This window comes from Pseudomonadota bacterium, assembly GCA_027624715.1.
Classification (GTDB): domain Bacteria; phylum Pseudomonadota; class Gammaproteobacteria; order Burkholderiales; family Eutrophovitaceae; genus Eutrophovita.
This window is the reverse complement of the sequence record JAQBTV010000002.1, coordinates 57672-115342: the sequence shown is the minus strand read 5'-3', so window position 1 is coordinate 115342 and position 57671 is coordinate 57672. Positions and strand designations below refer to the sequence as shown.

At 45.1% G+C, this 57671-nt stretch carries 61 protein-coding genes and 1 pseudogene (2 of these 62 cut by a window edge); 26 read left to right on the top strand and 36 right to left on the bottom strand.

Translation table 11 applies throughout. From position 1 onward, the window contains the following. The 7 genes from O3A65_02075 to O3A65_02045 form a co-directional block, all read right to left on the bottom strand. Window positions 1-1454 carry the 5' portion of a 3-hydroxyacyl-CoA dehydrogenase NAD-binding domain-containing protein gene (locus O3A65_02075; GenBank protein ID MDA1331248.1) on the bottom strand. It extends 652 nt beyond the left edge of the window, so 1454 of the gene's 2106 nt are visible here — the first part of the coding sequence; it begins with the start codon at window positions 1452-1454; its stop codon lies beyond the left edge, outside the window. Window positions 1455-1514: 60 nt separating this feature from the next. Next, window positions 1515-2210, bottom strand: a complete 696-nt coding sequence (locus O3A65_02070; GenBank protein ID MDA1331247.1) for an ABC transporter ATP-binding protein — start codon at window positions 2208-2210, stop codon at window positions 1515-1517. An 8-nt stretch (window positions 2211-2218) separates the two neighbouring features. Further along, a complete protein-coding gene (locus tag O3A65_02065; protein MDA1331246.1) occupies window positions 2219-2992 on the bottom strand; it encodes an ABC transporter ATP-binding protein in 774 nt (257 codons plus the stop codon). 8 nt (window positions 2993-3000) lie between these two features. Further along, window positions 3001-4218: a branched-chain amino acid ABC transporter permease gene (locus O3A65_02060; GenBank protein MDA1331245.1), complete on the bottom strand. Its 1218-nt coding sequence runs from the start codon at window positions 4216-4218 to the stop codon at window positions 3001-3003. 1 nt (window position 4219) lies between these two features. Further along, window positions 4220-5167: a branched-chain amino acid ABC transporter permease gene (locus tag O3A65_02055; protein ID MDA1331244.1), complete on the bottom strand. Its 948-nt coding sequence runs from the start codon at window positions 5165-5167 to the stop codon at window positions 4220-4222. 76 nt (window positions 5168-5243) lie between these two features. Continuing rightward, entirely contained in the window at window positions 5244-5558 is a 315-nt protein-coding gene (locus tag O3A65_02050) for a hypothetical protein (GenBank protein MDA1331243.1), read from the bottom strand. Between the two features lie 67 nt (window positions 5559-5625). Beyond that, a complete protein-coding gene (locus O3A65_02045; GenBank protein ID MDA1331242.1) occupies window positions 5626-6408 on the bottom strand; it encodes an ABC transporter substrate-binding protein in 783 nt (260 codons plus the stop codon). A 215-nt stretch (window positions 6409-6623) separates the two neighbouring features. Between O3A65_02045 and O3A65_02040 the strand changes: the two genes are divergently transcribed. Beyond that, on the top strand, window positions 6624-8258 hold the full coding sequence (locus O3A65_02040; protein ID MDA1331241.1) for a 3-(methylthio)propionyl-CoA ligase: 1635 nt from the start codon (window positions 6624-6626) through the stop codon (window positions 8256-8258). A gap of 13 nt (window positions 8259-8271) precedes the next feature. Here O3A65_02040 and O3A65_02035 read toward each other — a convergent pair whose 3' ends face one another. From O3A65_02035 to hda, 9 genes are all read right to left on the bottom strand, one after another. Then, window positions 8272-9216 (bottom strand): glyoxylate/hydroxypyruvate reductase A, encoded by a 945-nt coding sequence (locus O3A65_02035; GenBank protein ID MDA1331240.1) that lies wholly within the window; start codon window positions 9214-9216, stop codon window positions 8272-8274. Window positions 9217-9229: 13 nt separating this feature from the next. Further along, a complete protein-coding gene (gene panC, locus O3A65_02030; protein ID MDA1331239.1) occupies window positions 9230-10063 on the bottom strand; it encodes a pantoate--beta-alanine ligase in 834 nt (277 codons plus the stop codon). A gap of 44 nt (window positions 10064-10107) precedes the next feature. Then, window positions 10108-10902: a 3-methyl-2-oxobutanoate hydroxymethyltransferase gene (panB, locus tag O3A65_02025; protein ID MDA1331238.1), complete on the bottom strand. Its 795-nt coding sequence runs from the start codon at window positions 10900-10902 to the stop codon at window positions 10108-10110. 260 nt (window positions 10903-11162) lie between these two features. Next, a complete protein-coding gene (gene folK, locus O3A65_02020) occupies window positions 11163-11657 on the bottom strand; it encodes a 2-amino-4-hydroxy-6-hydroxymethyldihydropteridine diphosphokinase (GenBank protein ID MDA1331237.1) in 495 nt (164 codons plus the stop codon). Further along, window positions 11654-12970, bottom strand: a complete 1317-nt coding sequence (gene pcnB / locus O3A65_02015; protein MDA1331236.1) for a polynucleotide adenylyltransferase PcnB — start codon at window positions 12968-12970, stop codon at window positions 11654-11656. Before pcnB ends, folK begins: the two co-directional genes overlap by 4 nt. Window positions 12971-13065: 95 nt before the next feature. Then, window positions 13066-13830 carry an ABC transporter ATP-binding protein gene (locus O3A65_02010; GenBank protein ID MDA1331235.1) on the bottom strand — a complete coding sequence of 255 codons (765 nt, stop codon included), beginning with the start codon at window positions 13828-13830 and terminating at the stop codon, window positions 13066-13068. After that, the gene (locus tag O3A65_02005) at window positions 13817-14797 is read right to left on the bottom strand and encodes an iron ABC transporter permease (protein ID MDA1331234.1); all 981 of its coding nucleotides are present in this window, start codon (window positions 14795-14797) and stop codon (window positions 13817-13819) included. The genes O3A65_02010 and O3A65_02005 overlap by 14 nt, the downstream gene beginning before the upstream one ends. A gap of 7 nt (window positions 14798-14804) precedes the next feature. Beyond that, window positions 14805-15470 (bottom strand): HAD-IB family hydrolase, encoded by a 666-nt coding sequence (locus O3A65_02000; GenBank protein MDA1331233.1) that lies wholly within the window; start codon window positions 15468-15470, stop codon window positions 14805-14807. Window positions 15471-15505: 35 nt separating this feature from the next. Then, window positions 15506-16192 carry a DnaA regulatory inactivator Hda gene (gene hda, locus O3A65_01995; protein MDA1331232.1) on the bottom strand — a complete coding sequence of 229 codons (687 nt, stop codon included), beginning with the start codon at window positions 16190-16192 and terminating at the stop codon, window positions 15506-15508. A gap of 226 nt (window positions 16193-16418) precedes the next feature. On the opposite strand from hda, the gene purM reads away from it, so the two are divergent. The 5 genes from purM to O3A65_01970 all read left to right on the top strand — a co-directional run bounded on the left by purM (window position 16419) and on the right by O3A65_01970 (window position 21414). Further along, complete coding sequence (gene purM, locus O3A65_01990) at window positions 16419-17456, top strand: phosphoribosylformylglycinamidine cyclo-ligase (protein MDA1331231.1); 1038 nt, start codon at window positions 16419-16421, stop codon at window positions 17454-17456. Window positions 17457-17478: 22 nt separating this feature from the next. Continuing rightward, on the top strand, window positions 17479-18105 hold the full coding sequence (purN, locus tag O3A65_01985; protein ID MDA1331230.1) for a phosphoribosylglycinamide formyltransferase: 627 nt from the start codon (window positions 17479-17481) through the stop codon (window positions 18103-18105). 6 nt (window positions 18106-18111) lie between these two features. Continuing rightward, window positions 18112-18828 carry a DUF3108 domain-containing protein gene (locus O3A65_01980; GenBank protein ID MDA1331229.1) on the top strand — a complete coding sequence of 239 codons (717 nt, stop codon included), beginning with the start codon at window positions 18112-18114 and terminating at the stop codon, window positions 18826-18828. Next, entirely contained in the window at window positions 18828-20087 is a 1260-nt protein-coding gene (locus O3A65_01975) for an RsmB/NOP family class I SAM-dependent RNA methyltransferase (GenBank protein MDA1331228.1), read from the top strand. The genes O3A65_01980 and O3A65_01975 overlap by 1 nt, the downstream gene beginning before the upstream one ends. A 133-nt stretch (window positions 20088-20220) precedes the next feature. Continuing rightward, window positions 20221-21414 carry a fatty acid desaturase gene (locus O3A65_01970; GenBank protein MDA1331227.1) on the top strand — a complete coding sequence of 398 codons (1194 nt, stop codon included), beginning with the start codon at window positions 20221-20223 and terminating at the stop codon, window positions 21412-21414. A gap of 212 nt (window positions 21415-21626) precedes the next feature. Here the strand turns inward: O3A65_01970 and rpmG are convergent, their stop codons facing one another. After that, the gene (gene rpmG, locus O3A65_01965) at window positions 21627-21782 is read right to left on the bottom strand and encodes a 50S ribosomal protein L33 (GenBank protein ID MDA1331226.1); all 156 of its coding nucleotides are present in this window, start codon (window positions 21780-21782) and stop codon (window positions 21627-21629) included. A gap of 20 nt (window positions 21783-21802) precedes the next feature. Further along, on the bottom strand, window positions 21803-22036 hold the full coding sequence (rpmB, locus tag O3A65_01960; GenBank protein MDA1331225.1) for a 50S ribosomal protein L28: 234 nt from the start codon (window positions 22034-22036) through the stop codon (window positions 21803-21805). Between the two features lie 262 nt (window positions 22037-22298). Here rpmB and O3A65_01955 point away from each other — a divergent pair, with 262 nt between their 5' ends. The 7 genes from O3A65_01955 to dut all read left to right on the top strand — a co-directional run bounded on the left by O3A65_01955 (window position 22299) and on the right by dut (window position 28951). After that, window positions 22299-23180 (top strand): N-acyl homoserine lactonase family protein, encoded by an 882-nt coding sequence (locus O3A65_01955; GenBank protein ID MDA1331224.1) that lies wholly within the window; start codon window positions 22299-22301, stop codon window positions 23178-23180. A gap of 91 nt (window positions 23181-23271) precedes the next feature. Then, complete coding sequence (locus O3A65_01950) at window positions 23272-24249, top strand: ABC transporter ATP-binding protein (GenBank protein MDA1331223.1); 978 nt, start codon at window positions 23272-23274, stop codon at window positions 24247-24249. Continuing rightward, on the top strand, window positions 24246-24953 hold the full coding sequence (locus O3A65_01945; protein MDA1331222.1) for an ABC transporter permease: 708 nt from the start codon (window positions 24246-24248) through the stop codon (window positions 24951-24953). Before O3A65_01950 ends, O3A65_01945 begins: the two co-directional genes overlap by 4 nt. 2 nt (window positions 24954-24955) lie before the next feature. After that, entirely contained in the window at window positions 24956-26581 is a 1626-nt protein-coding gene (locus tag O3A65_01940; GenBank protein MDA1331221.1) for a GldG family protein, read from the top strand. Continuing rightward, window positions 26581-27207: a hypothetical protein gene (locus tag O3A65_01935; GenBank protein MDA1331220.1), complete on the top strand. Its 627-nt coding sequence runs from the start codon at window positions 26581-26583 to the stop codon at window positions 27205-27207. The genes O3A65_01940 and O3A65_01935 overlap by 1 nt, the downstream gene beginning before the upstream one ends. An 85-nt stretch (window positions 27208-27292) precedes the next feature. Then, entirely contained in the window at window positions 27293-28483 is a 1191-nt protein-coding gene (gene coaBC / locus O3A65_01930; GenBank protein ID MDA1331219.1) for a bifunctional phosphopantothenoylcysteine decarboxylase/phosphopantothenate--cysteine ligase CoaBC, read from the top strand. A gap of 18 nt (window positions 28484-28501) precedes the next feature. Continuing rightward, window positions 28502-28951, top strand: a complete 450-nt coding sequence (gene dut, locus O3A65_01925) for a dUTP diphosphatase (GenBank protein ID MDA1331218.1) — start codon at window positions 28502-28504, stop codon at window positions 28949-28951. Window positions 28952-29000: 49 nt separating this feature from the next. On the opposite strand, the gene O3A65_01920 is transcribed toward dut, so the two are convergent. From O3A65_01920 to O3A65_01910, 3 genes are all read right to left on the bottom strand, one after another. Then, window positions 29001-29540 (bottom strand): c-type cytochrome, encoded by a 540-nt coding sequence (locus O3A65_01920; protein ID MDA1331217.1) that lies wholly within the window; start codon window positions 29538-29540, stop codon window positions 29001-29003. Window positions 29541-29591: 51 nt separating this feature from the next. After that, the gene (locus tag O3A65_01915) at window positions 29592-30467 is read right to left on the bottom strand and encodes a transporter substrate-binding domain-containing protein (GenBank protein ID MDA1331216.1); all 876 of its coding nucleotides are present in this window, start codon (window positions 30465-30467) and stop codon (window positions 29592-29594) included. 229 nt (window positions 30468-30696) lie between these two features. After that, entirely contained in the window at window positions 30697-32439 is a 1743-nt protein-coding gene (locus O3A65_01910; GenBank protein ID MDA1331215.1) for a PQQ-dependent dehydrogenase, methanol/ethanol family, read from the bottom strand. A 434-nt stretch (window positions 32440-32873) separates the two neighbouring features. Between O3A65_01910 and O3A65_01905 the strand changes: the two genes are divergently transcribed. Then, a complete protein-coding gene (locus O3A65_01905; protein ID MDA1331214.1) occupies window positions 32874-33341 on the top strand; it encodes a DUF192 domain-containing protein in 468 nt (155 codons plus the stop codon). A 38-nt stretch (window positions 33342-33379) separates the two neighbouring features. On the opposite strand, the gene O3A65_01900 is transcribed toward O3A65_01905, so the two are convergent. Together O3A65_01900 and O3A65_01895 are read right to left on the bottom strand one after the other, a co-directional pair. After that, complete coding sequence (locus tag O3A65_01900) at window positions 33380-34516, bottom strand: hypothetical protein (protein MDA1331213.1); 1137 nt, start codon at window positions 34514-34516, stop codon at window positions 33380-33382. A gap of 84 nt (window positions 34517-34600) precedes the next feature. Further along, window positions 34601-35449, bottom strand: a complete 849-nt coding sequence (locus O3A65_01895) for an alpha/beta hydrolase (protein MDA1331212.1) — start codon at window positions 35447-35449, stop codon at window positions 34601-34603. Window positions 35450-35632: 183 nt separating this feature from the next. Here O3A65_01895 and O3A65_01890 point away from each other — a divergent pair, with 183 nt between their 5' ends. Beyond that, entirely contained in the window at window positions 35633-36502 is an 870-nt protein-coding gene (locus O3A65_01890; GenBank protein MDA1331211.1) for a sulfurtransferase, read from the top strand. Window positions 36503-36539: 37 nt separating this feature from the next. Then, window positions 36540-37508 (top strand): NAD-dependent epimerase/dehydratase family protein, encoded by a 969-nt coding sequence (locus O3A65_01885; GenBank protein ID MDA1331210.1) that lies wholly within the window; start codon window positions 36540-36542, stop codon window positions 37506-37508. 2 nt (window positions 37509-37510) lie between these two features. Here the strand turns inward: O3A65_01885 and soxZ are convergent, their stop codons facing one another. From soxZ to O3A65_01865, 4 genes and pseudogenes are all read right to left on the bottom strand, one after another. Continuing rightward, window positions 37511-37840: a thiosulfate oxidation carrier complex protein SoxZ gene (gene soxZ / locus O3A65_01880; protein MDA1331209.1), complete on the bottom strand. Its 330-nt coding sequence runs from the start codon at window positions 37838-37840 to the stop codon at window positions 37511-37513. Window positions 37841-37867: 27 nt separating this feature from the next. After that, the gene (locus O3A65_01875) at window positions 37868-38323 is read right to left on the bottom strand and encodes a thiosulfate oxidation carrier protein SoxY (GenBank protein MDA1331208.1); all 456 of its coding nucleotides are present in this window, start codon (window positions 38321-38323) and stop codon (window positions 37868-37870) included. 199 nt (window positions 38324-38522) lie between these two features. Then, a pseudogene (locus O3A65_01870) lies at window positions 38523-38732 on the bottom strand (GNAT family N-acetyltransferase). Between the two features lie 280 nt (window positions 38733-39012). Further along, window positions 39013-39789: an SDR family oxidoreductase gene (locus tag O3A65_01865; GenBank protein MDA1331207.1), complete on the bottom strand. Its 777-nt coding sequence runs from the start codon at window positions 39787-39789 to the stop codon at window positions 39013-39015. A gap of 194 nt (window positions 39790-39983) precedes the next feature. Here O3A65_01865 and O3A65_01860 point away from each other — a divergent pair, with 194 nt between their 5' ends. Genes O3A65_01860 through O3A65_01850 form a run of 3 tightly spaced genes read left to right on the top strand, consistent with a single transcriptional unit; the run spans window position 39984 to window position 42957 of the window. Continuing rightward, window positions 39984-41189, top strand: a complete 1206-nt coding sequence (locus tag O3A65_01860) for an MFS transporter (GenBank protein MDA1331206.1) — start codon at window positions 39984-39986, stop codon at window positions 41187-41189. Between the two features lie 13 nt (window positions 41190-41202). Continuing rightward, window positions 41203-41763 carry a hypothetical protein gene (locus O3A65_01855; protein MDA1331205.1) on the top strand — a complete coding sequence of 187 codons (561 nt, stop codon included), beginning with the start codon at window positions 41203-41205 and terminating at the stop codon, window positions 41761-41763. A gap of 60 nt (window positions 41764-41823) precedes the next feature. Continuing rightward, window positions 41824-42957: a mandelate racemase/muconate lactonizing enzyme family protein gene (locus O3A65_01850; GenBank protein ID MDA1331204.1), complete on the top strand. Its 1134-nt coding sequence runs from the start codon at window positions 41824-41826 to the stop codon at window positions 42955-42957. Between the two features lie 76 nt (window positions 42958-43033). Here O3A65_01850 and O3A65_01845 read toward each other — a convergent pair whose 3' ends face one another. The 8 genes from O3A65_01845 to O3A65_01810 form a co-directional block, all read right to left on the bottom strand. Beyond that, entirely contained in the window at window positions 43034-43816 is a 783-nt protein-coding gene (locus O3A65_01845; GenBank protein MDA1331203.1) for a short-chain dehydrogenase/reductase, read from the bottom strand. A 39-nt stretch (window positions 43817-43855) separates the two neighbouring features. Further along, entirely contained in the window at window positions 43856-45016 is a 1161-nt protein-coding gene (locus tag O3A65_01840) for an acyl-CoA/acyl-ACP dehydrogenase (protein MDA1331202.1), read from the bottom strand. Window positions 45017-45048: 32 nt separating this feature from the next. After that, window positions 45049-45900: a MaoC family dehydratase N-terminal domain-containing protein gene (locus O3A65_01835; protein ID MDA1331201.1), complete on the bottom strand. Its 852-nt coding sequence runs from the start codon at window positions 45898-45900 to the stop codon at window positions 45049-45051. Between the two features lie 39 nt (window positions 45901-45939). Further along, the gene (locus tag O3A65_01830) at window positions 45940-47394 is read right to left on the bottom strand and encodes an aldehyde dehydrogenase family protein (protein MDA1331200.1); all 1455 of its coding nucleotides are present in this window, start codon (window positions 47392-47394) and stop codon (window positions 45940-45942) included. A 63-nt stretch (window positions 47395-47457) separates the two neighbouring features. Further along, a complete protein-coding gene (locus tag O3A65_01825; protein ID MDA1331199.1) occupies window positions 47458-48636 on the bottom strand; it encodes a CaiB/BaiF CoA-transferase family protein in 1179 nt (392 codons plus the stop codon). Between the two features lie 63 nt (window positions 48637-48699). Next, entirely contained in the window at window positions 48700-49287 is a 588-nt protein-coding gene (locus O3A65_01820; GenBank protein MDA1331198.1) for a thiamine pyrophosphate-dependent enzyme, read from the bottom strand. A 42-nt stretch (window positions 49288-49329) separates the two neighbouring features. Then, a complete protein-coding gene (locus tag O3A65_01815; GenBank protein ID MDA1331197.1) occupies window positions 49330-49857 on the bottom strand; it encodes a thiamine pyrophosphate-binding protein in 528 nt (175 codons plus the stop codon). A 16-nt stretch (window positions 49858-49873) separates the two neighbouring features. After that, window positions 49874-50890, bottom strand: a complete 1017-nt coding sequence (locus tag O3A65_01810) for an NAD(P)-dependent alcohol dehydrogenase (GenBank protein ID MDA1331196.1) — start codon at window positions 50888-50890, stop codon at window positions 49874-49876. A gap of 172 nt (window positions 50891-51062) precedes the next feature. On the opposite strand from O3A65_01810, the gene O3A65_01805 reads away from it, so the two are divergent. The 7 genes from O3A65_01805 to O3A65_01775 all read left to right on the top strand — a co-directional run bounded on the left by O3A65_01805 (window position 51063) and on the right by O3A65_01775 (window position 57325). Continuing rightward, a complete protein-coding gene (locus tag O3A65_01805; protein ID MDA1331195.1) occupies window positions 51063-52124 on the top strand; it encodes a tartrate dehydrogenase in 1062 nt (353 codons plus the stop codon). Between the two features lie 71 nt (window positions 52125-52195). Beyond that, a complete protein-coding gene (locus O3A65_01800; GenBank protein ID MDA1331194.1) occupies window positions 52196-52468 on the top strand; it encodes an enoyl-CoA hydratase-related protein in 273 nt (90 codons plus the stop codon). 66 nt (window positions 52469-52534) lie between these two features. Continuing rightward, the gene (locus O3A65_01795; GenBank protein ID MDA1331193.1) at window positions 52535-52861 is read left to right on the top strand and encodes a VOC family protein; all 327 of its coding nucleotides are present in this window, start codon (window positions 52535-52537) and stop codon (window positions 52859-52861) included. Between the two features lie 55 nt (window positions 52862-52916). Continuing rightward, window positions 52917-53843: a ketopantoate reductase family protein gene (locus tag O3A65_01790; protein ID MDA1331192.1), complete on the top strand. Its 927-nt coding sequence runs from the start codon at window positions 52917-52919 to the stop codon at window positions 53841-53843. Between the two features lie 34 nt (window positions 53844-53877). Then, window positions 53878-55356 carry an aldehyde dehydrogenase gene (locus O3A65_01785; protein MDA1331191.1) on the top strand — a complete coding sequence of 493 codons (1479 nt, stop codon included), beginning with the start codon at window positions 53878-53880 and terminating at the stop codon, window positions 55354-55356. A gap of 28 nt (window positions 55357-55384) precedes the next feature. Beyond that, window positions 55385-56437, top strand: a complete 1053-nt coding sequence (locus tag O3A65_01780; GenBank protein ID MDA1331190.1) for a zinc-binding dehydrogenase — start codon at window positions 55385-55387, stop codon at window positions 56435-56437. Between the two features lie 21 nt (window positions 56438-56458). Next, window positions 56459-57325 carry an alpha/beta hydrolase gene (locus O3A65_01775; GenBank protein MDA1331189.1) on the top strand — a complete coding sequence of 289 codons (867 nt, stop codon included), beginning with the start codon at window positions 56459-56461 and terminating at the stop codon, window positions 57323-57325. Window positions 57326-57389: 64 nt separating this feature from the next. Here O3A65_01775 and O3A65_01770 read toward each other — a convergent pair whose 3' ends face one another. Next, a protein-coding gene (locus O3A65_01770; GenBank protein ID MDA1331188.1) for a glucose 1-dehydrogenase crosses the window boundary here: on the bottom strand, window positions 57390-57671 show its 3' portion. Its footprint extends 528 nt past the window's final position; only the last 282 of its 810 coding nucleotides appear in the window; its start codon lies beyond the right edge, outside the window; it ends in the stop codon at window positions 57390-57392.

The window sequence follows — 57671 nt, the reverse complement described above, 5'->3', positions numbered from 1 at the left end:
TTCCCAACAAAACCATCACACACACCGACGCAGACAGGAATTTTTTTAATGTTCTTAGCGATCTGCATTGACGTCGCAATCACTTTGGGAGAAGTTCTATCTGCTCTAACCACCTCCAACAAACGCATGACATTAGCCGGACTAAAAAAATGCAAACCGATAACCTGCTCTGGCCGTTGCGTGACCCCAGCAATTTGATTGATGTCCAAAGTTGAAGTATTTGTAGCAAGAATCGCCGTAGGCTTCAAAATAGCATCCAACTCACGAAAGATTGCTTTCTTAACTTCCATCTCCTCATACACCGCCTCAATCACCAAATCAGCTTCAGAAACAGCGGAGAGTTGTGTGCTGCCACTCAATAGCGCCACGCGCTGATCACGGTCCTCAGCACTGAGTCGGCCTTTCTCGACAGTTGCTAGATAATTTCTCTTGATCGTATCAATCCCTTTTTGGAGGGTATCTTCGTTTGTGTCTAGAATGAGTACTGGAAGACCTACATTCAGAAAATTCATCGCGATACCAGCGCCCATCATTCCAGCACCAATCACAGCAACCGTTTGCACTGAAGACACTTCAATCTCCTTTGAAAGGCCATCTACTTTATTGGCTTGCCTCTCCGCGAAAAATAAATGCCTCAATGATTTTGACTCGTTTGTCGACATCAATTGTTCGATATTCTTACGCTCAATCTGTAAACCCTCTCTGAAAGGCTTAGTTATGGCTGCTTCAACACACTCAACGATGCCAAGTGGTGCAGGATATCCGCGCCATTTTTTTTGCGCTGTTTCTCGGGCTTGAGTAATAAAAAGTTTAGCATCAATGGATGTTTCTACAGAACGTTGGCTGACCCTTGCTACGGCCAATCCAGCACGCAAAGCACGTTTAAGCCATTGCAACGCACCCTCAAGCAAGTCACCCTCAATGAGTTCGTCAACAATCCCCAGCGACTTGGCCTCATCAACGGACATCAAATCACCTGTCGTCATTACCTCCAACGCACGCTCGGCCCCAATCATTCTTGGAAGCCTTTGTGTCCCACCCGCACCCGGCAAAATACCCAGCTTGACTTCAGGTAACGCGATAACGGTAGTGGCGCTGGCTAAACGATAATGACAGGTCAGTGCAAGCTCAAATCCACCGCCCATTGTAGGTCCCGACAAAGCCGACACAATGGGTTTGGTAACCGTATCCATGTACGCCAACAAATCGGTTAACGTTGCCATCCCCGGTACTGTAGGTTTTCCAAATTCAGATATATCCGCACCACCCGAAAAATTTTTGCCACCACCAATCATTAAAAAAGCGTTGACTCGAGGATCATGATCTCCAGACTTGATGGCATCTAGTAACCTCTGGAGCACACCCTTATTGACGGACAATGCATTAACAGGTGGATTATCGATTTGAATCAAACCAATTGATCCGCGTACTTCATAGCTAACCACTTCTGACATAAATATTCCCCTAATTAATTACCGGGCTCGCCAATTTAGAGGCACAGGTTACACTTTAGACTAAACCTCTAGCCACTCCTTACGTACAGACTCATCAGCTTGAAGATCTGCGGGAGAACCCTCAAAAACAATTTGACCATGGCCCATGACATATAGCCTTTGAGAAATTCTCAACGCGATCGTGAGCTTTTGTTCCACGAATAAAATAGACACTCCTCGCTTTGAGATTTCTTCAAATAAGGTCGCCATTTGTTCTACAATCTTCGGTGCAAGGCCTTCAGTCGGCTCATCAATCATGACTAACTCTGGATTTCCCATTAAGGTTCGGCACAGCGTGAGCATTTGTTGCTCACCGCCAGACAAGACGCCAGCCGGAGCATGTAATCGCTCTTTGAGACTGGGAAACAAAACGTACATCTCTTCTTCTGACCACCGTGATTCTTTTTGGTCAGATTTGAGACCGAGCAATAAGTTTTGGCGCACAGTTAACGTCGGGAATATGTCTCTATTCTCTGGAACGTATCCCAATCCTCTGCGCGCGATTTCATAGCTTCGCAATCCAGATAAAGATTGATTCTGAAAGTTAATTTCACCGGTATGTTCAACCTGCCCCATGATTGCTTTAACTGTTGTCGACCGACCGACCCCATTTCGCCCAAGGAGACTGACTATTTCTCCCGATCGAACATGCAAATCGACTCCTTGTAGCACGTGACTCTTACCATAGTAAGCATGCAGATCGGACACTCGAAGCATGATTTCCGTCATACGAATTCCTTCTTGTCTCCGTCGATCGGTATGCCCAAATACGCTTCCTGAACTTTCTTACTCATTCTTATTTCAGCCGGCGTCCCACTCGCAATCACCTCACCATAGACGAGGACCGATATCCGGTCAGCAAGATCGAAAACGACTCCCATGTCATGCTCGACCATGAGCAAGGTTTTCCCTTCAGTCACCCGCGAAATCAATTGAACGGCAATGTCGGATTCCGAACGACTCATACCAGCCGTGGGCTCGTCCAACAAAATAACGTTGGCGCCCGATGCAATCGTGATTCCTATTTCAAGGGCTCTTTGTTCCGCATACGTCAGCTCTCCAGCCATCTTTTCTCGACGATTCTCTAAACCAATCATCTCTAGGGTACGCTCCGCACTTTCCTTAACGTCACGAAGTGCAGAAACCCTTCGCAAAAATGAATAGCGATGCCCTAATACCCAGAGTACCGAACACCTTAAATTCTCAAATACCGAGAGTTTTGGAAATATGTTGGTGATTTGAAAACTTCGAGAAAGCCCCAAGCGATTAATCACTTGCGCTTCTCTATTCGTAATATCAGCCCCATTTAAGGCTATTGAACCCGAAGATACAGGGAATCGCCCGCTTATAAGATTGAATAAGGTCGACTTACCAGCCCCATTAGGGCCAATTAACGCATGTCGCTCACCAGCGACAATCTCGAGGTTGATCCCATTGATGATTTCAGTTTGACCAAATCTTTTCCGGACATCAACCAAAGCTAGCGCATGTCGATTCATTCTTTCACCTAGTTCCATCTCGCCAACTCTGGAGTTAAATCCTCCCACACCCGGTCAACTGATCTAATTGCATGCCTCAGGAGGAATACCCCAACCAAAAGGAGTAACCCCACAATGATCCAACTACCTGCAATATACGGTCCAACTAAAGACGTCCCTCGATATAACAACTCAATCACTCCGATAATGCCCATTAAGGTGGCTCCACCAGCACACAGAGCGAATAGGTATGAAGGCATGAGTCGTTTCATGACACCCGCACGCCACACAGGGGCATGAATCGTGATGAGGCTCGATATTCCACCCGGCGAAAACAGAATAATCATTAGAAAAAGAAGCCCGAAATACAACAACCAAGCCTCGGTGAAATTAGATAGAACAGATTGCAGAAAAGTCACTAACACCGCACCGATAATGGGCCCCCAAAATTGACCGATGCCACCAATGAACGCCATCAGCACAACATTTCCAGAGGCCATCAGTCCTAAGGACTCAGCTGTAATAATTTCATAGTTAATCGTTAAAAGCGCGCCACCAATTCCTGCAAAAAAACCTGCAAGACTCATCATGATCCACCTGACCCGAGTAGGGTTATAACCCACAAACTGGGCACGCTCAGGATTATCCCGAACAGCATTTGCAATTCGACCCAAAGGCGTACGCGTGATAGCAAACATTAATGCCATCGAAATAAAACACCACAATGCAATAAGGTAGTACACCTGGATTTGAGGTCCATAAGAAATTCCCCAAACAGCACCACCCGCAGTTCTATTCGTGACGATGCCACCCTCCCCTCCGAAGAAAGTTGTGAACATCAACGCACTGGCGGCAACCATTTCAGCAATACCCAGTGAAATCATGGCAAATGGCGTTCCTGGCCTACGCGTCGTTACAAAACCCAAAAGCAAACTAAAGACTAATCCTGTCAAACCACCCAGGAGCGGCATAAGTGAAATAGGTAAACCAAAGACCCCCGCCTCAACAAAATTGATGGCGTGTGCCGTCATGAAAGCACCGAGACCAAAATAGACTGCATGACCAAACGACAGCAGCCCTGTTTGCCCAAGCAACATGTTGTACGAGAGTGAGAAAATTATGGCAATACCCAATTGGGACAGTATGGACAGCGCAAATCCGCCGTGAAACACAATGGGCAGAAGTACAAATACCAGAGCAACCGAACTCCAAAGTATTAGCCGTGACTTATTGAAAACTCGCTCCATGCTATGTTTCTCTCGTCCCCATGAGACCACGTGGCCGAACTATGAGCATCAAAACCATCAGCAGATAAGGCAATACCGGAGCTGTTTGCGAAATCGTAATGGACAAACCAGCGTACAAACTCGAATTCGAATCAATAATCACCCCTAATCCAGCCATGAGGTCAATAAACGACAAATCAAGCCCCACTGAAAACGTCTGGATAAAGCCTATTAATAACGACGCAATAAATGCGCCCACAAGAGACCCCATACCACCTACTACTACCACGACAAACACAATTGACCCAACAGCAAATGCCATACCGGGCTCGGTAATAAAGAGGTTGCCACCCAATACACCAGCTAAACCCGCTAGAGCACATCCACCCGCAAATACGAGCATGAATACCCGAGGCACGTTATGCCCAAGCGCTTGAACCATGTCCGGGTGCGTGAGAGACGCTTGGACAATCAGGCCAATACGTGTTTTTGTAAGCACGAGATAGAGCGATATCAGCATCCCGACAGAAACAATCATCATGAATGCGCGATAGGCAGGGTATTGAGTATCGAATAGCGTAAACAACGAGAATTGTAAGGATTCTGGTATTCGGTAGTCAACTGGGGCCCTTCCCCAAACCAGATGCACGACCTCTTCGATCACATAGGCTAACCCGAAGGTAAACAGAAGCTCTGCAACATGTCCAAATTTATGAACTTTTCTCAGCCCATAACGTTCAGTGACTGCGCCTACAACCCCGACCAAAATCGGCGCTAGAAACAATGCAGCCCAAAACCCAAACACCAAACCTGTTTGAAAAGCAAAGTAAGCACCCAGCATATAAAAGCTTGCATGTGCGAAATTCAAGACACCCATCATGCTAAAAATCAGCGTTAATCCGGACGAGAGCATAAATAGTAGCAATCCGTAGGAAAGACTATTCAGTAACGTAATTAGAAAAAATTCCAAATCTAATTTCCTTCTTCTAATTTAACAAACTCAACCTAAATCACTCAAATTGACAGGTCGTTGTCATATGGGTTTTCTAAGCAGGAATCTCTGCAAGTGTTTCAAACCCTAATCCAGTGTGCTCAACATCAATCAGATCATGCTTACCCGAAATTTTAACAAGCTTCGACACAAAAAGAGGTTGCAACAATTGATGGTTGTCTGCTCGCATCGAAACAAGTCCTACATCATCCGTAAATTCCATGTCTCTTAGACCTCTACCAACAGACTCAGGATTATGGCCTCCTGATTCTATCATTGCTTGCTCTAACTTTCTAACGGCAGGTCGAATCGAGCCGTAATACGCGTCTTCAGAAGCGTCAGGATATTTTTTTCCTGTACAGCCTAGCATTCTCTTTCGTCACTTCATTAATATTTCCATGCCAATTTGTAACTTGATGCACGCGTTCAATGCCCGACTATCCAATAGACGTCACGCCACCCGTCATGCCCACATTAAAAGTAAAAAAATCAACATCAACACCCATTTGTCTTGCGGACTTAATTAATAGGGTCAAATTACTACCCCAATTACCAGTCACGATTGCTCGAGCACCAGAGGCTTTGATTTTTGCAATGTAAGGCGAAAAATCCTTGACTCTTCCAATCGGGTGTAAATCATCTCTAACAATACGTAGATCTGGTCTTTTTGATGCAAGCATTGACCGTGCAGCCGCAGAAACTGCTTGGCCATAAGAGTAGTCTTGGTTGATCAAATACACTGAATCAATATCCTTACGAACAGCAATATATTCTGTGAGAGCGGCCATCTTCATATTGACATCGGCATCAAATCTAAAGTGACTTTTTTCACAATACTCATTTGTCAAAGCCGGATCTAGTGCTGCATAGTTCATAAAAAGCACAGGATGGTCAGGGTTGCGGCGATCATGCTTCGCAATTCCACCGGATAGAGCAATGGCAACACTGGAACTATTACCCTGTAAAACGTAATCAACTCCCGCATCCAATGCAGAGCGAAAAACCAATAAAGCTTCTTGCGGATTCGTTTTGTTATCAAATGGAAGTACTTTTATTCGAATGCCCCCCGGCAGATTCCCGCGGCGGTTCACATCGTCTACCTCTAATTGCAGATGTCGCGGTGCTACCTCTCCGATGTTGGCAAAAGAGCCACTCAGTCCTTCAACAAAACCAATCGAAACTTCGTTATTGGTTTGACCACACGAGACTTGTAAACCCAATAACGCAACACAAAGCTAAAGATATCAATCGCACACGCCCCCCTAAATAGCTTAACTAATACTTTATTATATTCACACCATTCACACCATTCACACCATTTACACCATTCATACACACTCAGCTAATTATAAGTTCAGATCAACTAAGTTATTCCCAGAAGTTTTTTTCGATATGATGTCGAATCTACGATAAATTGTTACATTTAGGAAAAATAATGCTCGGTCAAATGATGGAGGTGCCGCTTTTAATATCACACATGCTAAGACATGCAGATCGCTACCATGGGGACTCTGAAATCGTCAGCAGGATGGTCAATGGCGACATGCACCGATACACTTATCGAGATGCACATAAAAGGACACGAAGGCTCGCCAATGCATTACTGGCAATCGGCGTTAGCCACGGCGACCGATTGGGCACTTTGGCTTGGAACACACACCGGCACTACGAAGCCTACTTCGGCATTGCAGGCATTGGCGCCATCAGCCACACCATAAATCCACGCCTATTTCCGGAGCAAATCGCTTACATTATTAATCATGCAGAAGATAAATTATTGTTTATCGATGAGACCTTCATACCACTCGTCGAATCACTAATATCAAAACTACCGACTGTTGAAAAAATCATTATCCTGACTGATAAATCTGACATTGAAACATCTTTATCCAATTGGGTAGCCTATGAACCACTCATTGCAGCCCAGTCTGACGAATTCGATTGGCCTACCTTTGATGAGCGCAGTGCTTCGTCACTCTGCTACACATCGGGCACCACTGGAAACCCTAAAGGGGTACTCTATTCACATCGCTCTACGGTCATACACACCTACATCTCCTCTATGCCAGATGCACTCAATATATCAGCCATAGATGTTGTCATGCCTGTCGTCCCTATGTTTCACGTCAACGCTTGGGGCTTACCTTACATATGCACTATGTCGGGCGCAAAACTAGTGTTTCCAGGCCCGGCCATGGATGGCCAAAGTTTGTGCCAACTGATGCAAGCTGAAAGTGTCACTTTATCGGCAGGCGTGCCAACAATTTGGGCAGGCGTAGATAGGTACCTTAAAGACAACTACCTAAAATTACCTAGCCTCAAACGCATTGTGATTGGCGGCTCGGCGTGTCCGAGCTCAATGATTCGAGCTTTCGAGATCGATCATAAGATCGAAGTAGCGCACGCTTGGGGCATGACTGAATTGAGTCCTCTTGGCACCTTCAATAAATTCAAAACCAAACACCTCAAATTTGATCGAGATACTCAATTGAGATTTAAAGCACGCCAAGGACGGGTCATATTCGGAGTTGACATGAAAATTGTTGACGGAGACGGTAACGAGCTGCCTTGGGATGGCACAACATTTGGCGATCTACTAGTGAGAGGTCCGAATGTATTAAGTAACTACTTTAAACACTCTGATGATCTTTTAATCACCGATTCCGAACAAAACAGTTGGTTTATGACCGGAGATGTTGCAACCATTGATCCTGATGGATACATGCAAATTACCGATCGATCAAAAGATGTTATTAAATCTGGTGGTGAGTGGGTCAGTTCTATTGAAATTGAAAATACCGCAGTCGCACACAGCGACATTATCGAAGCCGCTGCAATCGCCATTCCACACCCGAAGTGGGATGAACGTCCTTTACTGGTGGTTGTTAAGAAACCTGACTCCTCAGTCACCAAAGAGGAACTTCTGAAGTTTTTTGTAGGCAAGATCGCCAAATGGTGTATCCCCGATGATGTTGTATTTGTTAAAGAAATACCCCATACCGCTACAGGAAAAATTTTAAAAACCAAGTTACGAGAGGACTTCGCGAACTATAATTCTGACGATGCGTGACCTACACGGGAAACTAATAACCTCTGTTTAAATCCACTGTCGAATGCGGCAGATCACCAGTTTCAACAAGTTTGATATTGTCGATTATCTGGTCAAGAGCCGCCTGCGGGACTGTGAGTCCTGACACATGAGGAGTGATGATCACGTTTGGATGATTCCATAACGAACTTTTCGATGGCAAGGGTTCTGCTTCAAAAACATCAAGCATAGCGCCCGCAATCAACCCTTCAGCCAAGGCTTCTAACAAATCCTCTTCACAGACATGCTGACCACGCCCTATGTTGATCAAGAAGGATCGAGCCGACATGCGACTGAAGAATTTCTTATTGATTAACCCTTTGGTCTTATCTGTCAATGGGAGTAAATTCACGACAACACGAGACTCTATGAGAAAGGCAGATAAACCATTCTCACCATCAAAGGTGCGTATATTATCGAGGGCCTTAGGGCCGGTACTCCAACCTAAAACAGAAAATCCAATTTGAGCGAGTTGCCGAGCAACGATCAAACCAATCGCTCCTAGGCCCATCACTCCGACGGGAAACTGTTCTATTGGCTCAATATCCTCAATGGGCTTCCACTGCCGCGCATCCTGTAGTTGCCGATATGCCTCAAATTGCCTCTGAAAACGAAGGACCCCATAGATTACGTAATGCGCCATTTGTTGGGCCATACCCGCATCGGACAATCGGATAATCGGGACGTGCGGCAATTCCGGATCTTTGAGTAACGAATCAACTCCCGCTCCTAATACAAAGATTGCCCGTAAATTAACAAAACCTTTAAGAAAACCTGCTGGCGGATTCCAAACCAAAGCATACCGAACAGCACACTCGTCCTCAACATCCTTGAGCAACTCAAATTGAAACTGTGGCAGATCTTGCTCTATCCGAAACCTCCAAACTGTTTCTGCACCCAATTCACTATAAAAACCGATGACTGGCCGCGGCTTTGACATGCTGATCGTTGATTTACTCGACGTTAATTTCAAGATTATCGATGAGTCTCGTAGAACCCAGGGTTGCAGCACCAAGAACGACTAACTTCGTTTCATTTTCCGCTGGTCTGCGCAACCCTTTCTGAGCACGAATAACGACATAGTCAACAGTCCAACCATAACGCGCCAAACGCGCACCCGCAGCGTACTCCATTGCAACATACTTGCGATCTCCACCCAAAATTGCATCTCTGATCTGGATCATCGTATCTCTCAGTCTTGGCGCTTCGCTCCGTTCAGACTCACTTAAAAAGCGATTTCTAGAGGACAACGCTAAGCCGTCATCTGATAGCACTGTTTCAGCTGGAACAATTTCAATAGGCATAGACAACTGTTCCGTTAATTCTTGAATGATAGCGAGTTGCTGATAATCTTTCTTTCCAAATACAGCCATCCGAGGTTGAACCACATTAAATAATTTTGTAACCACCGTGCAAACCCCTCGAAAATGACCCGGTCTAAATCGCCCCTCTAAACCATTAGCGATCTTAGGAGGATCAATAAAAAATACTTGCGGCTCGGGATACATTTCATACTCATTCGGACAAAACACAATATCGTTCCCTAAACTTTCCAACTTTGCGCAATCCTCCTCAAACGTCCGTGGATATCGCGAAAAATCTTCGCTTTGCCCAAACTGAAGCCGATTGACAAAAATTGTCGTTACCACAATGGGTGCACGCTCTTTACCGATACGTACCAAACTCAAGTGACCATCATGAATGTTCCCCATCGTTGGCACACAACACACCTGAGTCTCTGATGATAAACGTGCCCTAAGCTCGGGAATTGTCCTAATTATTTCCATTGCAATACACCCTCATTTCCCAATACACAATAGTACCCAACAAATTAAAAGCAATGTTCCGGTGCTGGGAAAGTTCCTACTTTTACCTCTGCAACGTACGCCTTTACCGCGTCCAATATGGAAGGGGCTCCAGTCATGAAATTTTTCACGAATTTTGGCTTATGGCCCTGATAAATATCCAACATATCGTAAAGATTAAGAATTTGACCGGAACAAAATGGACCCGCGCCAATACCAATTACAGGAATATTGACGGACTCCGTCACTCGTTTACCTACCTCGTTGGGCACCAACTCGAGCACCAAACCAGAAGCACCTGCAGCCTCTAATGCCTTCGCTGCCACAACTAACTCATTAAGGGCCTCGTCAGTTTTCCCTTGAACCTTAAAACCGCCAAACGCGTGAACAGATTGTGGGGTCAGTCCGATATGCCCAAAAACGGGGATACCACGCTCTACTACAAAATTAACAGTGTCCGCCATAATCGTCCCGCCTTCGAGTTTGACCATATGCGCACCCGCAGCCATCAATTCGACCGCATTCTCGAAAGCCTGCTCCGGACTTTGTTGATAACTCCCAAACGGCAAATCCCCGACAATAAGTCCACGACTCGTGCCCTTAGCAACGCACCTAATGTGGTACGCCATGTCATCCATAGTCACGCCCAAAGTAGAATTGTCGCCTTTCACCACCATGCCCAGCGAATCTCCAACTAAGAACATATCAACTTCAGCAATATCCAACATACCCGCAAAACTAGCATCAGTACACGTCAACATCGTAATCGGATCATTTTCAGAACGCATTTTTTTCAGCGTCGAAATTGTTACTTTTGCCATCATTAATCCTTCACAGTTTTTGGCTACGACCAGATTGCCTTACTCATTTAGTCTATTTACTATTTCGATTAATTTTTTAGTACCTATTAATCTGACTTTAAAGATTCTACTATTTACAATGTCTTTCTACTCAATAACACATTGCCACATCACCGAACGTATCACTCAATCATCTTCTCATCAAAAATGCGAAAGATTATATATTTGTTACAAAATTATATTTCGAGAGAATCGAGTCATCAAACAAGGATTGTAGTTCTTTATATTTTCGTAACAGACTCGCCCGCTATAAGCTCAATGGAATTCGAGGAAACGAAATTTTTAGAAAATCTTATTTCCGGAGCAATTTCTAATAACGGCTTTAAGACAAAAGCCCTTTCAAACATTCGCGGATGTGGGATGCAGATATCAGATGACGAATATCTCATCTCACCAAACAGGAGCACATCTAAATCAATAATTCGAGGTCCATTACGAACCGTTCTGACCCTACCAAAAATTTTCTCGATATTCAGCAAATACTGAAGCAATGTATCCGGGCCTATACTGACCGATACTTTGCAAACTGCATTCACGAAGTCCGGTTGGTCAACTATTCCGATAGGATCCGACTTATAAAAAGAAGATGTGGCGATCATGTCAACAGACTGCAGCCTGCTAATATTGTCCAACGCGTCACGCACATTTTGCAAAGCATCCCCTAAGTTTGAACCCAGACCAATAAATGCAACCTCGCTAACACCACCCTCTTTCATTCGTCTAAAGCAGCAATATTAGTACTCGGCTTTTTTCTCGTTCGACGTCGCCCGCGTTTTACAGACCTATTTGAGTCAACCGTATTATTACGCTCTAACCATGAATCTTGATCCTCTAGCGGAAGCTCCTGAAAATATCGCCACCACTCCACCAATTCCTCTGCGACCTCTCCAGCAAAACCTCTTAGCTCCAAAAAATCATAGCCGGCACGAAATCTCCCATGCCGCAAAGTCTGAGCGGGCTTCTTGCCTTTACGGGCCAAGAGGCGACCTTGGAGATACCAAATATCTCTAACGTCAGCAATAAGTCTTTTAGGAATAAACGTTTGCCCCATGCCATCACAAACGTCATCTATTGATCGTGCGAGAGTACCCATATACTTAGGATCTCCCTCAACATAATTCCACTTTTTTTGCACATCAGCCCAAAGAACTGCAGCAAATACAAATGCAGGGGAAACCGACTTTCCGCTATTAATTCGCTCATCAGTTTTTTGAAACACCAATTGCAAAAATTCTCCTTCTTCAGATTTCTCTTTGATCTTGCCTAATTTTTTAAATAAAGCTACATGAAAACCGTGAGTCACAATTTGCTCTACAGCAGACGCCGAAGAGCCACTTTTTATAATTTTTATAAATTCATCATAAAGTCGAGCGGTGGGTACATCACCCAAAAGCGTAGCTAGCTTTTTGAACGGAGCCTTCGTTTTGGAATCAATGGTTAAGTCAAGCTTCTCAGAAAGCCTGATTGCACGCAGCATCCGCACTGGATCCTCTCGATACCGCTGCATAGGAGCCCCAATAATTCTAAGCACACTCTGTCTCGTGTCTTCATAGCCTCCACAAAAATCTAAAACCTCTTCAGTGCGCATGTCATAAAAAAGTGCGTTCACCGTGAAATCACGCCGGATCGCATCCTCATTAATTGAACCAAACGTATTGTCACGTAACACACGACCTTTACGATCTTGGGTATCTGACGTGTCATGCGGCGCACGAAACGTAGACACTTCAACCAAGTCACCCCCGCAGTACACATGCACCAATCTAAATCGACGACCAATGATTCGAGAACTCCCGAACACCCTCCTGACTTGCTCGGGTGTCGCGCCAGTAACCACATCGAAATCTTTGGGCTTGAAGCCCAACAACAAATCCCGAACAGCACCACCGACAACATAAGCTTCGTAGCCCCTTTGATTAAGGGTTGAGATTATCCGGGTAGCGCAAGCACTAATATGACGAATATCTATGTCGTGTTCCTCAACAGGAATACGAATTGGGCGACTCCCCTTTGGTGGCTGCTGCCCCATAAGCCTACTAATTAGACGCCTTATCATTGATTCATTGAACTGTATCTCGACAGGTTAACCCTAGTGCTTGTACGGGGATTATAACGTACACCCTTTCAGCAGATCGGAACGAACAGCCGTGCACCATCATGCATCACCAGATCAAACCGAGTCAGATATAAAGCCTCTAAATTACTAAGGGTCAGTGTTTCACTGCAAGTACCCGAAAAATGAGCCCCATCCGCAAACAGCATCAGCGTGTGCGTAAAAAAACGGTTCACCATATTGATGTCGTGTACTACCATCATCGAGGCTTTATCTTTCTTTTGTGTTAGATCACAAACCCACGATAAAAATTTCATCTGCCCAGAATAATCTAAATTTTCAAGTGGCTCGTCCCAAAGAAATAATTTCGGATCTTGTGCCATTAAACTGGCCAAACGCACGCGCTGTCGCTCGCCGCCGGACAAACTACGGTATTCACGGCCACTCAAACTCAAGATATCAAAATGTTCTAGCGCTCGTTGAGTCATTATCTGATCATCAGCAGATTTACCCCAAAGCCTAGTCGCATGAGAATAACGTCCTAACCCAACATACTCCTCCACACACCCCCAATAATGATCCTCTTCAAACTGGGGTAGTAAGCCAATCTGCCTCGCTAAGGATTTTTTCGGAAACGCATGCGTCGCAACACCATCGGCGAGGATTCTTCCCTTCAACGGCTTATCAATGCCCGCTAAAAGTCGCAACAAAGATGATTTACCTGTCCCATTAGCACCCAAAATTGCCCAGTTCTCACCTAAACCCACTGCTAAAGAGAGGTCACTCAAAAGCACCTTATCACCAATCATAACCGCCAGATCATTAGTCTCTAACATCGCTACGCTTATTTAATAAGTAAATCAGGACGGGCACGCCAATCAGAGCGGTCATAACGCCCACAGGTAATTGTAGAGGCGCCCAAACAGACCGCGCTAAGGTATCCGCAACTGCCACCATGGCACCGCCGACACAAGCAGACATCGGGATCAAATATCGATGCGACCAAACGCCAGTCATTCGAATCATATGCGGTACTACAAGACCGACAAAACCAATTGCCCCACCCTCAACCACAACGGCAACGGCTGCTGAAGAGGCTAAAAGGTAGATCGCATATTCAAGTCGTTTCACAGAAACACCAATAGCTAACGCACGTTCAGATCCAAGCGACATAGCATCAAGCGCTCGCCCAAAAACAACGCCAACAACGATAATTAAGATCGCAAGCGCACCAGCCCAAACCCTAGGTTGCGCGTAGGTCAGATCTCCCATCATCCAAAAAATCATACCTTTCATCATATTTGGCGGAGACAGCACAAGAATCAAACTGATCAGTGCATTCAAGCCTGCCGACACCATCACCCCTGTCAGGATGAGTCGATAAGGATTCCAATCTGCGCCCCTGCTGGCGATTAATGCGACCAGCACAATCACTAACCCCCCCCCGAGAAATCCAAACGCGATTGAATAAGCTGGTACCGCGAACACCAGCGCCCCAAGGACACCCAAAGACGCACCACTGGAAATACCAAAAATATAAGGATCCGCAAGTGGATTACGTAACAAAGTTTGGAGTAAACAACCAGACATCGCGAGTAGCGCGCCCGAAATAAAGGCAGCAAGAATCCTAGGAAATCTCAACTGCGAGATTACCGTCCAATAAATCCCCTCACCTGAGCGAATACCATCAATAATCGTTGTGATCGGAATAGACACACTACCAAAACTAATGCACGCGATCGATACACAAACACTCAGGCAGGCTACCAAAAATAATGCTGACGACTGACCAATTCGTAACATTAGAAGGTTATTGTTTGCGGTGCAAGTTAAGCACCTCCCAACCATTTAACCGCGCATGGTCAAGCAACTTCAGGTCTGGATTAACTGCTATTGGTGTTTGTACGACATCAAGTAGAGGTAGATCGTTAATCGAGTCACTAAAAAATAAAGTTTCCTCAAAATTCGCCAAAGACAAATCTATGGCGTTCAACCATTGATTCACGCGCTTCACCTTCCCCTCCCGAAAGGACGGCTCTCCGACAACGTTACCTGTGAATTCGCCCTCTATCTCTTCTGGCTCAGTAGCAATGAGATGTTCAATGAAGAACTCATCTGCTATGGGTCGCGTGATGAATGAATTGGTCGCTGTAACGATAGCAACTAATTCGCCTGAAAACTGGAGCACCAAATCACGCGCCGCCTGTGTGATCATGGGCCGCACTTTCGAACTCATATATTCATCGTGCCACTGATTCAATTGAATACGTGAATGCTTGCTTAACGGTCGCAATTGAAAATCCAAAAACTCGGCAATATCAAGCGTACCGTTTTGATACTTTGAATAAAAATCCTGATTACGACTTTCGTATTCTTCTCGATCAAGAATCCCCTTCTCGATAAGAAATTGCGCCCATTCATAATCGCTATCACCATCAAGCAATGTGTTATCGAGATCAAAAAGAACCAGCTTCATACGTTGACCTTAATTAACTTAAACATCGAAAACCATCAAACTAGATCTCCCAACGCAAAAAATGATTTGACTAAGGGAATCGTGATGCCCCTTTTAAGCTCCATAGAATATCGATCTAAACCATCGAGCAACGCTACAAGACTCGTCAAATCACGAGGATGCCGCGCTAAGACAAACGCAATGACCTCTGGGGAAATGTCAAATCCACGCAGTTTCGCATACTCCACCATAGCCTCTTTTTTTTGAATATCATCCAATGGGAAGATTTGATACACCAAACCCCAGCCAAGCCGAGTGAGCACATCTGGCCTAAGACTTAGCCCGGATAAAGGTTGCCGCCCGTTAACAAACATGCGTCCACCGCAATCTCTTATCTCGTTATAAACATTAAAAAATTCGATTTGCTCATCCCCATCTAAGCGGTCTACTCCATCAACACACACACAGAGCTGATCATCCAGAGGATCCGAATGATCCAAGCTCAAACCATAAGAAGTCTGCTTACCTGAATCTTGCCAAGCGGCTCCAACAGCTCGCAACAAATGCGTCTTCCCCGATCCTTCCAAACCCCAAAGATACATAAACCGAACCTCTTCCCGACCAAGCAAAAACTTTCCTATAGTCGATAAAAGCTCGCGGTTCTGCCCAACAACAAAATTGTCGAGCGAAGGAGGCGGTGCCGTTTTCAGTTGAAAAGCAAGTTGATGCATTGGTCGTTTCATTAACCGCTAATAATATAGCGAGTAAGTTCTCTCTGAAGTGTCTCACTTTGGCACGCAGCGCTAAGTAACAAAGTAAACCAGAGTGAGTTTAGGTAGAATTCAATATCAATACTGAGAATTCTATCAGGGTCTGAGACTGGCCTTGGTTGATTATCACGTTAACGAACCAAAAGACCTGCATAAAATTCTGTTGGCGGGTCAGGACTTAAGCGAGCGACCGATCGTGATGAACGAAAAACTCTCATACAAGGAAGCTGGAGTCGACATAGACGCTGGCGAGCAACTTGTCAAAAATATCAAACCGCTAGCAGCTAGGACAAATAGAGACGGCACGCTCGGGGGCATCGGCGGATTTGGTGCTTTATTTGAACTTCCAAAAGGCTATAAAAATCCGGTTCTTGTTACAGGAACAGATGGCGTGGGAACCAAATTAAAAATCGCGTTGGACCTTGAACGACACGACACCATTGGAATCGATCTGGTCGCAATGAGCGTCAATGACATTTTGGTACAAGGGGCCGAACCTTTATTCTTCCTCGATTATTTTTCTTGTGGAAAACTTGACGTCTCAAGAGCAACAGATGTTATTTCCGGTATCGCGCAAGGATGTAGGCAGGCCGGATGCGCGCTCATTGGCGGAGAGACCGCAGAAATGCCAGGAATGTACTCTGGTGACGAATACGATCTAGCTGGATTTGCAGTGGGCGCCGTAGAAAAAGACCAAATTATCTCAGGCGCAGACATCTCCAACGGTGATGTACTTCTAGGGCTAAGCAGCAGTGGCGCTCATTCAAATGGGTACTCTTTAATCCGTAAAATAATCTCAAAATCTGGAGCTAAACTCGATCAAATTATTGGGGAAAAGACGCTTGGAGACTTACTCATTGAGCCAACGCGAATTTATGTTCGCCCCGTTCTAGAAGCTATCAAAACAGGAACGATTAAAGGTCTCGCCCACATAACGGGCGGTGGGATCACTGAGAACGTCCCAAGAATACTCCCCAAAAATCTCATTGCGGAAATTGACGTCCATGCCTGGCCAAGAAGCGATCTATTTACGTGGATTCAGAAAAATGGAAATGTTGACGACGAAGAAATGCTTCGGGTGTTTAATTGCGGGATAGGCATGGTAGTAGTTTGTGCTCCAGAGCATGCGGACACTCTAATCCGTATGCTTGAATCAGCAGGTGAAACCGTATTTCGAATTGGAAGCGTTTTAGACAGACAAGGAACGGAGCACCAAACACGTCTTATCAAGACTTAACCGAGTATACGGCGCAGATCTCATGAAAAAAATAGCCATCTTGATATCTGGACGCGGTACCAACATGCAAGCCATTGTTGACGCACAGTTACCTTATGAAATTTGCGGCGTCATCAGCAACAATCCAAATGCTGCGGGCTTGACCTTCGCTGAGGCACGGAACATCAATACCTGCGTTGTCAATCACCGTGACTATGCTGATCGCCACTCCTTCGATGAGGCCTTGGGGGACGCCATAGCTGCAATCCAGCCAGACCTTGTTGTACTGGCTGGATTTATGAGAATTCTAACGGCCGGCCTGGTAACGCGCTTTCCTGGGAAAATGATCAATATCCACCCCTCTTTACTGCCCGCGTTTCGAGGGCTAAACACCCACGAAAGAGCAATTACAGAAGGCGTAAAACTGCACGGCTGTACCGTTCACTTCGTAACCCCTAACCTTGATGAGGGCCCCATTATTGCGCAAGCCGCGCTTTGGGTCAGACCAAACGATACCCCTCAAACGCTCGCCGATCGCGTTCTCATCCTTGAACACAAGATTCTGCCTAAAACGGTCACATGGGTTTTAGATGGACACTGTACAATGAAAGCTAACCGCGTCACATTAGATCCATCGATTATTGATGACAGTTTTAGCTTTCAAAGGTAATTTGCGTTGAGCCTCAAAACAGGATCTGACTTCTTTTGTGTATTTTTTACATTGATGAGCCTTGAGTTCATAAATACAGCGCAAGCCGCGCCGCCTCCAACAGTAAGGATTGTATTTGAGGTCACTATGGGCAGCCTAAAAATTGGGCGAGGCATCGACACCCTCCAACACGACTCAGGCTCCTACACGCTGACTAGTCAAATTATTCCCAAAGGACTAGCGTCACTATATCTTGACGAGATCAAGCGCAAAAGTAGAGGACTCGTTTCTGCGGCTGGACTCACTCCTAAATATTTTAGCGAAGAGGGGAACAAAAAAAAGGGACGCAGCGAAGCTAACTTTGATTGGGAGAAGCAAGAAGTAACGCTAGTAACGCAGGATGGTCAACAAACGTTACCGCTGATTGCTGAGAGCGCGGATCAAGCAACACTGCCCTACCTCTTTGCTTTTAAAAAGAAACTACCCATGAAATCATCTATTTATATTACCGATGGCAGACGATTCAAGCTCTACCAATACGAGCGTAGGGACGATGATGTAATTAAAACAGCAATTGGCGCGCTAAAAGTAGCGCACTTCAAAAAAGTCGTCGACAACGACATCGATCAGCAGTTTGAATTTTGGTTGTCACATCAACACGATTTATTACCCATAAAAATCCGATTTGTTGACAAGAAAGGGAATGTCATCGAGTCTACTGTTCAGACTCTGACCACAAATTAGTGGAAGCACTGAGCCCAAAAGTCTTCGATGCTGCCGTTGCAGCGACCACCGAAATATTGAAATTCACGTCTCCAGCAGATTCAATACTATCCAGCTATTTCAGAAATAATAGAGACTTGGGTAGTCATGAACGTCCGGTCGTTGCTGATGTGGCCTATAGCGTCATCCGAAACAAAATATACTTGGAAAAGACTTCGGGATCAGAAGACGCACTGATGCTTTGTCTCGCCGCCTTGAATAAGGTCTTTGGTTTGTCACTCAAATCTCTCAAAAGCAAAGTTGCGGCAAGATGGCACAAAGACATACAACGACTCTGTGATGAACGCCCAGGTGAGCTCAGTATTCAAGAGCGCTATTCTCTACCGGATTGGTTATGGCGAAAAATTGAAACACAATATGGCTCCGATGAGGGTTCAAGTCTTGCGCAATCCTTACTGCGCAAGGCGCCGTTTGATCTACGCGTGAATTTAATTCGATCATCTCGAGACAAAGTGTTGGCTGAATTAGCGGTCGAAGGCATCGAGGCAACACCCACATTACTCTCACCTCATGGCATACGCCTCAAAGACAATTTCGAACTACAAAAACACAGGCTATTTCTTGAGGGGCATATTGAGGTGCAGGATGAAGGAAGCCAAATACTCGCGCAACTTGTAGGCGCAAAAAGAGGTCAGATGGTCGTGGATTTCTGCGCAGGAGCCGGCGGAAAAACACTGGCACTCGGTGCGATGATGAGCAACACAGGTCGTCTTTATGCTTTCGATGTGTCAGCCAAACGATTAGAGCGTTTAAAACCTCGATTAAAAAGGTCCGGATTATCAAACGTCCACCCGCAGTTAATCGGCAGCGAAACTGATCCCAGAATTCAAAGGCTTACTGGTAAAATTGATCGCGTCTTGATTGATGCCCCCTGCAGCGGATTAGGCACGTTGCGGCGTAACCCCGACATGAAATGGCGACAAAAAGAACAAGATATTACCTCGATGAGCGAAAAACAATTCAGAATTCTGAGTTCCGCGAGTAAATTGGTGAAACTGGGGGGATTAATCGTGTATGGGACCTGCAGCCTACTTCGCGATGAAAATGAGTCCGTAGTTGAGCGCTTTATGGAGGACCACCCAGGCAAATTCGAGCTTGTTAATGCGGCCGAAGCACTCGCTATTGATGGAATTTATATAGAATCGGCCCCATACTTAAGACTGTTGCCAAATATCCATGGATGTGATGGTTTTTTCTCTGCTGTATTGAAGGCGCTTTAGCCACGCCAAAAGAAAACCCTAATTAAAAGAGAACAATTCAGCACTTTTGAGGTCGTAGGGAGTTAAATTTTAATATTTCTATCGCTCAGTTGGTTTAAAATGCTGGATAACGCGTCATAAATGAGGATATTGAATGGACTTAGCAACTATTGCCCAAGCGTCGACATGGACTAGCGGACTCATTGATTTACCTTGGTGGGGCTATATTCTCACCGCTTTGGGTCTTACACACATAACCATTGCGGCAGTAACGATTTACCTACATCGACACTCTGCTCACCGAGCACTAGACCTTCACCCTGTCGTCACTCATTTTTTCCGCTTCTGGCTTTGGCTAACAACGGGTATGGTCACGCAACAATGGACTGCAATTCATCGGAAACATCACGCGAGATGTGAAACAGAGGAAGACCCTCACAGCCCACAAACACTGGGATTAAAGAAAGTCTTTACTGAAGGCGCCGAGTTATACAAAAAAGAGGCTAAAAATCAGGAAACAATCGACAAATTCGGTCATGGTACACCTGATGATTGGATTGAGAGGCGTCTCTACAAGAAACACGAAACGATCGGAATTGTCACAATGCTTGTTATCGACTTAATACTCTTCGGTGCGATCGGAATTACAATTTGGGCGGTTCAGATGATTTGGATTCCTCTTTTTGCCGCCGGAGTAATTAATGGCGTTGGGCACGTCCTTGGTTACCGTAATTTCAACGTTAATGACGCAAGCACGAACATTATTCCGTGGGGCATACTGATCGGTGGTGAAGAGTTACACAACAATCATCATGCCTATGCGTCATCAGCCAAGCTTTCGTCCCGATGGTACGAGTTTGATATAGGCTGGCTGTATATCCGTCTGATGGAGATAGTTGGACTTGCCACTGTAAAACGTATGGCTGCAAAGGTTCAATTATCAGACTCGCCACAAAGCATTGATGACAAAAATCTTCAAGCCATCATCACACATCGTTGGGATGTGTTGGCTCAATACTCTAACTCCATTAAGGCCACATGTGTGGCGGAGATAAAACACATTGCCGAGCTACATCGATTCAAAAGACCCGACATCGGAAAATGGTTATCTTTTGATCAAAAGTTTTTGAGCCCCACTGACTTAGAACGACTTAAGCAATTTGGGGAGAAGAGTAAAACATTAAGAACGATTGTGAAAATGCGGGACGAATTGTCCGAGCTGTGGATTAAGTCGACGGCGTCTAAAGAGCAATTGGTAGAGCGCCTCGAAGACTGGTGCAAACGAGCTGAAACATCGGGTATTACAGCATTGAAAGACTTTTCCTATCTCTTGCGCCGGTATGCCTAGCTAAATATTAGTGAACAGATACAAGTCTTCAATTGAGTATTCTTCGATAGGTTCATGTAAATAATTACCAAACTTAATCAATCTATCGTGATGAGTTACAAACATTAATTCTTGAATAACTCGTAAGCGTCCATTTTCTTCTAAAGTTGCCTTTGGCAACAAAAAGCCCGCATTTAGCGGGCCTTTCTATTTCATGAAAACTACAACTTAATCTACTTGAGCTTAGTCTCTTTGTAGATCACGTGCTTTCGAACAACAGGATCAAATTTCTTAATCTCCATTTTCTCTGGCATGGTACGTTTGTTTTTTGTTGTAGTGTAAAAGTGTCCGGTACCTGCAGAAGACTCTAATTTGATCTTATCTCTCATGCTGATTCTCCATTAAGTCCTTAAATTGCCTTTCGTGCGCGCATCTCAGCTAACACAACGTCAATACCTTTCTTATCGATTAACCGCAAACCCGCCGGCGTCAGACGAAGTCTCACCCATCGATTCTCACTCTCCACCCAAATGCGCTTAGAATGAAGATTTGGCAAAAATCGTCTCTTATTTCTATTATTGGCGTGAGAGACGTTATTTCCTGTTATCGGCTTTATACCGGTGACTTGGCATACTCTAGACATAAGTTAAGGTCCTACTTTTAATTGTCACTATTTGTAAAGCCAAGCTTTATACCATAGAAACGTCATTTTTGGCAATATATAAGGGGGCCAAAGATTGAATTTTTCATTGTATTAAGCTCCAAAAAAGAACCATTAACCTTGTATCCAAACCGAACCGGGTGTAGATTAGACGCTGTGGAAGGTATGTTTTCCTCAATCCCCAAAATAAGTAATTAAAAATAATCGGGGATTTATTTTATTTTCTAGTGAAGAGGAGTACTAAATGAAAAAAGTTCTTAGTTTAGTGTTAGGCGTTGCGGCTCTAGCAGTCGCCGTAAGCGCGTCAGCTGATGGTCACAAACACAAAGCTACAGGTGTTAACAAAGCGTACTGGGCAACTAGTGGTATGTTTGGGCCTTTCGCAATCAATGGCTTGATTCCATCAATCCCTGCAGATAAGGTTCGGGACGTAACCATTCCTATCAGCATGTGGATCATTGATCATGACAAAGGTTTGGTTGTTTTTGATACAGGTAACAATATAGAAGTTACAAAAAACTGTGAAGCTTATTGGGATAAGGGTACTTGTGGCTTCTTAAAGCCAAATCAAACTGCTGCAACCACAATCGACGGCTGGCTCAAGAAGTTAGGCTATAAAACAGAAGACGTTAAGGTTGTTGTAACCTCTCATGCTCACTTGGATCATGCCGGAAACTTGAAGCTATTCCCAAACGCAGTCCATGCTTTCCAAAAAGCTGAGTTGTATCAGGGTTGGTGGCCAGAGCAATTCCAAGGCCGTACCGGAGCTCCATTCGTCAAAGCAGACATGGAAGGCACTCGAGGCTACAACTTCCTGGAACTTAATGGCGACTATGACCTCTTTGGTGACGGAAGCGTTGTGATTTTAAGCACGCCAGGTCACACACTTGGCCACCAGTCAATGCAAGTTACAATGAAGTCTGGCAAGCGTATCCTACTTGCTCAAGATGCCATTTGGATGCAGGAAAACCTTGACGGCCATCCTGCAGGCTTAAACTTCAGTGTTAAGACGTATTTTGAATCATTAAATCGCATGAAGTTCATTCGTGATCTACAAGGCGTCCAGCTATTTTTTGGCCACGATGAAAATCAGTGGGCGGCCGGTGGAGATCGTTGGTACAAGTAATAATTTACTTGTAACGTAGACTTAACGGAAAAAACCCCCTTCATAGGGGGTTTTTTTAACCTGAACATCATCCGGAATTCACACAAATACCGTGTCAAATCAACCTGCTCTGATATCTGTCGAATCTGTTACCAAAAGGTATGGCAGTAAAGAAATCATTCATGACATCTCCTTTGATGTTAAAAAAGGGGAAATTGTTGGTTTTCTCGGGCCTAATGGGGCGGGAAAAACTACTACGATGCGTATGATTGCCGGCTTCACCGCAACCACAACAGGTAAGGTGGTTGTCGCCGGACATGATATGTCCCACGATAACTATGAGGGCGCGAAAAAAATAGGGTACCTGCCAGAGCATCCACCACTATACGAAGTATTGAAAGTTAAACGCTATTTACAATTTGTTTCAAAAGTTAAACGAATTAGTCGATCGAGAATCAACTTAGAGCTTGACCGAGTCATTACTGCATGCCGATTGGAAGCGGTAACAGACAAAGAAATTTATAAACTATCTAAGGGATATCGCCAGCGAGTTGGGTTAGCCCAAGCGCTCTTAGGCGATCCAGAAGTATTGCTACTTGATGAGCCGACAGCAGGTTTAGATCCAGGACAAATACAAGAAACTCGAGAGGTCATCAGATCTTTCGGCCAAGACCACGCTGTTTTATTGAGCACGCATATTCTGCCCGAGGTAACCCTTATTTGTCAGCGTATTGCGATCATTAACGACGGTCGTATACTGGCCGTTGACTCTCCAGAAGCTTTGCAATCTGCGTCGGACCGCACAAACAACGTATCAATGGAGCTCAGTGGGGATAACCAAAAAATTGAGGAAGCTATTAGATCCATAAACGGCGTCAAAGACGTCAAGTTCTCTCCTGTCAAGAATAAAGAGAGGTATTTTCAGGTGAATTGCCATGTTGAATCGCGAGACGGTATCGAATCTGATCTAGCGAAGATAGTTACGGCTCATGGAGCCTTACATAGCCTCGCAAGACAAAAGCCAACTCTAGAAAATGTTTTTTTAAAATATGTCAATGACGGTGCGCAGCGGGAAAATATAAACCTATGAACGGCTTAACCGCAGTGCTCAACAAAGAGCTAACCAACTATTTCCAATCACCGATCGCCTATTTCATCGTCGCAGTTTTCTTACTGGGTACGGGTTATTTTTTCATTGATCATGTATTCTTGAGCGGCTCAGCCGCTATGGATACGACATTACAGAGTATGGGTGTCCTGCTCATCACTGTTGTACCGGCCATATCTATGCGTTTGTTTTCTGCTGAATATAGTGGTAGAACCATCGAGCTTTTGATGACACTACCACTTAGGAAATGGGAAATCGTTCTAGGAAAATATTTGGGTGCAGTCATTATTTTCCTGATTATGACGCTAACCACCTGCATCAATCTCATTCCATTGTGGCTCTACGGCAACCCGCATATCCTAAATATCATATCGGGCTACGTCGGATTTATCTTATTAGGCATGGCATGTATCGCAATCGGTCAACTATTTTCGGCTTTAACTGAAAATCAAATCATTGCCGCACTCATGACTTGGCCTGTTTTACTTGGGTTTTGGTTTGTTGGTAAATTTAAATCATTCCAACAGACTGCCTGGTTGAGAAGTTTATCTGACTACCTGTCGTTTAGCGGACATTATGGTGATTTTCTGCGTGGGATCATTCGCTCAGAGGGCGTGATTTTTTTCTTAGCGGTGACCCTAATCGCCCTGATACTTAACACAGCCTATATGCAGGGAAGACGATAATCATGGAGCAATCATTTCGCAATCTATTGATTCTAATATTGGGAATCACGCTTCTTGTTTTAAGCATCGTTATGGATGCTATATTGGTAGACACTTTGGTAGTTGCTAATGCGCTACTTGTTACTGGCTTACTTGTAACCATCTTAGGCGCTTACCTGCTACGAGCCGAATTAAATCTATTCTTTAAAAAACAACAGGGCGAAGCACTTGCGTGGTCAGTTGGAATGGTGGGCATCGTGGTAGCAGTATGTTACCTATCAATTAAATATCCCTTTCGGATCGATATGACTCAAGGAGATTTATACTCGCTGTCCGCAGAAACTATTGACATGCTAGAAAATCTAAAAACTCCCGTTCATATCAGCTTCTTTCATGATCCCATGATGCGAGACACGGTGGAGTTCTATCAGCTGATCGCGTCAAAGTCAGATAAAGTCACGGTGGAGTTTCATGATCCAATGCTCAACCCCTCTATTGCCCGTATGAAAGGAGTTGAGTTTTCAGGTACTGCATTGTTCGAGAGCGAGGGTCGGCGATTACAAGTCAATACGGCCCACGAAAGTGATATCGCAAACGGCATTCTGAAAATATCTCAAGGTATTCAGCAAACAATCTGCTTCTTAGATGGCCACGGTGAACCGGATCCTTTCAGCTTAGAGCAACATGATCATAACGAGGGTGATATCGGTCACGAGCATGGGCTAGGGACGCAGTACGTGCTACATGAACGCCATGGTATGGCTAAGCTACGCAATAGCCTCGAATCAATGAACTATGTAGTTAGTAAAGTTACTCTGGCTCAAGGGGGAGGTGCAAAAGAAGATTGCGCTGTGTTTTTAGTAGCCGGGCCTCAAACGCCGCTCATGCTATCTGAGGTTCAATGGATTGATCAATACATAAAAAACGGAAATAACATCTTATTTATGCTCGATCCATTTGTGAAAACTGGGCTCGAGCCAATCATTGAAAAATTAGGCGTTGTATTGGACAACAATCTCGTTCTAGATCCAGAGAGCCATTTCTGGGCGGATATTTCATCACCAGCTGTAACAAACTATAACCGTCATTCAATCACTGATGATCTAACGCTGACTTTTTTCCCTGGTGTTCGCTCACTCTCCCCCACTGATGTTCCGGTCTCTAATACAAATGTGCGGCCGCTCATTAACACATCACTTAAAAGCTACGGGGAAACTGAAATTGCCCAACCTGGATTCAATGATGGCGTTGATCGTAAAGGACCACTCACACTAATGGTTATCGTAGAACGCAACCCGGGCTTTGGAAAAAACGCAGAGGCGATGGCGCGCGAATTACGGGGAGAGACAGTAGAAAAAACAGCTGCGCAAGAAGTTACTGGCCCCTCTTCGAGAATTGCTATTATTGGCGACTCAGACTTCGCGACCAACTCTTTTTTTCACGTAATGGGTAACGGAAAACTGCTGTTGAGTACTATCAACTATCTAGCTGCACAAGAAGACCTGATTGGTTTAGAGCCAAAATCACTTGATATTGCCAGGGTGAATTTGACGAATACTCAAATGAAGGGAACCTTCGTTTTATCGATCATTCTTATTCCCGCATTAATGGCTATCATTGGCATAGCTGTTTGGTGGAGGCGCCGTTAGTGAGCTCAAACTCGAGCGTCAAAATTGTATGGATCATATTGCTGTGGCTAATTGCGCTTATTGTCGTCCTCAATTTGAATCAAGATGGAAGCAATGACAACCATTCCGGGCACGGCGGCCACAAGAACGTATTTGAGAGTGGTGCCTTACTACCTGTTGAACTGTCAGAAATTTTATCTGTTGAGCTCGTCTATCAAGGGGATTCATATCTACTGGAAAAAGACAAATCGGGGCACTGGTTTTACCATGTCCATGGCGCGACAAATGGAGTTTTAGATTCCCATGAACATACAGCTACACCCGATGAGAATGAAACTATTTCCATCTCCTTAATGGGACTTGAAAATGCTCGGGTCGAGAGGCGACTTAAAACCAGAGAAAAAGACGAATATGGCGTCACAAAACCGTCACTTATCTCAATCTTGTATGGCTGGGACAAATCACGACCTATCAGCCAGTTCGCGTTTGGTGACCTCGCCACAGACCATCTCAGTCGGTATATACACCTCGTCGGATCGGACCAAGTTGCTACGATTGCTAATTACCAATATACCAGTCTGATTGAATTGGTAGAAAAGCTACAAAAAATTAATCGAGAGGCCAGTCAAAAAACCTCAAGATCGTAAGCAAACCAATACCGCACAATAATGATTGGTGTAGACTATACAGCTTACATAGTTTTCTTTTAGCGATTTTCCAAAACAACCTGAAATGAACGAGCTAAACGGCAAACGTATTCTTCTCGGCGTCACAGGAGGTATCGCAGCGTACAAAGCTGCTGAATTGGTCCGCTTACTAAAAAAAGACGGTGCTGATGTTCGCGTAGTAATGACGAACTCTGGGGCTGAATTTATTTCTCCTGTAACCCTGCAAGCGTTGAGTGGGAATCCTGTGTACACATCGATGTGGGATCAAACCATTCCAAATGGTATGCCTCATATCGAACTATCGAGGGATTGCGATCTCATTTTGGTTGCACCAGCTACGGCTGACTTCATAGCTAAACTCACCTCGGGGCGAGCGGACGACTTACTCAGCACACTGTGTCTAGCCAGACAATGCACCCTGATGATCGCACCCGCAATGAATAGACAAATGTGGGAGAACGCCTCTACACAAAGGAATATCAAAACCTTACTGACTGATGGTATTCACCTCATCGGGCCAGATAGTGGTGAACAAGCGTGTGGTGAACTAGGGATTGGCCGAATGAGCGAACCGTCACTGATCGCCAGTGAGCTCGTGTCGTGGCTACAGCCAAAATCACTGCAAGGCAAAAATGTAATTGTAACAGCCGGGCCGACCTACGAGGCAATTGACGCAGTACGTGGTATTACCAATACAAGTTCGGGGAAAATGGGATATGCGGTAGCGCAAGCCGCCCAAGATGCAGGCGCTAACGTAACACTGATTTCTGGAAAAACCAGTCTTAACCCTCCAACGCGAGCAAGATTCATTTCGATAATCTCGGCTCAAGATATGTTTGATGCGGTGCTAAATGAGATAGATCACGCAGATATTTTTATATCGGTCGCTGCAGTCGCAGATTTTAGTGTTAAGAATCCAAGTGCACATAAAATAAAAAAATCGCAACAGAAACTAAGTATTGAATTTGAAGAGACACCAGATATTTTGAAGTCGGTTGCCCGTCGAAAAAATCATCCCTTCTGCGTTGGTTTTGCCGCAGAGAGTCAAGATGTTGAAGAGTATGCTCGAAAGAAAAGAATTGAAAAAGGTATTCCTTTGATCGCAGCCAATCTAGTTACTGAAGCACTTAATAGCGACAATAACTCACTAGTGCTCATCGATGATCATGGAACAAAGAAACTAGCCCCTAGCTCGAAACTTGAACAAGCCAGGCAGCTCATGACGCATATAAGCGGCCTTATCAATAAACAGTAAGCAAACCCAAAAAGACTAATGAATCGCTTAGACGTCAAAATTCTAGATTCAAGAATTAAAGATCAACTGCCAGAATATTCAACCCCAGGCTCTGCAGGACTCGACTTGAGAGCCTGCCTCGATGAAGCGAAGACTGTTGAACCGGGGCAAGCAATATTGGTACCTACAGGCTTTGCTATTAACATTCGAGATCCTAATTACGCAGCCGTGATCCTTCCCCGTTCAGGACTAGGACACAAGCATGGGATTGTCTTAGGAAACCTAGTTGGGCTTATAGATTCGGATTACCAAGGACAAATTATGGTATCAGTTTGGAATAGAGGATCAGAGCCATTTCAATTAATACCCATGGACCGTATCGCACAATTGGTAATCATACCGGTAGCGCAGGTTGCATTTAATCTAGTGGATGATTTTGACGAAAGTTCGCGCGGTTCTGGGGGATTTGGAAGTACCGGACACCAATAAAAAAACCGGCTTTTAGCCGGTTTTTTTATGAATCAAAACGCTCTACAGCTTACTCAGGAAAGACCATAACCTCTTCCTTAATATAAGGATCCTTGATTTCTTTGGAGGCAATACGGCGAATTTCTTCTGCCCGCAAATACGTTACGATCGATAGGATGTCCATCCCAGAAATCGTTGTACCAAACGCCCCCATGGCTCCACCCAAACTTTTATTGGTGATGCCGACAGAGATGGTTGTCAGGATCGCCATATTACTGTTCGCGGAGTAGGAAAACTTTCCACACGTCAAACAAGGACCTTTACCGCCCTTACCTTGACCACCATGACAAAAGGAACATCGACGGTCATACCATTCCCGACCGTTTTTAAATAAGCAATCTTTTTCGATTTCCAATGCCAAATCTGCACTATTACTTTGATGCATTTTGCCCGCATATATTTGATCAATACACTCTTGTGTGAGTGTTTGCTCTGCTAACGTAGATTCCTGAGCATAGACATTGCCTACACCCATGTTTGCTAAAAGCCCTATCACAATAACAGCGCACGCTGTGGCACCGTAGCGACGGAAGGGTAATAAAAATGACATGCCTGACATACCTAATTGCCTCCCCAATCAAATAATTTACTGCATATATTCTTACTCTTCTAACGCAGGAAAGTATGGAACATAATACTTCTCTACTAGCCTCGCTATTGTACCGTTTTGAGTTAATGTCTCAATACCCTTATTAACAAAATCCAGTAAACTTATATCGTGCTTTCGAACGACGAATTTGAGATCCCACATTTGTTGTCCAAGCCCCTCCCCAACATAGTCCGCTCCTACTGCTTCATACAGCGCACGGGCACTATATTTGTCAGACAACGTAAACGTTGCTTCCGGATGAACACGTTTTGCTTGAGAAGGCGCATGCGAAAACACAATAGCTGCATCGGTTGTACCTTTGACCATGTCTAGCATCACACGTGCGTTGTCCGCTTGTAAGGCGCGTTTGATACCACGATCATGAAGCCACGCATCAATCGGCGTAGACATTTGTACCCCAATAGGAATACCCGCATCTATAATTTCTTTAATCGTTAGGCCCGACGCTTTATTTTGCGTCACCATAACGTACCCCACTGACATATAGGCCTTGGTGAATGCCATCTGCCCCATCAGTACGTCGTCTTCGCCGTTATCGCCTACGCCAGCAAACAAATGACATCGCCCTTTAAGGATTGAATTACGGAGTGCTCGTGACATACCTCCTCGGGTACCAGTGTCCGCCCAGTACATCTCGAGTTCTAAACCACCGAGTTTAGCTAACTCGCCCATAATTTCTATATCAAACCCCGGTGGGGTGACGTCTTTAACTGAATACGGATAAGAGTACGGATCTGCGCACACCGTCATCTTGCCCCGCGCTTTAATTTTGTCAAAGGTGTTTTCTACGTCGTCAGCTGAACCGATCAGCGGCAAAGAACCAAACACGATACCAATTAAAACTTTCAACCATTTATTTTTCAACAAAGCTATCTCCCAGGAACTGTAGTTCAAATTAAGAAAGATCAGTTTACGTCTATTAAGTTCACAATATTTCAAATAATCAACAATGACGGAATCTTATTTTCTGCATGATGATCAATACTCCGATCATCACCCATTTACACAACTCTGCTACAAAAACAAGGGAGGGCTAAAAAGCCCTCCCTCATTTAACTCTTACAACTACTTCTCAGTAGCGTCTAAAAAGTCAATCTTAGTTGACTGAGAAGACCATTAAGCCACCACCTTTGGTGTGTGTCTTAAGGAAGTTTGCGTAGTACAGAGGCCAAATACCACCACCACCAGCACCGTATACGATGGCAACGTACTGCGTACCTTCAAGGGTATATGTGGTTGGGTTACCGTGGATACCGGAACCAACGTGGAATGACCATAGGTGTTCACCTGTCTCGTCATTAACAGCGTTGAATCGTCCATCTGGATCGCCGTAGAATGCTAGTCCACCAGCTGTGCTCAAAAGACCACTTGTTGCTGGCCAGCTCTGTGACCTCGTCCATGCAAGCTTACCGGTAGCAACGTCAAACGCCTTAATCAAGCCAGCGCCAGCGTTGAACGTAATAACCTTAGCACCTAAGTACCACTCACCACGCTTCCACTCCATCTTCTTAGCCTGGAGGTCCATAGTGAAGTTGTATATTGGCACGTAAGCCATCTTAGTTCGAAGGCTGACTGAGAGCGGATGCCACTCTTTACCACCGTCAAGTGATGGTGCAATGTTCATGGTCACACGATCATAAACAACGTCCATTTCTGGATAGTTGAATACTGGTCGGCAATTGTTTTTAGCTGGGCTAATTGGCTCTTTGACCCAGTTAACATCTTGCATTGCCGTAGCCCAAAGACACTTCATCTCATTACCTGAAGCAGTCTTCCGAGTGTTACGACGGTCAATACCGTAAATGTAACCGTTTCTGTCTCCGTGAACGAATAACTTCTTGCCACCGAGGTCAATCTGAACGTTCTCGTTCACGCCATCATAATCGTATGGATCGTTTGGAGTGTACTGGAAGTATTTATCCATTTTTCCAGTGTCAGCATTAACTACAATTGCAGAATTTGAGAAGAGGTTATCTCCTGGACGAACGTGTCTATCAAAGTCAGGACCTGGGTTACCAACTGGCCAGTAAAGCTGATTGGTTTCTTTATCGTAAGAGCCAGTAATCCATGTTGATCCACCACCGTACTTCCAAGACTCGCCACCCCATGTATCGTTACCAGGCTCGCCTGGTCCAGGAATGGTGTAGGTCTTCCAAGCTGGAGCGCCGGTATCTGCATCAATTGCAGCTAACCAGCCACGAACACCGTACTCAGCACCCGCGGTACCGAAAACGATTTTATTGTTGACAGCAAGTGGCATGATTGTAAACGTTTCTGCGTAGGTGTAATCACCAAGCTTCTTGTCCCAAACAACATCACCCGTTTGGTTATCTAGAGCAACAATGTGTGCATCTAATGTTGCGAGGTAAACTCTGTTCTTATATACCGCAACACCACGGTTCACTACGTCACAACACAATTTCGGGAAAACGTCGCCTGGAAGCTCACGCTCATATTTCCAGATGATGTCGCCCGTTGCACCATTCACAGCAATCACGCGGTTGAATGACGTTGTTACGTATAAAGTACCGTTAACTGCTACAGCCTGGCTGTCTTGCCCTTCAAGAATACCGAATGACATGTTCCAAGCCGGCTTTAGCGACTTAACGTTCTCACGATTAACTTGAGAAAGTTGGCTGTAACGGGTCATTTGATAATCTTTACCGTAATGCAACCAGTTCTGTGAATCTACGTCAGCGTTCGTCAACATGTCCTGCGTTACATAGTTTGGATATAGGGTAGACTCTAGTCTATCCACACCAACTGCAGAAGCCATGCTGGAAGCGCCTAAAAAAGCTAGTGCGGCTGTTGAAACCGCTACGCGCTTAAAGTTATGCATATAAAACACCTCCCGATTTGGTCAACTCTTCTTTAGACACCATTCTGAATGTTCCAGAATGTATCGCAGTCGAGTCTAATTTGTTTGGTTTTAGTTAACTATTTACAAACCACTTAAAGCCTAACTACTTATCTAGCAAAATAACTAAGAAGTTAAAACTTCTCGCAACCTAAAAATAGATGAACACACACTGAATGTCAACATAACGGAACCTTATTATTGGCCTATATAGAGATATTATTGGCCTATATACAGATAAGAATAGCGTTGAAAATAACTATACTGCTACGCAACAAATATAAATTGATGGTCTCTAGAAGATGGCCAGACTGTGAAATGTTGACGAAACGACTGACATTTGTTGATAAAACTTGTTTTGGAAGTATTGAAACTGGTATTAAATTTCATTATTTCAGTTTAAGGATTCATAAAAAATGACTCAAATCTTTGGTATAAATTGGAAAAATTTAGCTTGGTTGGCGCTATTTTTTGCGTCGCACAACGGTAATCTTGCTGCCGATCCCCTCATTACTTTTCCAATCATCGTTAACGACATCAAAATCAGAGTTGAGCTCGCAAATACCCCTGAAGCCCGCGCACGTGGATTCATGGGGCGTCAATTTCTAGCTCAGGACCGCGGAATGATTTTCGTGTTTCCAAAAGAACAAATGTTTTCTATGTGGATGAAAAATACCCCTATTGATTTAACCGTTCTTTTTGCAAATAAACAAGGCCGCGTCATCAATATTGAGCACATGTCACGAAATACCCTTAAGTCTTATACCAATGCCACTCCAGCAAAGTTCGCTCTTGAAGTCAGTAAGCACTCGCCTTTAGCTGATTCAGCACAACCTGGGGATCTCATTCTGGGACTTGAACACATTCCTGCAGCGACTCATTGAGCGTTTAAGGGAGTCTACTCGCTAAACACCATGGCTCATCAATCAATTCGAGATTTGAAGTAATCCTCAAATATTCGATCTGCTATCAAACGATTCCCAACATGATTTAAATGGCAAAAATCCAGAAAGATCTCGCCATAGGTGTGACGTTGGTCGAGGGCATCCGTGATATCTCCAAAAGATACCCCATCTGCGACTAATTCGAGACTTACGTCGCGAAGCTTGGGATACCCTTTTTTAAAGGCAACATCCACACCAGGTGGCGTTTCCAAATAGTGCGTCAATAATCCCGTCTCATACACTGACCTCTGGGGCATATCAAAAATCGTAGGCTGCAAATAATGAACAAACTCAGCATTCGAACGCGCGACAAGAGCATGGGCCTCACTAACCGAAGCACGAAACTGCGCCGCTGCCAATTCGACTCCTTCAATTAACGCATCTGGATTTGTAATCGTGGCGGGAACAGACCGATCAAAAATGTCGAGCGCGACATCAGCAGTGAAACTATAGCCCTTTAGTCGATCATGCCACCGACTCATCCACTTAGCCATCGGACTCAATTTTTGAATAGGACGAAAATTGGGAACTCCAGATTTCCATCCACCGGAGGCTCCTCCAAATACAACATAATAAATATCGTTAACACCATGATAAAAGATAATGATGTCGGTACTGCGCAGAGGAATCTTTTTTAAGATCGAAACTTGCTGGTAAGCATTCATACCCGGCAAACCATAATTGAATACTCTCAAAGCTAGTCCTGAATCGTTCAGCATGCGCTGCAAATAGCTCGCTATCGTATGTTCGTCTGGAACTTCCTGGCCAAAAAGCGTGGAGCCACCGAACAATAAAACGCGACGCGATACGTCCTCAGGCACATCTGTGGTTACTCGAAATCCATTCTTAACATTGAAATATTTAGATTGATAATCATCAAGCTCAACAATTTGGGCCAATCGACCATTCACAAAGGTCTCAGACTCTTTAAGAAATTGCTCGTTGAAGTAATCAGCAGTTTGATACGGCGGCGGCTGCGTTGCACGAAATTCCCATCGCGAGAGTTGATGGTCTCTGACTGTTGTGACCCAAACCCAAGATCCCAACTCTAGCAGGAATAGTGAAAGCAGAGTCGCGGCTAAAAAAACTAGGGAATTATGTAGGAATCTCTTCAAACTGCATTACCGTAGGCTCACCTAATGTGACCAATTATAAATAGATTCAACGCGCTTAAAATACATGAGGAAAACTGCCACTCTTCAATCAAACATCTTCATCGCGGCGCCAAATAACTCAGAATTAGGATCTGCAAATGTATCAAGAATACTGAAATGATTATCCGTTGGACATGGGATATCCAATCCAATGCTCGACGACCACGAATGCGCAATCAGGCGATGCTGATCTTTAAATCCACCTAACTCTTGCCCTCCAACCGTAATGGACAAACGCGTCCCTTGAGGGGGGGGCATTAAGGCTGGACTTAACAAGGCAGCATCAGATTCCGTCATACGTAAGTCCGCATTAATTGAGGCAATTTTAGTCAGGACTCTTAAATCGTAGAGCCCACTGATTGAAAACCCTGATTGAAAAATCTTTTTCGGCAAGGCTTTGGAAAAATTAGGCCATTCACAGCTCAAAGCCATCGCGGCTAAATGTCCTCCAGCAGAGTGTCCGGCCACAAATAAGCGATTTTTAGGCACTCGAAAATCGTTCGCATTTCGATATAGATAAGCTCCTGCTGTCATCACCTGAAGCACTAGTTTTTGCATCGAAACATTAGGGCATAAAGAGTAATTAATAACAGCAACAGCGACGCCACGGTCGACAAATGGTCTAGCAATAAATGCGTGCTGACTTTTGTCAAGTGAACGCCAATAGCCCCCATGAATGAACATCAGCATCGCGCTTGGTGAGCCAATCGGCGTATAAACATCCATCGTCTCTAACAAGTCATCACCGTACGGCACATCCCGCTCACACTGATCTTTTAAGGAGCGACAAATCCCCGACGAATTGAATGTCCAAAGGTCAACGTAGTCTTGGAAATTGGGTACCGCTGCACGATTGTTATAGAGCTTTTCCAGATAAGCTGCATCACCAAGCATCGTCTAAATACCCCGTTTGATATTTCAGATAATCAAGGCTGCCTGTCTCAAACATGATACAAACCTCACGTTGGGTGACCATTTTTATTATGATCAAAATAGACTACACTAGCTATCAACGGTTCTCAATGAAGAATGAAGTAAGCAAAAAAATATCAATAAAAATCAAAGGAATAAAAGCGTATGACGAGTCAACCTTGGCCAAAGCCATTAGTCTCGACAAACTGGCTTTCAGAGAACCTCGACAACCCAGAAGTAAAAGTCATAGACAGTTCCACGCTTCTGCCGCCAAAACCTGATTTTTCCATATATGACGTAGTTCCAGCTCTCGACGACTACAAGAAGGGGCATATCCCGGGAGCTCAATTTATAGATATCGAGCACGAGCTATCCGCGCCGCACGCACGCTTCCATTTCATGCTGCCCACTGCTGAGGTATTTGCACGGACAATGGGACGCCTTGGCGTAAGTGACGACACGATGGTCGTAACTTATGCGACAACAAACCACTGGTGGGCTACACGACTTTGGTGGACATTAAAGGTTTTCGGTCACGTTAACGTCGCAGTTCTGAATGGCGGTTTTCAAAAATGGCAAGCAGAACACAAACCTATAGAAACGGGCGATGCTAAACCCGTCACTTCGGTCCATTACTCATTACGGGAACCCAATACTGCATTAATCGCAAATAAAGAATCGGTATTACATCACCTCCAGGGACAATCAGCGTGCCTAATTAACGCGCTCAGACGTGAGCAGCACGATGGAGTTGGTGGAATTCACTATGGACGTAAAGGGAGAATACCTCGGAGCATTAATCTCCCAGCCCTTGAGCACGTTAACGGGGACAACACATTCAAATCAATCGAAGAGCTGAAAAAGATCTTTGCAGACCCACTACGCAATGAGGAAGTCATCGCATACTGCGGAGGTGGCATTGCGGCAACAAGTGTGGCTTTAGTGCTGGATATGCTGGGGCATAAAAATGTTAAAGTCTACGATGCTTCCCTAACAGAATGGGCCGCGGATGAAACATTACCGATGGATGTTTAAGCCGCTCGCTTAATTTTTTTTAAAGAAGGACCATAACATGATTGATTTATTTTCCATCAACAAAGCAGACTTCTCTGAACCAGTAGTCGTAACAGGCGCTGGGGGCTGTATCGGAAGCTGGGTGTTACATCTCCTGCAACGCGCAGGCGTTAGCGTCATAGCACTTGATTTACGTAAAGACACGCGACGACCAAGCTTACTGATGACTAAAGAGGAATTAAACTCGATCTCTTGGCTAGAGGGCGACATCTCAGAACCAAAGACAATCACACACGCTGTGGAACAACACAAGGCAGGCGCCATTATTCACTTAGCTGCACTTCAAGTACCTTTTTGTAGAGCTGATCCTATACTGGGAGCACAGGTCAACGTCGTAGGAACAATAAATGTTTTAGAAGCAGCTCGGCACTTTGGCATCAAACGTCTTGCTTATGCGAGCTCAGTCGCCGCCTATGGGGTGTTTGATCCAGATACGCTGTCAACACTTTACGGTGCGTATAAGTATTGCAATGAGGAGACCGCCAAAGTTTACATGCAGGACTGGGGAGTCCCAAGTACGTGCCTCAGGCCGGGTGTCGTCTACGGCATTGGTCGAGACCAAGGAATGACTTCAAAGACAACTTTCGCAATTCTTGCTGCCGCAATGAAGCAGCCATACACCGTTCCATTCATAGGGCCTTTGTCCTGGCTACACGCAGGCGAAGTGGCTAGCGCATTTATTAAGTCCGTATCACAACCAAGAAACGAAGCTCGTGTTTTCGATATCAATGGTGCCACTGCGACAGTAGAAGAGGGTATCAACATCCTTAAAAAAATAGAACCAAAAGCAGAAATCAGCTTAGAGGGTGCGGCACTTCCATTTCCATCCAACCTTTCAGACGAACCGCTACGCGCTTACTTGGGTGACTATGGCTCAGTCGATCTCGTTCGCGGAATTCAGCACACCTACGACAATTTTTGCCAATTAGTCACATCAGGAAAAATTGGACCAGATGCGTTTGCGTGACGTCAGTCGGGTGTCCCTTTAGTGATGGTCGTCGATTTTTTATCTGAGTCACCTTGATTATCTAACCAACTCACCTCGACATTATCCCCAGGCACACCACCTCGGAAGTAACAGAATAAAGATGGATTTTTAGAAACTCCCCCACCCCAGGCAGCAGACAATACTGTTTTCCCTTCATGACGTACCATCACATTTTTAATAAAGTGCGCAGGAACTAAAGTACCGTCCTTTGTCTTACGAAACCCAGTCTCCATATCGTGACGAATCAAAACTTGAACAGTAGTCAGTCCGCTATCATCACATGCCGCAACAATTCTCATCTGACGTGCCATACCTAGCTCCCGCAAACAACCTTAAGATCAACCACCACAACCACCTACAGTCACCTTTATCAGCGTATCAGCGCTAATAAAGCCTTCGTCTATTTTTACCAAGGCAAAAACGGACGCTGTTTCACGCATTTTAATGCGCGTGCGAATAAACGGAACTGCCTCGGGCGACAACTCATAGTAAGCCGCTAATGGTCGGGGATTTTTCTCGCAAAGCAAAGCAATTGCACGCACTTGTAAACGCTCATCGACTTTGATACCCACAGGGACAACAGCGCCATTCTCGGCTATTGGTGGCGCGATAAATTGAATAAATCCACTCACGTCCTGAATCACCGGCTGAGAGGTCAGCGCGCTGATGGCAACGGAGAGGTTTTCCGCCTCGAACGCCTGATCACTCCAAGCCCAGGCGTTACCGTACGCGAACTTTATAAACCCCACCTCAGATAAACTGAACAAGGCACCTAAAAGTCCTGCTTCACGCATAAATTGTCTTCTCGAACTATTCATCTTCACCATTAACGAACTTTAAATCTACAAAACAAAACAACCATCCTCAGTGTTACAGAAAATTAGCACCTTAAGGTGTAATTTGATCACAAAACCATACACTTTCACAAATAGTGTGACAGTCGCAGATAGAAAAGGTTTCTAACCCCTGCGATTTCTCACACAAAGATGAGACTTAATCAAAGTTAGACAACCCTAAACGTAGCGAGATATTTACGCGTGCATACGCATCACTTGTCAACGGTATTTCAACAAATCCGACCGATTTATACAGTCCAATCGCCGACTCCAAAATAGTGTTTGACATGATCTCTATTTGCGTCGCGCCCAGACCCTCTGCAATTTGAACAATTTGACGCAACATCGCCCGCCCCAAACCAAGGTCTTGTAACTTGGGGTAACGGCCATCTTCGAAATCTCATAAGTGGTGTCACTGTGTTTTAGTAAGTCACAACACCCCAATGCGAGACCTTCGACTATGGCGAAGATAACGGTACCATCTGAATCAATAAATGATTGCTGAGGGTTCGAGAGCATCTTCAGATCTATCTCTTCAGGCTCAAAGAACTTTTCGATCCACTCAAGGTTTAATTTTTTAAACGCCTCCGCATAATGCGGTGAAAACCCTACAATCTCATATTTTTTTTATAACGCAACGAACTTTCTTACATTAAACACTGCATATCACCGTCGACATTTAACGCTTGCCCGGAGATTGTTCGGCCCAATGGAGAAACAATAAATGCGATGAGATCCGCAAGTTGCCGTGGATCAATCAACTCTTTCATAGACATCATCGATAACCACGTTTTTGTGAATTCTTCCGCGGTTTGCCCTGCAATATTCGCTTTCTCTTTAATAACTGCCTGTATTCGCGCCCCATCAACCGGACCAGGCAACACCGCATTACAACGAATGCCAAATGCACCTAATTCCATTGATAACGACTTAGTGAAGCCGACAACGCCCCACTTTGCTGCGGAGTATGGTGCTCGATTTGGAAAACCAAATCGTCCAGCAGCAGAGGACAAATTAACAATGGATGCATTATTTGATTTTTTGAGGTAGTCAACAACAAGACGTGCACAATTGAATTGCCCCGTCAGGCAAACCTCGATACACCGATCCCAGTCAACTGGATCAATCTCATGAAATGAACCAGTCGGCCCTGCAATCCCAGCATTATTAATCAAGCAATCCAAACCACCCAACCCCTTTACAGCTTGCTCAATCATATTGGAAACCGAATCTCGTTTGGATACATCACAAACACCAGTCATCAGGGCTGGATTTTTTTCTTTAACCGCATCCAAGGCTGCAACGTCGATATCACAAATATAAACTGATGCGCCTTCGGCCAGCAGCCGCTCAGTGATCTTAAGCCCAATACCGCCCGCCCCTGCCGTTACGATCACTCTTGTATTTGTTAATTGTAAGTCCACATTTTTCTCCTACATTCTTTGTTTAATAGTATTTGAATTACCTCACCAGTTTATCTGATTTACAGCTTAAACCCTGACAGCAGAACAACATGCGCTTATTCCTAAGTTATTTAAATTTCTCAATAAGAAAACGTGTCAAAATACCAAAGTACAAATCCTACCTTGTCTATCGTTATGATTAATACTTAACAAACATGTTTCTAAGCCGAACTAAGCATGATGTACTAATTATTGGATTAATCAGTATCGGTCATGGGGCTTCGCACTTTTTTCACCTCATACTTCCCGCGTTGTTTCCCTGGATTAAAGCCGCATTTGATCTGTCGAATACGCAACTCGGTTTTCTGATGACCGTATTTTTTATCACTTCAGGTATCGGCCAGACTCTGGCTGGATTTTTTGTTGATCGTTATGGAGCAATCCGTGCACTCTTATTAGGACTCACCCTATCCGGAATTGCCTCTTTAGGCTTTTCACTCAGTTTTAGCTATTTTTCGCTGATTGGATTTGCATTAATGGCCGGGGTGGGAAACAGCGTTTTTCACCCTGCAGATTACTCAATACTCAATCAAAAAATACATACAAAACGACTAGGGCATGCCTACAGTACACACGGTATTTCAGGTGCATTAGGTTGGGCTGCCGCTCCTGTTTTCTTAGTTGGGTTAACTGGATTGTTTAATTGGAGGATAGCAATCGCTGCCACGTCATTAGTTGCGTTCAGTGCTGTGGCGCTGTTGTACATCAATCGCCATCTTCTTGCGAATAAAAATGAAAGTAGCAATAACGAAGCAAAACTATCGAATATTAATACCAATAGTTTTAAGTTTCTTAAAATCAAGGCTGTTTGGATGTGCTTTACATTCTTTCTAATATCAGCTCTGGCATTCGGGGGGATTCAAAGTTTCGCCCCAGCAGCCCTTTCAACGATTTACTCGATACCTCACACAATGGCAATAGCGGGTATCACAACCTACATGCTGGCAAGTGCAATCGGGCTATTAATTGGAGGTTTTATCGCTTCAATGACAGGTCGCCACGACCTAGTCATTATGCTAGCCCTGTTTATCGCAGGCGCCACAGCAATCATCACTGGATTAGGCTTGTTTCAAGGTTGGTCTGTTATCCTCCTACTAGGAATTATCGGCTTGGGTGCTGGTGTGGCTGGCCCCTCACGCGACATGCTTGTTCGCGCAGCATCACCGAAGGGGTCAACAGGCCGCGTTTACGGGGTTGTGTATTCGGGTTTAGATATTGGACTTGCAATAGCGCCTTTAATCTTCGGATTACTAATGGACTCAAATTTATCGATATGGGTATTTTTTCTTATCGGTTTATTTCAATTTACCGCCATCCTCGCCGCAATCGAGGTTCGACATCAAAGATTGGTAACTGCGTAACGCAGCACTACGCATGACCCAAGTTCAAATAAAAATCATTACATTGTTCGTCGTCGGCATCCTGTTAGGTCCAGCCTACCACTTCTATTGCTTGGCTTTTTCCGGAGAAGTCCTTAGTACCGTGATGCTTAATCAAAAAAGTGACCGTTGGATACTTAATGATGGATCGATATTCCGTATCACCAGAGGTTTAAGCTATCAACCAATAGAAATTCCATTATCGCCAGCTGACAATGTTTTACTCGTCAAAATTTCTTGTGCACCGGTGCGATGCGGGCAACTCAATGGGTTCACACTTTCTCTATCTACTGGAACCGCCTTTTTATTTAACGAAAATATTAAGGTGAACTCATTGTGGCCCTTCTCTGCGCTCAGCTTGGGGCCGATATCGATTCCTTATCCAGAAAAATTTATGCTCTTAATCGAATCGATCTCAAACACACGTGAGTCGCCACCACTCGCGCTATCGATCAAGAAGAACGTGACATCTCCCAGCTATCTACTGCTTTGTATCGGATATGGCTTGACTCTACTACCAGTGATATTGCTATTCCGAACATTTCGTAAAAAATAAAAATATTGAACGTATCAATAACTCAACTAAACAACCTATTTTATAAACCAAACGCAAACCATGAAAATCACCAATTTAGAAGTGTATATTCTTCAAGCAGCAAACACGGGTAGGCCGCATTGGGTCAGCCACTTTATCGTTCCCAGGGCAAATGAAATTCTCGTTAAGTTACGCACCGACTCTGGTATTGAGGGTTTTGGGCTGGCCACAAGCTACACGCCAATCGAAGCGGCAGTGCACTGCTTTAAAACTGGAATCAGTGACCAAATCATGGGGGCAGACCCTCTGGCCACTGAAAAGTTATTTCAGACCTTATTTAACTTGACTCATTCTCGATTAGCACATGAGAAGGGTTGGGGCAAAGAGGCATTGATGCGGATTGCTGCTGCCGTAGATATTGCCTGCTGGGATATCCTTGGCAAGCATGCAAATCTCCCACTGTACAAACTGTTCGGAGGGTATCGCGACGCAATACCGTGTTATGTAACCTGCGCTTATTACCGAGATGGCAAGGACCTAATCGAACTACGAGACGAAATCCAGATGCTCAAAGCACAAGGACACACAGGATTCAAAGGTAAGGTTGGGGGCGTGACACTCGCGGAGGATATTGAGCGTATGGCGGTCATTCGCGAAGTCATCGGAGATGACTGTGACTTGATGGTTGATGTTAACCGAGGTTGGGATCTAAGGACCGCAATAGAGGGAGCAAAACTGCTGGAGCCGCTGCGCCCTCGATGGCTGGAAGAACCCGTGCGGTGGGCCGATGACCGCCGAGAACTTAAGCTACTCTCACAGAAAACATCGATACCATTATCAGCAGGTGAAAGTGAATTAACAACCTGGGGTTGTCGATCGCTTATCGATGAGCAGTCCATTGATATTTTACAGTTCGACTGTACGATGACAGGAGGTTTCACAGAAGGACGAAAACTTTCAGCCCTTTGCGAGCTCAATCATATACAAATAGCCCCTCATCATGACTGCTTTATTCATGCACACATTGTGGCAGGCAGTCCCGCCGGCTGCATTGTCGAATCGTTCACTGACCCTGAGCGGGACCCACTTCAAGCCGAGCTCTACGAAAATCCTCCGGTAATCAAGGAAGGGGTGCTAACACTCAATGAAGAACCCGGTCTTGGGCTCCGTCTATCTGAACGGGCTGTCGCCAAGTTTGGCACTCGAGTACTTTAGCTCAGAAAAAAACACGATTGATTGTCCTGCGTACGCACATGAGAATTAATAAAAATGATTATTATTTTAGGGAAATCTAAAACACCCCTCCTCTGGAGCTATGACCCCCATCAACGTTAACCACAATCCCGCTGAGATAGGAAGCGCGTGCAGACGCAAGAAATAAAACCACATCAGCGACTTCATTAGTGGTTGCCGCGCGGCCATAGGGGAGGCTCTTCAACAGATCACGCCACCGATCTTCACTACCCAGCTCTAGGACGGCTTTAGCCTTCATCAAGGTCACCATACGATCGGTTTCAACCGCGCCCGGACTCACAGCCAAACAACGAATTCCATCCTTAAAGCTATTACTACCTAAAGCTCTGGAAAACGCATTTAACGACGCATTCGCCGAAGATCCAGCGATGTAATTTGTATCCAATCGGTCTGCAGCGAGTCCGGTCACATTGATAATCACACCTGAATTTTTTTCAGCCATTTGCTGATACACAGCCCGACTCAGATTGATATAGCCAAAAACTTTCAAGTCCCAAGCATCGCGCCACCTAACCTCATCAATAGTCTGCAGATCTCCACCAGGAATAGCGCCTGCGTTATTAACTAAGATATCGATGGGTCCAGCTGCGGTTAACAGAAGCAGAATATTTTCAGATTTAGACAAATCAAGAGCGCTATATGAGATCCGCCCTTGTGCTACCTCGTTAAGTTTAGCGCTTACATCTTTCAGCGCATCTTCTGAACGAGCGACAAGATGCACATCACACCCCTCAAATAAAAGACCTTTTGCTACCGCTAAACCTATACCCTTAGATGCACCTGTGACGAGCGCACGCTTTCCTTCTAAATTTAAATCCATCGCAGCCTCTCTAGACTTCTTTAAATAATAAAACCTGTATTAAAACGACCGAGGCAAGCCAAGAACATGTTCCGCCGTGTAAGATAAAATTAAATTAGTTGATATCGGCGCCACTTGATAAAGCCGTGTTTCTCGAAACTTTCTTTCAATGTCATACTCAGACGCAAATCCAAAACCGCCATAAGTTTGCATGCATACATTGGCCGCTTCCCATGATGCTTTCGCCGCTAAATACTTGGCCATATTTGACTCCGATCCACAGGGAAGTTTTGCATCGAATAATTCACAGGCCTTCCAACGCATGAGGTTTGCCGCCTCGACCTCAATAAACGATTCAGCAATTGGGAATTGAACTCCTTGATTTTTGCCAATAGGCCGATCAAACACAATCCTCTCCTTCGCATACTTCGTAGCTCGATCAACAAACCAGTAGCCATCACCAATACACTCTGCGGCAATCAACGTTCTCTCAGCATTGAGGCCATCCAATATGTATCGAAACCCCTTACCCTCTTCTCCAATCAAATTTTCAACAGGGATTTCTAATTCATCAAAAAACAATTCATTAGTCTCATGATTAACCATATTTTCAATCGGTCGAACAGTCAGGCCGTTGGCTATCGCATGATGCAGATCTACGATGAAAATGGACATCCCTTCGGACTTTTTAGTGACTTCTTGCGTCGGGGTAGTTCTAGCTAACAAAATCATAAGGTCTGAATGCTGTACCCGTGAGATCCAAACCTTTTGGCCATTCACAACATAACGATCACCCTTCTTCACCGCAACCGTCTTAATTTTAGTTGTATCGGTTCCAGTAGTAGGCTCCGTAACCCCCATAGACTGAAGTCGCAGATCGCCGCGCGCAATTGCAGGCAGGTATTGCTTTTTCTGTTCGTCGGAACCATGACGTAATAATGTACCCATGTTATACATTTGGCCATGGCAAGCACCTGCATTTCCGCCTGAGCGATTAATCTCTTCCATAATCACCGAAGCCTCGGTCAAACCAAGACCGGAACCACCATACTCCTCTGGAATCATCGCTGATAACCATCCGGCCGCCGTTAGCGCGTTAACAAATTCCTCGGGGTAAGTCCTTTTTGAATCAATCAATCGATGATATTCATCTGGAAACTGTCCACAAACCGCGCGGACACCATCTCTAATTTCTTGATACTGATCTTCAGCAATACGCATATCTTATTCCGTTCTTAATTAATACAACTCGGTTAGGACTTACACGTCGCTCGCGCTTCCATCGCAATATGCCCTCGATAATCTGTCGCCCACAAATTATAAGCACCTGTCCCTTTTCCCTTACCATGAGTCATAAAATTATGTGTATCGTATAAAGGTTTGACTGCACGAAATTGAAAACCAGTAAGAAGTAAATCTTTATTTTGAGAAAATAGCAGCTGCACCAAATAGGTTGCCGTCAGCGGACCATGAAACACCAGACCTGGATAGCCTTCCTCTTCCAAACAGTATTTGCGGTCATAGTGAATTCGATGGCCGTTAAAGGTCAACGCAGAGTATCGAAAGAGCGTCACAGGATCAGGGGAAACCTCCTTCGAAAAATCAGGTAACTCGTCGGCTATTTTAAACTTAGGAGAAGGTGTATCGTGCGATACCAGATCACGGTACACAATGTCGTGTTCTTCATCGATTAATACCCCGTCCTCATCTAGAATCTGATGTGCAACTGTTACAAAGACCATTTTTCCACTCCGTCCATTTTTGGAAACGATATTTTTAATCGTAGATTCTCGACGAATCGCCCTCCCTACCAAGAGCGGTCTAGTAAACTCTAACCTCCCGCCCGCCCACATACGCCTGGCCAGATCGACAGAGGGTAAAAACCCACCCCGTTCAGGATGTCCATCGTTCCCCAATTCAGAGAAAGGCACCACTGCGGCGAAAAACATCCAATGCCATAAACTTGGTAACTCCCGACCCATGAGTTGGTGCGGGGCTGTCATGTTAAGCGTCGCATACATCTTTGCAACACGCGACTCATCCACATTATCCAGAGCCGTCACAGTGCGCCCAATCCAATCGCTAAATAAATTCTTAGGATCCATTAAATCAATGTCTAACGTTCATAACAAAAAGTTCATCGTCTATTCGTGATGATGAACTATCGTTTTTGTAGTCGTAAAGTGCTCAAGCGCTATAAAACCTTTTTCTCGCCCATGACCACTTTTCTTCATCCCACCAAAAGGTAACTCCACACCACCCCCAGCACCATAATTATTGATGAATACTTGTCCACAGTTCATGCGTTTTGCGACTCGCTGCTGCCGGTTTCCATCCTTCGTCCAAACTGAACCAACTAAGCCGTAATCCGTTGCATTCGACAATCTTATGGCATCAAGTTCATCATCAAAAGGTATAGCCGAGAGAACTGGGCCAAAAACCTCATCACACGCTAACCGATGATCACGAGGCACATTTCCAAAGAGTGCCGGCTTCACCCAAAAACCGTTTTGATCAAGCCCATCAGCAAACACACCCTCAGCGAGCAGTTCGATACCTGACTTGATCGCATCGGTTCTAAATCCGTCAACAAGGGATTGTTGTCGCACGTTCATTAATGGACCACAATCGAGATCCATCTCTGGCGTTCCCACTCTCACTTTCGCGAACTGCGCTGCCACTTGGTTCATGAATTCGTTGTAAATTTCTTTTTGAACGAGTAGCCGACTTCCGGCGGAGCATGTTTGTCCCGCATGTTGAATGATGGCCTTCACAACAGTCGGAAGCGCTTTATCTAAATCCGCATCTGAGAAAATAAGTTGCGGTGACTTACCTCCCAGCTCTAATGTACACCCAACGAAATGTTTTGCAGTCCCCTGCTGGACTAAAGTGCCTACACGTGGCGAACCCGTGAAACTCATAAAATTAATATGTGGGTGATTCGCTAAAGCCGCCCCGGCACTCTCCCCTAATCCAGCAACAATGTTGAGTGCCCCTGCTGGAAGACCGGCCTCCAGTGCGAGTTGAGACATCACCAAGGTGGTAAGGCACGCGTCTTCAGAAGGCTTGACCACAGCAGCATTCCCGACGGCTAACGCAGGGCCCACACTCCGACCAAACTGTTGCGCAGGATAATTCCAAGGAATGATGTGAGCAGTTACGCCATATGGCACCCGGTGCACACTGACGCTGTAACCGCCTAAATAAGGGATCACCTGGCCATGTAATTTATCAGCAGCACCAGCATAGAATTCGAAATATCGGGCCGCTGCGGTGATGTCAGCACGACCTGCCGTTATCGGCTTGCCTGTATCTCGAGATTCAAGACTAGCTAATTCTTCAAAATTTTCCAAAATAAGCTGAGACCAGCGGTACAAGATTCGACTGCGCTCAACTGGAGCCATCCGACCCCAATCACCATCTAGAGCATTCTGAGCAGCACAGACCGCAGCATTAATATCGGCCTCATCACTATCAGGTATGGTTGCAAATGTTTTCCCATTACACGGATTGATCATATCTAAGGATTGACCGGTTTGAGCCGGTACATATTTACCGTCAATCAAATTTAAATACGATTTAATTTCTAATGCTGACATTACTCACTCCACTCTCTTAATATTTAAAAAAAGAATATTGATCTGAACTCAATTCACACGACGTTAAATAACACCGAAATTTTTAAGCTCATCGATTTCACTATCGCTGTATCCAAATTCGGATAAGATCTTTTCTGAATGCTCGCCCGCCTCTGGAATACGGTCCATCCGAGGCAAGAATTCTTTTGGAGCACCTGGGTGGAGCATTGCCTTTACTGGTCCATTCGATGAGTCGACCAATCGCCACCTGTCGCGCGCCGCGAGTTGCTCATGATCCCAAACTTGTTGCATTGAATTCATAGAGGCGTTTCCAATTTTTGCAGCATCCAAGCACTCAGTGACCGAAGCCAAAGTCATTTGGGAAAATACTTCAATGATGATTGCACGTAGCTCATGACGGAATTCTGATCGCTTCGTATTTGATGAGAATCGCTGATCCGTTTTAAGGTGAGGTTGCTGCAGTACTTTATCGCAAAAAATAACCCATTCACGCTCATTCTGAAGTCCTAATATCACCGTTTTGCCATCACCAATTGGGAATGGCCCATAAGGATAAATTGTCGCATGCGAAGCTCCAGCTCTCGCAGGAGGCTCGGCACCATCGTAAGCGTAGTACAAGGGGAAACTCATCCATTCGGCCATGGTTTCAAGCATTGAAATATCAATATGACATCCAGCGCCTGTTTTCTGCCGACTAATAATCGCCGCAAGAATATTACTAAAGGCATACATTCCCGCGGAAATATCTACGATAGAACATCCTGCTTTAGCAGGCTCATCCTTGGAACCCGTGACGGACAAAAGACCCGACTCAGCTTGAATCAAAAGATCGTAAGCTTTCTTATCTCTATAGGGGCCATCTGAGCCATATCCAGAGATATCACAGACTATTAGTTGAGGATAGCGGTCTTTCAATTGCCCATAAGAAAAGCCCATTCGCTCTGAGGCCCCTGGCGCGAGATTCTGTAACAGCACGTCCGCACCTTTTAATAATTTGTATACGATTTCGAGACCCTTTGCTTGTTTCAAATCAAGCGTGATACTTTCTTTGGAGCGATTCGTCCACACAAAGTGAGACGCTAAACCATTAACGCGATCGTCATAAGCCCGCGAGGGATCACCACCTCTAGGTCTTTCTATCTTGATTACGCGGGCTCCCAAATCCGCTAACTGCCGCGTACAGAATGGTCCCGCTATAACATGCTCAAGCGCGACAACTGTTATTCCTTCTAGTGGACGCATATTGTGTTATTCCTGACGATTTCAAATTTAGGGACAAACTCTAACACGCAGAAGACGAGCGTCTCAGTTAGAGAAGTGACATTGATCCCCAAGCAAGGCTTCTCTAAATCGGTTTTTTAACAGCGCCCCATCACGAGGTGGGAGCACTAGTTCATCTGATTTAGGATCAACCTTAACCTGAGCAAACATTAAGCCAGAACCGTCTATTTCTTTTTTAAGAGAAGTAAGTTCATTTTCATCCGTAATTATAGAAGAATTTGTAAATCCACACGCACTTGCAACCGCTGCCAAATCAACGCCAAATCCAGTATGCGTTTTTTGTTTTCCTGTCTCACCATAAATCTCATTGTCTAAAACAACAATCGCAAGATTTGTAGGTTGAATCACACCTATCGTCGCAAGCGAATTAAGCCCCATCAATAATTCACCATCACCTGTGACCACCAAGACGCGCTTGGTTGGTTGAGCCAATGCAAGCCCAAGTCCCGTAGCTAATGCACCACCCATTCCACCCCACATTGGAAAGTTTAAGGGATGATCTCCAGCCGCCGTTATATCCCAGGCGGGCGCACCTAAACCGGCCACCACAAGAAGATCACCTCTAGACCGTAATAAATGCTCAACCACTTGTCTGCGATTTAATAATATCATCCACGTCCTTATGGCAATTTAAGTTTCCACTCAAAGGCTCGATCAACGACCAAAAGTTTTCGCACCTAAAACCCGTTGATCAATCAGTACGGCTGTCGGCCTGTAGGTATTGAATGCAAATCGTATGGCACCCTCAGCGCATTCCGCGACTTCGTCATTTTTTTGTGCTCGAAACGTTGTAACGCCCATCTCTTTCAAGACATGCTCTGCCCCCTGACCCATCGGCACTTGCCAAGGATTAAATTCGCCCCAATCACCACGCATGGTCACGATCATGGGAAGCGGCACCTGACAAGTATTCAACATAGAGAGCATATTGATACAATTACCTACTCCACTGGATTGCATTAACAGTAAACTTTTTTTTCCACCAAGCCAGGTTCCCATTGCCAAAGAAATACCTTCCTCCTCCGAGGTTAGCCGAACGGTTTGGATACCTTCATGAGATACACATAAATCAATCAACTGAGATAGACCTGCATCTGGGACAAAACTCACTATAGAAATGTCTTGCTCGCATATCAAATCGAATACCGTCTTACTCCAGTGGTTCGCAAGGTTCATGTTCATGGCTCAAAACTATAGATTAAATCTCTATTACGATCTTTCCGACATGCTTGCCAGACTTGAGATGCCTAAACGCGTCGGCAGCATTTTCTAAACGAAAACTCGAATCAATAACGGGTTTAATCCCATGATAGTCGATAGCACGCACCATGGCTTCAAATTGCAGTCGCGATCCAACCGCTATCCCCTGCACGCGAATAAAAGGGCCCAGTAGAGACTTCACAGAAATCGTAGCCTCATGGCCTCCCACAAAACCAATCACGGCGACGAATCCACCAAAACATACTACCGACAATGATTCAGATAAGGTGTAACCAGTTGTTTCGATAACAATATCTACTCCTCTACCTCCGGTTGCATCTTTGGCCAGTGCGGCCCAATTACTGTGCGTTTTGTAATTAATCCCGACATCAGCACCCAACTGCTTCGCTTGGCTAAGTTTTTCATCACTAGATGATGTCAGTATTACTTTGGCTCCAGCCATTTTTGCAAACTGCAACGCAAATAAAGCCACACCACCCGTTCCTTGAACGAGCACCGTGTCTCCGGACTTAATTCCGCCCTGCTCTAGGGCATTCCATGCCGTGAGGGCTGCGATCGGAAGCGTTGCGCACTCCCTAGCGGTAAGAGAAGCAGCGGCCGTAACCGCCTCTTGTTCTGGCACTACAATATACTCTTGCAACACCCCTGAGAGCGGCGCACCGAGTGTCTTTGTCGTGCGCTGCTGCTGAGTCGGTTTTCCGCTATACCACCCTTGCGTATAGACTGGAATTACTCGATCCCCCTCCTTAAAACGGGTAACCCCATCTCCGACCTTGACTACCTGCCCGGAACAATCGGAACACGGGACGTATGGTAGGTTTAAATGCGGCATGAATTTTTGGTCCAGAATTGCCAGATCACGATAATTAAGACTAGCTGCCTCTATCTTGATCAAGACTTCTCCGTTCTGCACCGAGGGCTTGGTTCTCTCACAAAGACGCAAATCATCAATTGCAAAATCGACAGCTTCTACTGCTCGCATTAGCTCTGACACCTACACTCCTTTATATTTAATAACGGCAACCAATTGGATATTCGCACTGATTATGCGGCGCGACTGTTTTTATTTTTTGTCGCAAATCCCAGAAGCAGTTTAAAATAATTGTTATCGCAGATCTTGGAAAGATCACTATAAACCAAATAAGAATCGTAAAAGGACGCTCCCTATGAAGTTTTACAAAATTGCGGTGATTGCCGGAGACGGCATTGGAAAAGAAATCATGCCTGAGGGGTTGCGGGTATTAGATGCTGTCGCTCGAAAATACAACTTCGAACTCAAATTCGATGAATTTGATTGGAGCTGCGACAACTACGAAAAACACGGTTGGTGGATGCCCCCCTCTTGGCGAGAGGACATCGGAGGACATGACTGTATTTTCTTTGGCGCAAATGGTTGGCCCGCCGCAGTACCTGACCACATAGCGTTATGGGATTCTTTAATTAAATATCGTAGGGAATTTGACCAATACGTAAACTTGCGCCCAGTCAAACTCCTACCAGGAGTGAAGTGTCCATTAGCCGATCGCAAGCCAGGTGACATCGATTATCTGGTTGTTCGTGAAAATACCGAAGGTGAGTATTCTTCCATCGGCGGCAGAATGTTCGAAGGCACCGATCGAGAGACGGTCACACAAACGTCAGTTTTTACGCGAAAAGGTGTAGACCGCATCATGCAATACGCTTTCGGATTAGCGCAAAAGAGAGATAGAAAACATGTGACATCAGCTACCAAATCAAATGGTATTGCGATCACCATGCCCTACTGGGATGAACGCTTTAAAGTAGTGTCGGCTGAACATCCAAACATCACTACAGACCAATATCACATTGATGGCCTCACAATCCAACTCATTTTAAATCCGCAGCGGTTCGATGTTATCGTCGCTTCTAACTTGTTTGGCGATATTATCTCAGACATTGGGCCAGCCACTGCAGGAACCATTGGTATAGCGCCATCTGCAAACATCAATCCTGGGCGAAACTTTCCATCCCTATTTGAACCAGTGCATGGCTCAGCTCCTGATATTTATGGCAAAAATATCGCAAACCCAATCGCTCAAATTTGGTCGGGCGCAATGATGCTAGATCATCTTGGCGAACACGCTGCCGCTAGAGCGATCACCAATAGTATTGAAGCGTGTTTGGTTTCCGGTCCTGTTACTCCTGATCTTGGCGGATCAGCTGCAACCTCCGATGTTGGTAAAGCGATTGCCAATTCATTTACGTAAACCTCAAATAGTTCAATGTGCTTAGAGGATATCGAATATCGTAATTCCTAAATATTCAAGAAGAGGGGCATATCGTAACTTTGGCGATGAATGAGCCAGAAACTCGTAATGCACTGACGGGCAATACCGCAGCTGATGAATTTGTCAGTATCTGGGATAAGATTGATTCGAATAAAAAAATTAAAGCCGCCATCATCAATGGAAGTAGGGCCGTATTTTCTGCTGGGGGCAGCCTAAAGCAATCCGTCAAATGGTTAACTCTTAGTTTTTTTGGACAGATAGGCATCCATCGTTGTAGGATACTTGACCAATTTAAAATTGGGATTATTCAAGCTTCAATGTAGGCAGTCACCAAAAAAGACTAGAAGAGATTTGCCCTTCAATTTTAACTATAAATATAGGAAAATATCGTGTCTGATTTCCGATTAGAACATGCCAATATCCCGTCTCAAAACCCTCATGATCTGGCGAAATGGTACGCTGAAACCTTCAAGTTAGCAGCAGATCAACATGTGGTGAGAGGTGATGGGATCTTAATCGCGTTCCAACAAGGCACCCCTATCAACCAACCTGCAGTGCTTCACCTCGGATTTAGAGTGCGCAATATGGCAAAACTGCATGAGTGGAGAGATCGGTTCGACAAGGCACTGAAAGTTGGACCTGAGTTCACATCCTTTCAAGTACTCGACCCTGAAGGCAATTGTGTTGAAATCTACGCAGAAAACGCAAGCGTTTGATTTAGGCTAGCGCCACCAACCATTACACTTTAATCAGTAGATTGAAGGGAAAACTATGAAAATCGGGATATTAGGGTGCGGTGCTATGGGCAGCGTCTACGCTGCCCTATTGGCTGACGCAGGTCATGACGTATGGGCAGTTGATACCTGGCAAGATCACGTAGAAGCGATCAAAAAAAATGGCTTGCGCTTAGAGGGCGCATCTGGATCTCGAATTGTCAAACTAAATGCCACAACAGATACAAGTGAAGTTGGAGAGTGTGACCTAGTCATCATCGCGACCAAGGCAATGCATGTAGGGGCCGCCGCAGAGTCAGCCGTATCTTTGATGGGTGTCAACACAGTGGTACTCTCGATTCAAAATGGCTTAGGAGGTCCTGAAGCCGCAGCAAAAATACTAGGATTTGAGAAAGTAGCAATTGGTGTGGTTGGTGGCTTCGGCGCGTCCATTAAAGAACCAGGGTACGCCCACCACAATGGCTGGGAACTCGTTAGGTTGGGTGAGTTTTCTGGGCCAGTGACCGATAGACTCCGCACGATTGCGGCAACGTGGGAGTCCGGCGGATTTCGCGTAGAGTGCTTTGATGACATTGACCAACTAATCTGGGAAAAACTAATCTGCAACGTGTGCTTCTCGGGGACTTGTACGATAACAGGTCTCACAGTAGGAGAGGTGATGGAAGATGCGGACGCATGGATTTGCGCGTCGAATTGTGCACGGGAAGCTTTTAACGTTGCGATGGCTAAAAACATTAATGTTCGAATTGATGATCCTATCAAATATGTCAAAAATTTCGGATCAAAAATACTAAACGCTAAACCGTCGATGCTGCTTGATCACTTAGCGGGGCGGATGTCTGAGATCGATGCCATTAACGGTGCAATACCGAATGTCGGATTACAAGTAAGCGTTGAGACTCCGTTTAATTCAGCGATCAGCGCTTTAGTAAGAAATAAAGAAAAACAAATGGGTGTCCGTTAAAAGTCATTCAAGATAATTAAAACAGGAGATGGGGATGGAACAATTCAAGATGTACATAGATGGTGATTTTATCGAAGCGGCTTCAGGCGAATGGTTTGACAGCTTTAACCCTTTCACTGGAAAAGTTTGGGCACAGGTGGCTGCAGGTGGCCCAGCAGATGTGGATCGGGCTGTGCAGGCAGCACATCGAGCATTTACCAGCGGCCCTTGGTCAGAATTGACCGCGAGTCAGCGTGGCATGCTAATTCATAGGCTCGGTGATCTAATCGCTAGAGACGCGCAAAAACTTGCAGAAATGGAAGTGAAAGACAACGGAAAACTAATCGCAGAAATGCTAGGTCAAGTCAACTACGTTCCTCAGTGGTATTACTACTTTGGCGGCCTAGCCGATAAAATTGAAGGCTCAGTGATTCCGCTCGACAAAAAAGGCTACTTCAATTTCACACGCCATGAACCTCTCGGCGTTGTCGCCGCGATCACCGCTTGGAATTCACCGCTGCTATTACTAGCATGGAAACTGGCACCAGCGTTAGCGGCAGGATGCACAGTCGTGATCAAGCCCTCAGAGTTTACTTCGGCATCCACCTTAGAGTTTATCAAACTCATTAAAGAGGCAGGCTTTCCAGACGGCGTTGTCAACGTAGTTACGGGTTATGGAAAAGACGTCGGCGAACCACTTACCTCTCATCCGCTCGTTCGAAAAATTGCGTTTACTGGCTCTGATGCTACTGGAAGAGCCATCAATCAAGTAGCTGCGAAATCATTTAAACGGGTCACACTCGAACTCGGTGGAAAATCCCCTAACATTGTTTTTGACGACGCTAACTTAGAGGATGCGGTTAACGGTGCAGTATCAGGCATCTTTGCAGCAACCGGACAAACGTGTATTGCTGGATCGCGTTTGCTTTTACAGGAAAACATTCATGACGAATTCATGGAAAAGCTCATTGCGCTTGCTAGAACTGCTCGCATGGGTAATCCCATGAGTACCGAGACCCAGGTAGGACCGATCACCACAAAACCACAGTACGACAAAGTTCTTAGTTATATTGATGTGGCTAAAAATGAAGGTGCTAATTTGGCCCTCGGTGGCACAGCGGCCACCCGACCAGAATGCGGTGATGGATGGTTCATCGAGCCAACTGTGTTCACAGGGGTTACAAATGACATGAGGATCGCGCAAGAAGAAGTATTCGGACCGGTACTCTCTGTGATTAAGTTCAAAGACGAAGAGGAAGCGGTCGAAATTGCAAACGATATTCGATTCGGTTTAGGCTCTGGAGTTTGGACCAGTGACATTGGTCGAGCCATCAGGATGTCAGAAAAAATTCAAGCAGGAACAGTTTGGGTGAATACGTATCGCGCAGTGAGCTACATGTCTCCATTCGGGGGTTACAAAGATTCCGGTGTGGGCCGGGAAAGCGGTATTGAAGCGATTTATCAATACCTACAGACAAAGAGTGTTTGGATCAACATAGGGGCCAAAACTGGAAATCCATTCGTCCTAAAATAACAACACATATTCTTTAGGGAGTTTCATTATGAAAGGCATCGTTTTCCCCGGCAAGAAAAAACTAGAAATCTTAAACTTTCCAGACCCAACTCCAGGACCTGGAGAGGTGGTTTTAGAGATTAAAGCGTCTGGCATGTGCGGCAGTGATCTAAAGTTCTATAGAGCAGAGGGAGGGGCCTCGTCCCTTGGTCTGGGCGATTTTGATGGGCCTATCATCGCTGGTCACGAACCATGCGGTGTTGTTGTTGCTGTTGGTCAAGGGGTACCAAAAAATGTTGCACAAAAAGGTATGCGAGTCATGCAGCACCACTACCGTGGTTGTGGTTCATGTGATCATTGCTCAACGGGATGGGAACAACTTTGCGTTGATGGAGTCAAGGAAGTTTTCGGAGTAACCGGGCATGGTGCACATGCTAAATATATGAAATGTCCCGCAAGGACGCTTGTAGCGCTCCCTGACGAACTCTCATTTAAATCAGGAGCCGCAATCTCCTGCGGCACAGGTACAGCCTGGGGTGCATTACAACGACTGGAACTGATGGGCGATCAGACAATCGCAGTTTTTGGCCAAGGTCCCGTAGGATTATCTGCCACCTTCCTTGCCTCGCGAATGGGCTCTCGAGTAATCGCCCTTGATACAAGTGAAGAACGCCTACAACGAGCAAAGGGATTTGGAGCTGATGTACTGATTAACCCTGCCAAAACAGAAAATGTGGTTCAGGCGATCCGTGACGCAACACACGGTCGTGGTGCACACGCCTCTCTGGACTGCTCATCCGCTCCTGCCGCACGCACGCAAGCGGTGCAGTGCGTGCGCACTTGGGGTAAAGCTTGCTTTGTTGGTGAAGGGGATATCGTGACACTGAATGTCAGTAACGATATGTTAAGACGTCAGGTCACAATCATTGGCTCCTGGACCTTCTCAAAAGTTGGACAAGCTAAATGTGCTGAGTATGTGGCTGATAAAGAAATTTCGTTAGATGCCCTCTTCACACATGAGTGGAAGTTAGATCAAGCGAAAGAGGCCTACGAGCTATTTGATCTGCAACATTCTGGAAAAGGCGTCATTGATCCCTCTTAGAACTGAACATACGTCAACATTATGTTTGAAGGATTTCAATTAAAAACGATCGAAGTTGAGGATGTTTCGATACGACTAAGAATAGGGGGAGATGGCCCGCCTCTTCTGTTGTTGCATGGTAATCCACAAACACATGTCATGTGGCACTTAGTCGCTCCCGAGCTCAGTAAACGCTTTACCGTTGTCGCCACCGATTTAACTGGATACGGCGAAAGCTCCAAACCTGCATCGTCTGTTGACCATGGGGCTTACAGCAAAAGATCTATGGCTAGCGATCAGATTGCGGTAATGAGAAAACTCGGATTTAAACAATTCAGCGTTGCCGGCCATGACCGGGGCGGTCGAGTCGCCTACCGAATGGCACTAGATCATCCAGCCAGTATCAAAAAACTAGCCGTTCTTGACATTATTCCCACACTGGAATCGTTCCAGCGCTCCAATTCAGACTTTGGCTTAGGGTATTACCACTGGTTTTTCTTGGCTCAACCCAGCCCATTACCCGAAACTCTAATAAACCAAAACTCTGAATGGTTTTGGCACTGGCATACCAATCGGCCAACAAGAAACTTCTTTGCGGAAGCAGCTGTTGATGACTATCTCAAATGCTTTAAAAATCCTGAAACCGTTCGCGCCATGTGTGAAGACTACCGAGCTGGCATATCAATTGATTGTGAACATGATCTCGCCGATCAGAAGAGTGGCAATAAAATAACCTGCCCAGTATTAGCTCTATGGGGGAAACAAGCAAAACTAGAACAGTGGTATGACACTCTCGATATCTGGCGATCATGGGCAAGCACTGTTCAAGGCTTCGAGATTGATTGCGGACATTACCTGGCCGAAGAAGAACCCGAACAAACAATTAAGGCATTAAATGATTTTTTCTGACGGATCCACTACCACTCCGAAACCTACTAATTTTGGATGGAGCATCAAACCAAGCTTAGCTCTTCTACTGAGCGGTCCAGCCTCCATCAACAATCAAGTGCGTGCCAGTCACCATACCCGCTGCCGGAGATGCCAAATAAACAGCAGCGGCAGCCACATCTTCCATTTTGGCCAAACGACCCATTGGAATTCTAGAAGTGACAAAGTCTTTCTTCTCAGGCGTATCTACGATACGCCTGACCATAGGTGTTTCTGAAAATGTTGGGCCAATGCTGTTAACGCGGATATTTTTATCAGCCAACTCGACTGCCATCGCTTTAGTGAGCCCCTCAATCGCATGCTTGGT

Coding starts and splice junctions, on each gene's coding strand:
- O3A65_02005 (MDA1331234.1), bottom strand. CDS start 14,797: ATGTTACGAATTGGTCAGTCGTCAGCATTATTTTTGGTAGCCTGCCTG.
- O3A65_02040 (MDA1331241.1), top strand. CDS start 6,624: ATGCTCGGTCAAATGATGGAGGTGCCGCTTTTAATATCACACATGCTA.
- O3A65_01835 (MDA1331201.1), bottom strand. CDS start 45,900: ATGGATCCTAAGAATTTATTTAGCGATTGGATTGGGCGCACTGTGACG.
- panB (MDA1331238.1), bottom strand. CDS start 10,902: ATGGCAAAAGTAACAATTTCGACGCTGAAAAAAATGCGTTCTGAAAAT.
- O3A65_02070 (MDA1331247.1), bottom strand. CDS start 2,210: ATGCTTCGAGTGTCCGATCTGCATGCTTACTATGGTAAGAGTCACGTG.
- O3A65_02035 (MDA1331240.1), bottom strand. CDS start 9,216: ATGTCAAAGCCGCGGCCAGTCATCGGTTTTTATAGTGAATTGGGTGCA.
- rpmB (MDA1331225.1), bottom strand. CDS start 22,036: ATGTCTAGAGTATGCCAAGTCACCGGTATAAAGCCGATAACAGGAAAT.
- O3A65_01905 (MDA1331214.1), top strand. CDS start 32,874: ATGACTCAAATCTTTGGTATAAATTGGAAAAATTTAGCTTGGTTGGCG.
- O3A65_01790 (MDA1331192.1), top strand. CDS start 52,917: ATGAAAATCGGGATATTAGGGTGCGGTGCTATGGGCAGCGTCTACGCT.
- O3A65_01945 (MDA1331222.1), top strand. CDS start 24,246: ATGAACGGCTTAACCGCAGTGCTCAACAAAGAGCTAACCAACTATTTC.
- O3A65_01775 (MDA1331189.1), top strand. CDS start 56,459: ATGTTTGAAGGATTTCAATTAAAAACGATCGAAGTTGAGGATGTTTCG.
- O3A65_01780 (MDA1331190.1), top strand. CDS start 55,385: ATGAAAGGCATCGTTTTCCCCGGCAAGAAAAAACTAGAAATCTTAAAC.
- coaBC (MDA1331219.1), top strand. CDS start 27,293: ATGAACGAGCTAAACGGCAAACGTATTCTTCTCGGCGTCACAGGAGGT.
- O3A65_01890 (MDA1331211.1), top strand. CDS start 35,633: ATGACGAGTCAACCTTGGCCAAAGCCATTAGTCTCGACAAACTGGCTT.
- dut (MDA1331218.1), top strand. CDS start 28,502: ATGAATCGCTTAGACGTCAAAATTCTAGATTCAAGAATTAAAGATCAA.
- O3A65_01895 (MDA1331212.1), bottom strand. CDS start 35,449: ATGCTTGGTGATGCAGCTTATCTGGAAAAGCTCTATAACAATCGTGCA.
- soxZ (MDA1331209.1), bottom strand. CDS start 37,840: ATGGCACGTCAGATGAGAATTGTTGCGGCATGTGATGATAGCGGACTG.
- O3A65_01860 (MDA1331206.1), top strand. CDS start 39,984: ATGTTTCTAAGCCGAACTAAGCATGATGTACTAATTATTGGATTAATC.
- O3A65_01815 (MDA1331197.1), bottom strand. CDS start 49,857: ATGAACATGAACCTTGCGAACCACTGGAGTAAGACGGTATTCGATTTG.
- O3A65_02060 (MDA1331245.1), bottom strand. CDS start 4,218: ATGGAGCGAGTTTTCAATAAGTCACGGCTAATACTTTGGAGTTCGGTT.
- O3A65_01910 (MDA1331215.1), bottom strand. CDS start 32,439: ATGCATAACTTTAAGCGCGTAGCGGTTTCAACAGCCGCACTAGCTTTT.
- O3A65_01825 (MDA1331199.1), bottom strand. CDS start 48,636: ATGCGTCCACTAGAAGGAATAACAGTTGTCGCGCTTGAGCATGTTATA.
- O3A65_01875 (MDA1331208.1), bottom strand. CDS start 38,323: ATGCGTGAAGCAGGACTTTTAGGTGCCTTGTTCAGTTTATCTGAGGTG.
- purN (MDA1331230.1), top strand. CDS start 17,479: ATGAAAAAAATAGCCATCTTGATATCTGGACGCGGTACCAACATGCAA.
- O3A65_01855 (MDA1331205.1), top strand. CDS start 41,203: ATGACCCAAGTTCAAATAAAAATCATTACATTGTTCGTCGTCGGCATC.
- O3A65_02065 (MDA1331246.1), bottom strand. CDS start 2,992: ATGAATCGACATGCGCTAGCTTTGGTTGATGTCCGGAAAAGATTTGGT.
- folK (MDA1331237.1), bottom strand. CDS start 11,657: ATGAAAGAGGGTGGTGTTAGCGAGGTTGCATTTATTGGTCTGGGTTCA.
- O3A65_01805 (MDA1331195.1), top strand. CDS start 51,063: ATGAAGTTTTACAAAATTGCGGTGATTGCCGGAGACGGCATTGGAAAA.
- O3A65_02000 (MDA1331233.1), bottom strand. CDS start 15,470: ATGAAGCTGGTTCTTTTTGATCTCGATAACACATTGCTTGATGGTGAT.
- O3A65_01850 (MDA1331204.1), top strand. CDS start 41,824: ATGAAAATCACCAATTTAGAAGTGTATATTCTTCAAGCAGCAAACACG.
- rpmG (MDA1331226.1), bottom strand. CDS start 21,782: ATGAGAGATAAGATCAAATTAGAGTCTTCTGCAGGTACCGGACACTTT.
- purM (MDA1331231.1), top strand. CDS start 16,419: ATGAACGAAAAACTCTCATACAAGGAAGCTGGAGTCGACATAGACGCT.
- O3A65_01970 (MDA1331227.1), top strand. CDS start 20,221: ATGGACTTAGCAACTATTGCCCAAGCGTCGACATGGACTAGCGGACTC.
- O3A65_01840 (MDA1331202.1), bottom strand. CDS start 45,016: ATGCGTATTGCTGAAGATCAGTATCAAGAAATTAGAGATGGTGTCCGC.
- panC (MDA1331239.1), bottom strand. CDS start 10,063: ATGGAAATAATTAGGACAATTCCCGAGCTTAGGGCACGTTTATCATCA.
- O3A65_01830 (MDA1331200.1), bottom strand. CDS start 47,394: ATGTCAGCATTAGAAATTAAATCGTATTTAAATTTGATTGACGGTAAA.
- O3A65_01785 (MDA1331191.1), top strand. CDS start 53,878: ATGGAACAATTCAAGATGTACATAGATGGTGATTTTATCGAAGCGGCT.
- hda (MDA1331232.1), bottom strand. CDS start 16,192: ATGAAACGACCAATGCATCAACTTGCTTTTCAACTGAAAACGGCACCG.
- O3A65_01955 (MDA1331224.1), top strand. CDS start 22,299: ATGAAAAAAGTTCTTAGTTTAGTGTTAGGCGTTGCGGCTCTAGCAGTC.
- O3A65_01940 (MDA1331221.1), top strand. CDS start 24,956: ATGGAGCAATCATTTCGCAATCTATTGATTCTAATATTGGGAATCACG.
- O3A65_01885 (MDA1331210.1), top strand. CDS start 36,540: ATGATTGATTTATTTTCCATCAACAAAGCAGACTTCTCTGAACCAGTA.
- pcnB (MDA1331236.1), bottom strand. CDS start 12,970: ATGGGGCAGCAGCCACCAAAGGGGAGTCGCCCAATTCGTATTCCTGTT.
- O3A65_01920 (MDA1331217.1), bottom strand. CDS start 29,540: ATGTCATTTTTATTACCCTTCCGTCGCTACGGTGCCACAGCGTGCGCT.
- O3A65_02050 (MDA1331243.1), bottom strand. CDS start 5,558: ATGCTAGGCTGTACAGGAAAAAAATATCCTGACGCTTCTGAAGACGCG.
- O3A65_01845 (MDA1331203.1), bottom strand. CDS start 43,816: ATGGATTTAAATTTAGAAGGAAAGCGTGCGCTCGTCACAGGTGCATCT.
- O3A65_01820 (MDA1331198.1), bottom strand. CDS start 49,287: ATGATATTATTAAATCGCAGACAAGTGGTTGAGCATTTATTACGGTCT.
- O3A65_02010 (MDA1331235.1), bottom strand. CDS start 13,830: ATGTTAGAGACTAATGATCTGGCGGTTATGATTGGTGATAAGGTGCTT.